This window comes from Pseudomonas sp. 7-41, assembly GCF_021233075.1.
GTDB classification, from domain to species: Bacteria; Pseudomonadota; Gammaproteobacteria; order Pseudomonadales; family Pseudomonadaceae; genus Aquipseudomonas; species Aquipseudomonas veronii.
This window is the reverse complement of sequence record NZ_CP089551.1, coordinates 4586097-4642402: the sequence shown is the minus strand read 5'-3', so window position 1 is coordinate 4642402 and position 56306 is coordinate 4586097. Positions and strand designations below refer to the sequence as shown.

Sequence of the window (56306 nt, the reverse complement as noted above, 5' to 3'; positions counted from 1 at the left end):
CTTGAGCCACCAGCAGTTGGGCCCGGTGTTGAGTGCGGCGCTGATTGGCCTGGCTGTCGGTGCGCTGGTCGCGGGGCCGCTGGCCGACCGTTACGGACGCAAGATCGTGCTGGTGAGCAGTGTGTTCATGTTTGGTCTGTGGACGCTGGCGACGGCGTTTTCCCCGGACATCAATACCATGGTCGTACTGCGCTTCATGACGGGCTTGGGGCTCGGCGCGGCCATGCCGAATGCCAGCACCCTGGTGTCGGAGTACGCGCCGCAGCGCAGTCGTTCGTTCCTGATCACGGTGGCGTTTTGCGGGTTTTCCTTGGGCGCCGCGGCAGGCGGCTTTCTGTCAGCCTGGATGATTCCGGCCTTCGGCTGGAAAAGCATGCTGATCCTGGGCGGTGTCTTGCCCCTGCTGGTGGCGCCGCTACTGTATTTCAAACTGCCTGAATCGGTGGCCTTCCTGGTCGCCAGGCAGGCGCCGAACGCGTCTATCCGCGCCATTGTGGAAAAACTCGCGCCGGGCGTCAGCGACGCGAAATCGACCTTCTGCCTGCCGGCTCATCCGCTGATGCGCGCTTCGGCGATGCAGATCGTATTGTCCCCGTCCTATCGCTTCGGCACGTTGATGTTGTGGAGCGGTTATGTCCTTGCGTTGTTTCTGGTCTACCTGTTCAGCGGCTGGTTACCGACCCTGGTGAAAGAAGGCGGCGGTTATAGCGTCGCGGACGCGGCCATCGTGACCGCGATGTTCCAGATCGGCGGACCCGCAGGCGCGCTGTGCGTCGGTTGGGTAATGGATCGCTGGAACAAATACCGGGTGCTGATGGCGGTGTTCATGTTGAGCGGTGCGGTGATCTATGCGATCGGCCAGGCCACGGGGCACTTTGTGCTGCTGTGCTCGATTGCCTGGATGGTGGGGTTTTGCCTCAATGGCGCGAGCGTCGGCATGAATGCGCTGGCCGCCACGTTCTACCCCACGCAGGCGCGAGCAACCGGCGCCAGCTGGATGAGCGGTATCGGTCGTGTTGGCGCGATCCTCAGCGCCTTTGCCGGCGCGCAGATGCTGAGTTGGGGCTGGACCTTCGCGCAAGTGTTTGCCGCGCTTGTGGTACCTTCCGGTCTGGCGGCCCTGGCGATTTATGGGCTGGGCCGCAGCGCCAACAGGGTGTTTACCGATCGACCGGTGGTGTCTGTGCCACCGCGCCGGACGAATCTGTAAGCACCGATATTGGCGATCCGCCGCACCTAGACCTTGAAACGCTCCACCAGCCGTTCCAGCTCATGTCCCAGCCGCGCCAGTTCGTTACTCGACGCGGCGGTTTCCTCGCAGGTGTTGGCCGTCTGGTCGGAGATGTCGCGAACGTTGATCACGCTGCGATTGATCTCCTCGGTGACGGCGCTTTGCTGTTCCGCCGCCGTTGCAATCTGCTGATTCATGGCCTGAATGATCGAGACCTTGCTGGTGATGTTCTCCAGCGCGCTGACGGCACGGTGGGTGCATTCCACGCTGCTTTCGCTCAGCAGCAGGCTGCTTTCCATGCCCGAGGCCACGGCTTGGGTGCCGCTTTGCACACCGGCGACCAGGCTCTCGATTTCTTCGGTGGAGCGCTGGGTGCGCAGGGCGAGGTTGCGCACTTCGTCGGCCACCACCGCAAAACCACGGCCGGCCTCTCCGGCGCGGGCGGCTTCAATCGCGGCGTTCAGCGCCAGCAGGTTGGTTTGCTGGGCGACGGCTTTGATCACGTCCAGGACACCGCCGATTTTATCGCTCTGTTCCTGGAGGTGGCGCACAGCGTCTGCCGACTGGTTGAGTTCTGTCGCCAGGCGCTGGATCTGCTCGATGGCTTCACCCACGATCTGCTCGCCCTCGCTGGCTTGCTGATCGGCGGCCGACGCAGCGACGGAAGCTTCCTCGGCGTTGCGTGCGACGTTGTGGACGGTGGCGGTCATCTCGTTCATTGCGGTGGCGACATGATCTGTTTCGGCTTTCTGGGTGCTGATCCCCGAATTCGTTTGCTCGGTCACCGCCGACAGTTGTTCGGCCGCGCTGGCAACCTGAATAACGCCGGATCGAATGCCATCGATCAGCTCATGAAGGTTGAGCATCATCTGCTGAAGGCCCGACTGCAGTTGGCCCAGCTCATCGCGCCGGGTCACCGCCACATGCTCGGTCAAATCACCCCGGGCAATGCGGTTCACCGCCTGGAGCGTGTGCTGCAGTGGATTGACGATTTGCCGTGTGATCACCCATGCGGCGAGCGCGCCCAGCAGCAGCGCCAGGGCCGCAACGAGGCCCAGCGAGGCCTTGGCGGACGCGGCATCCGAATCGCGTTTGGTGTTTTGCGACTCAATCAGCTTTTGCGTGGTGTCGAGCAACACGTCGCCCAACTGACCCATCCGTTTAAACAAGGCCGCCTGGTCAATATTGGGCGTGGCCAGGTCATGCAGCAGTTGCCCGTACCCTTTGACTGCATTTTCCTGCTGTTGAATCAGGTCTTGATCCTGCGGGTCGATGAATTTTTCCCTGATGCTGTCCAAGTGGGTTGCGAGGCGATCCAGGGTTTGCTGCAGCGGTTGATAGGCATCCGGTTGGGTGTTCGTACCGATGCGCAAGCGAATGATCCGCAAGTCTTTGGTGTAATCGCTGACCTGCGCAATTTCCTCAACCTTGAGCCCGCGGTCGGTCAATGCCACCACGGCGTACCAGCCGGTCGCGGCCAGCAACAACGCAAGCCCCAGTACCAGGCCGAATCCCCAACTTAATTTAGCACTGACTCGGATATTGCTGATCCAGCCGAACATATGGACTCCAGTGAGTAACTCAGGTTGATTGATCCTTTATCACCTGAATGTCGACCATCCCTCTCAATGCTTTAGCACTAGTGTGACGGTCAGGCTGATCCAGATGGCAAATCGGGCCATGTATGAAAAATATCAGGATGCGAGGGAGATTGATTGGCGGTGCGACTGAAAGGATACAGCTCCACGTCTGTCGGGCGTTGGCGGAGTTGTCGGTTATTCAACTAAGGTGGCTTTTTCGACACGCGTAGTGCGGCTTTGTACTTTAGTCGAATATTCAGCCGGTCCGAGTTCTGGCGGGCCTGTTTTCAGCGCGCGAACGACCGAAAAGAGTGCAGGGCCGTACTGATAAGTCTAGATCTTGATCGCTTTTTTCAGATAGGAAAACAGCTGGTCCTGGCAGGCCCTGTATTGATTTTCAAGGTGTTCCACTTCCCACATGCGAGCCAGCCATACCTCATCACAGGCCGCTTCCAAATGATTGACGGTTGTCATCCAGGCGGTTTGGGCGTTAGCCGTCGCTTGGAGTAATTGCAACAGTTCCTAATTTATCGGAAGGGTATTCGCTGAAGAGGGGATGGGCGACATTCAAAGTACCGGGAGTCGATTTTAATAGTGGGTGATTTTTCTATTACACACTATAAAACGCTGTCCGCGAAAGGCAGTATTCGACTAATGGCTAACGGGGTGAGGCGGTAAAGTTCAATTCCTTTGGGGCGCATATTCATGCGATTTATAATGTTGCGCGCGCACTTATAGTATTTTCTCGGATTAAGCCAGTGATTCGATTCAGCCGATAAGTTGGATATTTATTTAGCCTTTATCTAATAACGTATCGCGCGGGTACTTGTATCTTGGCGGCCCGGGTGATCAACGGCTGCCACGATGGCGCGCCAATGCCCACGCCTGCCAGGCACGACCGAAGCGTGACGTTGAACCCTGACAGGCGTGTTTCACGCACGCCTGGAAAGTCGGGAATCCGCGCTCATGATCCAAGCGCTTTGACCAGCAGGGCCACCGCCACCAGCATCGACACGGCGGCAAATCCGCGTTGCAAGTGCGGGCCTGCCAGCCGCGCCGCGATCAGGCGCCCGCCGGCCATTCCAAACAAGGCGCCCACGGAGAACGGCAGGGCCACGGCCCACTGCAAATGCCCGGCCGCCGAGCTGGCGGCCACGCCGGCCATCGACACCAGCGCAATCACCGCCAGCGACGTCGCCAGCACCGACTGCGCGGTCAAATTGGTGTAGCGCTGCAGCGCCGGCACCATCACAAAGCCGCCACCCACGCCGAGCAAGCCCGAAAGCCCGCCCGCGATCACGCCCGACACCGTGAGCGCCCAGGCGCACGGCGCCGTCCAGTTCAGCTTGCCGCGTTGGGCGTCCAATACGCAGGGCGGCGGTTTGGTCGCGACGGCGGCCTTCGACGCCGGGGACGGCGGCAACGACCGTTTGAATACCCGGAACGCCACGTACATCAGCACGCAGGCAAACAGGATCGTCAACGGACGATTCGGCGTGCGCTGCGCCAACCACAGGCCCAGCGGCGAGCAGATGATCCCGGCGGTGGCGATCAACAGCGCCGCCTTGTAGCGGACGGTGCCGTTTTTCAGGCCCATCACCGCGCCCAGCGTCGCGGCCAGGCCCACCGCCAACAACCCGATGGGCCCGGCCTCGGCCATGCTCAAGCCCGCCCCAAACACCAGCAACGGCACCGCGAGTATGCCGCCGCCGGCGCCGGTCAGGGCCAGAATCACGCCGACTGTCAGCCCGAGCAGTAAGACGATGATCATCTCAGTCTCCTTGCGTTCAGCGCTGATTTCATTGGTCGGTCAACTCGGGTTTCGCCAGCCATTCGCGGCCCTTGAGCATACCCTTCCAATACAGCGGCGGAAGAATCCGCTCTTTGAGCAGCCACGCCAGCCGGGAAGGGCGGGTGCCGTCGATCAGCCATGACGGGAAGCTGGGGGCGACCTTGCCGCCATAGGTGAACTCCGCCAGGACGATCTTGCCGCGCTCCACCGTCAGCGGGCAGGAGCCGTAACCGTCGTACTGCGCGCAACCGTTGGCCTTGCCCATGGCCGCCAGCACGTTATGCGCCACCACCGGCGCCTGCTTGCGCGCAGCGGCCGCGGTCTTGGCGTTGCTCGTGTTGGCCGCGTCGCCCAGCGCATGGATATTGGCAAAGGTTTTGTGGCGCAGCGTGGCGGGGTCGACATCGATCCAGCCGGCCGCGTCAGCCAGCGGGCTGACCCGAATGAAGTCCGGCGCGACCTGCGGTGGCACCACGTGCAGCAAATCAAACTCACGGGTCAGCACACGGGGGCTGCCATCCGGGTTCACGCCGCTGAACGTGGCCGTCCGCGCCGGGCCATCGACGCGGGTGAGGGTGTTGCCGAAATTCAGGTCGATGCCGTAAGCGGTGACGTATTCCATCAGCGCGGGCACATAGTCGGGAACCCCGAACAGCACCGCGCCGGCGCTGTAGAACTCAATCTCGACGGCATCCAGCACACCGCTGCGTTTCCAGTGGTCGGCCGATAAGTACATGGCTTTTTGCGGCGCCCCGGCACATTTGATCGGCATCGGCGGCTGCGTGAAAATCGCCCGGCCACCCCGCAGTTGCTGGACCTTTTCCCAGGTATAAGGTGCCAGGTGATACAGGTAATTGGAGGTCACGCCGTTGCGGCCGAGGGTCTCCGACAACCCCTCGATGGCATGCCAATCGAGCTTCAGGCCGGGGCACACAATCAGTTGCTCGTATTTGACGACCCGGCAGCCATCCAGAATCACCGCATTTCGCTCGGGTTCGAAAGCCGCCACCGCCGCCTTGATCCAATGCACGCCGCGGGGCAGGGTGGTGCCCATGGTGTGCGCCGTTTGGCGCGCATCGAACACACCACCGCCGACCAGCGTCCAGCCGGGTTGGTAGTAATGCACATCGGCCGGGTCGACGATCGCAATGTCGAGCCCCGGCGCGCGGGCCAGCAGGCTGGAGGCGGTGGCGATACCCGCCGCGCCAGCACCGATGATGACCACGGTATGTTGTGCTTCGGCCACTTCGACCGGCGTGCGGCCCTGGTTCGCGATCCGCCGGATCACGCCTTTCATATCGAAGCCGGCTTTTTTGGCGCTTTCGACGATGTGCGGCAGGTCGTGCTGACCTGCTTGCGACAGCGCCCACATCGTTGTCGAGCGCATCCCGGACCGGCAATAAGCCAACACCGGTTTGGGCAGCGTTTCCAGCAACTCGCCGAAGGCAATTCCCTGCTCGTCGGTGACTTTGCCCGACTCGGCGGGAAGGTAGTGCGCTTCGATGCCGACGGTGTCGGCGGCGCGTTTGATTTCGGCAAACAACGGTTGGTCACTGCCTTCGCCATCGGGGCGGTTGCAGATGATGGCGCGAAAGCCGGCGGCTTTCAGTTCGGCCAATTGGCTGGGGAAAATCTGTTCTGATACTGATAAAGCAGGCGCAAGGCGGCGGATATCCATAAGTGTCTCCGTTATGGGTATTTTTCTTATGATTTTTTTTAGGGTGGGGGGAATGTCAGGCGACGTTGAGTGGGATTTTCAGGTAGCGAATCCCGTTCGATTCAGGCTCGGGCAAATGCCCGGCTCGCATGTTGACCTGGACCGAGGGCAGGATCAGGGTCGGCATGTCCATCGAGGCATCCCGCTTGGTACGCATCGCCACGAACTCCTCCTCACTGATGCCATTACGCACATGCACGTTCTGCTCGCGCTGTTCGGCAACGGTGCTGACGAATTGCACCTCGCGGCCGCCCGGCTGGTAGTCGTGGCACATATACAGCAATGTATCCGCCGGCAGGCTCAACACTTTGTTGATTGACTGGAACAGCGTGCGCGCATTGCCGCCGGGGAAGTCACAGCGGGCGGTGCCGTAGTCGGGCATGAACAGCGTGTCGCCGACGAAGGCTGCCGTTTCGCTGCCATCGCTGACGACATAAGTCATGCAGGCCGGCGTATGGCCGGGTGTATGCAGTGCGGTGCAGTGCAGCGTGCCAATGCTGAACGACTCGTCGTTGACGAACAGGTGATCGAACTGACTGCCATCGCGGGGCATATCGCTACCGGCATTGAACAGCGTGCCGAAGACCTTTTGTACCGTCGAAATCTGACTGCCGATGCCGATCTTCCCGCCGAGCTTTTCTTTCAGGTAGGGCGCGGCGGTCAGGTGGTCGGCGTGGACGTGGGTCTCGAGAATCCACTCGACCTGCGCATTCAGCTCGCTCACCCGCGCGATCAGGCGGTCGGCGGACGTGGTGGCGGTGTGGCCGGATTTAGGGTCGTAATCCAATACGCTGTCGATGATCGCGCAGTGGAGGGTGGTCTCGTCCAGTACCAGATAGCTGACGGTGTTGGTGGCAGAGTCGAAGAAGCCTTCGACGTGAAGTTTGACGCGCATGAACTGTCTCCTTAGGGGGGGCTTTTTTTTCGAGCCGCTTAGACTAAGGACTGACATAGCAATAAGTTTGCCAGGCCATGGTTTTGCCGAAATAGCCTAATATCCAATTGATTTTATTGGGCTTTGTGTTTCTGTATAGGGGTATTCAGGCCTGTATCTGGGGGATTCTTCTGCCATTGGCAGTGCCTTGACAGAGGTGGCAGTGCCACAACAGGATGGAAAAATGGATTCCAGGAGCCATGATGAAGACTTTTCTGCCTACCCCAGCCAACGCCGTCCCACACCCGGATCAAGTGCAGTCGCTTGTTTCGTTTCTGGAACACGAACCCAATCCGATGATCGTGCTCGATCCGGACTACAACATCCTGGCAGCCAACACGGCCTATCAGCGCCAGTTCGGCAGCGCTGACAAACCCTTTATCGGCCATAAGTGTTATCAGATCTCACACCATTACGACGTCCCTTGTGACCAGGCGGGTGAGAATTGCCCGATGAAGAAGGCCCAGGAAAAGCGCGGGCCGGATCGTGTCTTGCACATCCACCACACGCCTCGGGGGCCTGAGCATGTCGACGTCGAATTACGGCCGATCCTCGACGAACATGGGGTGATCACCGCTTATGTTGAGCGCCTGACGCTGGTGCGCAGCGCCTCGGCGCGGCCGAGCAACGAAGGGCTGGTCGGTTGTTCACCGGCCTTCAACCTTGCCCTGTCGGAACTGCAGCGGGTGGCGCCGTCCATGCTGCCGGTGCTGCTCCTGGGCGAGTCGGGTACCGGCAAGGAGCTGTTCGCGCGCGCCGTCCATGAAACCAGCGAACGGGCCAGCGGGCCGTTTGTCGTGGTGGATTGCTCGGGCTTGACCGAAACACTCTTTGAGAGCGAGCTGTTCGGCCATGAAAAAGGCGCCTTCACCGGCGCCATCACCCGCAAGCCCGGCTTGGTCGAAACCGCCCAGGGCGGCACATTGTTCCTGGATGAGATTGGCGATGTGCCGTTGGCCATGCAGGTCAAACTGTTGCGCCTGATCGAATCGGGCACCTATCGCCGGGTCGGCAGTGTCGAGACTTTCCACGCCAATTTCAGGTTGATTGCCGCCACCCACAAGCCGCTGGAAAAAATGATGGAAAAAGGCGAGTTCAGGCAGGACCTGTACTACCGCATCAGCGCCTTCCCCATTCATTTGCCGCCCTTGCGCAACCGGGTAGAAGACATCGCCTTGCTGGTGAATTCATTCCTGCAACGGCGTGGTGCCGGCAAACGTCGACTGACCATCGATGCCGAAGCCCTGGCAGCCCTGCAGCAGTACTCATGGCCAGGCAATGTGCGTGAGTTACGCAACGTCCTGGAAAGGGCGAGCCTGTTTGCTGACGATGGGGTCATCCGCGCCATCCATTTACCCCAGGCCTCCGTGGCGCCGCCACCTCAGGCTGCGCCTGCGGCTTCGACGCCGTTCGACGGCAGCACGCTGGCGCAGGCCCTGGCCACATTCAAAGGCACCCGCAGCGAACTGGCCAAGCACCTGGGGATCAGCGACCGGACCTTGTACCGGCGCCTGAAGGAACAAGGCCTGGCCTAGCCCTCTACGACTGCCAGTGACTGCCAAGCTGCCAGACTGGCAGCGCATTGACCAGCAGCGATGCGCCAGGGCTACCGCTAAAAAACTCATAACCAATTGTTTTATAACGATAAAAATAGAAGATCTGGCTTTGGCATGCCCTGTGCTTAGTGCATAGACATGACTATTTCCGACAAACGCCTACTACGCCATCTACTCACCGCGGTGCTGATCAAGCTCGTGCTGCTGAGCGTGCTGTGGTGGCTGTTCATCCGGGATTCGCACGTCAGTGTCGACCCGAACATCGTCGGCAACCGTTTCGGTGTACCCACCTCGACTCAAGGGGCAAGCAAGTGATCTCAGAACAACTGGTGGATTTGTCACGGCTGCAGTTCGCAGCCACTGCGCTTTACCACTTTCTATTCGTACCGCTGACGGTTGGCATGGTGTGGCTACTGGTCATCATGGAAAGCGTCTATGTGATGACCGGGAACGTCATCTGGAAGGACATGACGCGCTTTTGGGGCAAGTTATTCGGTATCAACTTCGCCCTGGGGGTGACAACCGGCATCACCCTGGAATTTCAGTTCGGCACCAACTGGGCGTACTACTCGCACTACGTGGGCGACATCTTCGGTGCCCCGCTGGCCATCGAGGGCTTGATGGCGTTCTTTCTCGAATCGACCATGATCGGTCTGTTCTTTTTTGGCTGGGATCGCCTGAAGAAAGAGCACCACTTGCTGGTCACGTTGCTGATGGCCATCGGTACCAACCTGTCGGCGCTGTGGATTCTGATCGCCAATGGCTGGATGCAGAACCCGGTCGGCTCGGAATTCAGCTACATCACCATGCGTATGGAGATGGTCGATTTCTGGGCGGTGTTGTTCAACCCGGTGGCCCAGGCCAAGTTCGTACACACCGTGTCTGCCGGTTACGTCACCGGTTCGATGTTTGTGTTGTCGATTTCCAGCTGGTACTTGCTCAAAAATCGCGATGTCGAATTCGCCAAGCGCAGTTTCCGGGTGGCGGCGGCGTTCGGCCTGGCCTCGGTGCTGAGCGTCATCGTGCTGGGGGATGAGTCGGGTTACACCGTGGGTGAGGCGCAGCAAACCAAGCTGGCGGCCATGGAAGCCATGTGGGAAACCAAACCCGCGCCGGCCGGCCTGACCTTGCTGGCCAGCATCAATGAAGCCGAGTCCAGGAATAACTGGGAAGTCGATGTGCCGTGGGTGATGGGCTTGATCGGCACGCGCTCGGTGAGCAAGCAGATCCCGGGCATTCATGACATCAAAGCGAAAAACCGCGCGCGCATCCTGCGTGGCATTACCGCCGTCAATGCGCTTGAAGCCCTGCGGGCCGATCGCACCGATAAGGCGGCGTTCGATACCTTCGAAGAGTACAAAGCGGACCTCGGTTTTGGCCTGCTGCTGAAAAAGTACGTTGAAGACGTCAACCAGGCCACGCCGGAGATCATCGACAAGGCGATGAACGACACCGTACCGCGCGTGACCCCGATGTTCTGGGCGTTCCGGGTCATGGTCGCGCTGGGTTTCGCCATGCTGTTGCTGTTCGGGCTGGCCTTCTGGAGCACCTTGAAGTCGGTCTGCACACGCCGCCGCTGGTTGCTGCGTTGGGCACTCTGCATGCTGCCGGCGCCTTGGCTGGCCTGCGAGCTGGGCTGGTTCGTCGCTGAATACGGCCGTCAACCCTGGACCATCTACGGCGTGCTGCCCACTCACATGAGTGTCTCCACCCTTAGCGTCAATAACCTCTATGGCTCGCTGGCAGGCTTCGTCGCGTTCTACACCGTGCTGCTGGTGGTTGAAATGTTCCTGATGGTCAAGTTCGCCCGCCAAGGGCCCGGCAGCCTCGGAACCGGCCGTTACGCTTACGATGCCAACCTGAAGGAACTCCACCATGCTTGATTACTTCACTCTGAAAATTATCTGGTGGGCACTGGTCGGCGTACTGCTGATCGGCTTCGCCATCATGGACGGCCACGACATGGGCGTCGGCACCTTGCTGCCCTTCGTGGGCCGCTCGGACGTGGAACGCCGCGTCGCGATCAACACCGTCGGGCCGCACTGGGACGGCAACCAAGTGTGGTTCATCACCGCGGGCGGCGCGCTGTTCGCCGCGTGGCCGGTGGTGTATGCCACCGCGTTCAGCGGGTTTTATTGGGCGATGATTCTGGTCCTGTGGGCGCTGTTCTTCCGCCCGGTGGGGTTTGACTATCGCAGCAAGATTCACAACGCCAAATGGCGCAGCACCTGGGACTGGGGGCTGTTTGTCGGTGGGGCCGTGCCGCCGCTGGTGTTCGGCATCGCGTTCGGCAACCTGTTGCAAGGCGTACCGTTCCACTTCAACAACATGCTGGTATCGACTTACACCGGGAGTTTCTGGCAACTGCTGAACCCCTTTGCGCTGCTGACCGGTGTGGTGAGCAGTGCAATGATCACCCTGCAAGGCGGTACCTATCTGGCGCACCGCACTGAGGGCGTGATCCAGGCCCGTGCCATCAAGGGCGGGGTGGGCGCGGCGCTGGTGCTGCTGTGTACATTCGTCATTGCCGGTGTGTGGTTGCAATCGATCGACGGCTATCGCATCACCTCGGTGGTGGATACCGCCGGGCTGCCGGACATTCTCAACAAAACCGTGGTACGCGAAGCGGGCGCCTGGATGGCCAACTATGGTCATTACCCTCTGCTGTGGCTGCTGCCCGCGCTGGGCTTGGGCGGCGCAGCTGGTGCTGCGTTGTTGATGATGATGCGCCGCACACTGGCCGCGTTTGTCGCCTCGTCGCTCGCGGTGATCGGGGTGATCAGCACGGCCGGCGTGTCGATGTTCCCCTTCGTCATGCCGTCGTCGACCGTGCCTGCGGCCAGCCTGACCGTGTGGGACAGCGTGTCCAGTCATCTGAGCCTGTCCATCATGTTCTGGGCCACGTTGATCTTCATGCCGCTGATCGTGATCTACACCTCATGGGCCTATCGCGTCATGCGCGGCAAGGTCACCGTGGCACAGATCAAAGCCAACGAACATTCGGCCTACTAACGCCATCAGAGGAGCAAAGACTATGTGGTATTTCGCCTGGATGCTGGGAGTCGGTTTCGCCTTGTTGCTGGCCATATTGAATGCGATGTGGGGCGAGAACGAAGCGGGGCGCGCCCTGAGCGACCGTGAGGAGCCGCGGCCATGATGCCGCGTGTCGCCGAGGCTCCGGCGCCCTCACGCATTCACCCGCTGAGCTTGCTTATCGCGATCGCGATCATGCTGGTGTGTACGCTCTATCCGCCCCTGATGGCCACCCCGGACGGCAAAGCTGATCATGGGCTGGCAATGGCCTTGTTCGCGGCGATGAGTGTGGCCTTTGTGCGGGGCGTGGGGTTCGTGCCCCGTGCGCGCGTGTGGCGCTGGCTGTTCTCGGGCTGGACCTGCTTTGCCGCGCTGGCACTGGCTGGCTGGTTGAAGTTCCTGCACTGAAAACGGACGATCCCGACGCCACCGTGGCGGTACTGCGCGGCGCCGGGATCGTCGAGTCAACCTGTCGGTTGATTGAGCCTTAGTGGTTATTTGCTAGAAAAAGCGCGGAAGCCTGTCCCTTTTTTTCACCTCGCCTGTCATTCCAGGTAAGTGAACAAAATCGAGAGCTTCCGCCCATGCCCGCCGTCCGCCCCTTGCTCAAACTGAGCCTGATGCTGAGCCTCAGCGCCAGCCCACTGTTTACCCCGATCAGCTATGCCGAAGACACCGCCACCCGCCGCAGCTACCAAGTGCCGGCCGGTAGCCTGGGTGCCGCGTTGACCCGTTTCGCCGGGTTGTCGGGGGTCAACCTGGCGGTGGACCCGGCGCTGGTCAGTGGCCGCGGTAGCAGTGGTTTATCCGGCGAGTACGCGGTGGAAGAAGGTTTTGCCCGCCTGCTGCAAGGTTCCGGCCTGCAACTGCAGCCGATGGGGGAGCAGGCCTACATGCTGGTGCCGGTGCCACAGGGCAGCAGCCTGCAACTGGCGCCGACCGCCATCCTCGGGACCCGCAGCGAAGCCGACGGCGATATCTACGCCGGTGGGCAAGTGGCGCGACGCGGTTCGCAGGGCCTGCTGGGCTCGCGGGACTTCATGGACACGCCCTTCAGCATGACCACCTACACCCAGGAGGCGGTGAAGAACCAGCAGGCGCGGACCCTCGGCGACCTGATCGCCAGCGACCCGTCGGTGCGCGCCACCAACCCGGCCGGTGGGCGCTATGAACAGTTCACCATTCGCGGGTTCAGCCTGTTCAACAGTGATGTGGCCTACAACGGGCTGTACGGCGTGTTGCCGACCTACACCATCGACATGGAAATGGCCGACCGCGTCGACATCGTCAAAGGCCCCAGCCAATTGATCAACGGCATCTCGCCGCGCGGCAGTGTGGGCGGCGGGATCAACGTGGTGCCCAAGCGCGCCACCGACAAGGACATCAACTCGTTCACCGGCACCTGGGCCTCCGATAGCCAGGCTGGCGGCGCGGTGGATGTGGGCCGGCGCTTCGGCGAGGACAACAAGTTCGGCCTGCGCTTCAACGGCGTGAAACAGGCCGGCGACACCGAGTGGGACCATCAGCGTGTCGACCGTGAAATGGCCGTGCTGGGCCTGGACTTTCGCGGTGAGCGCCTGCGCCTTTCCAGCGATATCGGCCACACCGAGCGCGACACCAACGCCCCGCAGGAGCGCGTGCAGGTGGCCGCCGCGGCCCCGGTGCCAAGCGCCAACGATGTACGCCGCAACTACGCGCAGTCGTGGAGCAAGGCCAGCACCAACGACACGTTCGGCACGCTCAATGCCGAGTTCGACCTCAGCGATAACCTGATGCTCTACGGCGGTGTCGGCGCGCGCAAAAGCAACCACGACTTCCTGCGTCACGCCGTTTCCGTCAGCAACAGTGCAGGGGATTTCAGCGTGCAGCCGCGCGACTTCAGCCGCGATGAAAATGTGCGTACCGCCACGGCAGGCGTGCGCAGCGGGTTCCATACCGGGCCGGTGAGCCACGAGGTCAACCTGGCGGCCAGCTACTTCTACATGGACTTCACCAACGGCGGCGCACGCTATGCGGCGGCGCCGAGCAATCTTTACAACCCGGTGCAAACACCGACGCCGTCCACCGCCATCCGCCAGGATGCGCAGGTATACACCGAGAATAAATTCAGCGGCGTGGCGTTGTCCGACACCCTGGGCTTTTTCGACGATCGTCTGCTGCTGACCCTCGGCGCACGCTGGCAGCGGGTGAAGGTGGATGACTGGACCAACAACGTCAAAGGCGACACCGCCTACGACGAAGAAAAAATCTCGCCGTCCGGCGGCATCCTGTTCAAGGCCACCGACGCGCTGTCGCTGTACGCCAACTACCTGGAAGGCCTGAGCCAGGGCAAGGTCGCGCCTTCCACCTCGGTCAACGAAGATGAAATCTTCCCGCCGTTCATCAGCCGCCAGGTGGAAGTCGGCGCCAAATACGACGCCGGTGCGTTCGCCGTGACCGCCGCGGTGTTCCGCATCAAGCAACCGGCCTATGAAACCAACGCGACCTCGCGGGTGTTCGGCCCCAACGGCAAGCGCCAGAACGACGGCGTGGAACTCAGCCTGTTCGGCGAACCGCTCAAGGGCCTGCGCCTGCTGGGCGGCGTGATGTACATCGACAGCGAATTGACCCACACCACCAACGGCACGTTCGACGGCAACCGCGCCCCGGCCACGCCCAAGTACAACGTCAACCTCGGCGCGGAATGGGACGTGCCGCGCCTCGAAGGCCTGACCCTGACCACGCGCGGGATCTACTCCAGCTCGCAATACCTGGACCAGGCCAACGTCAAGGAAATCGACGCCTGGAACCGCATCGACGTGGGCGCGCGGTATGCGTTCAAGGTCGATGACAAACACATCACCCTGCGCGCGAATGTGGAAAACGTCGCCGATAAACGCTACTGGAGCTCGGCGGGCGCGTCGGACGACAGCGAACCGGGGCTGACCTTGTCGACGCCGCGGACTTACCTGTTGTCGGCGACGGTCGACTTCTGACTGGCAGATCGTCTGTGTTTGCTACCACGCGGCAAACCCAGCGCTCAGCGGCAATGAAGATCAACAACAAGGTTGTTTGAAAGTTTGAGCTTGATGCGCGTCGAGGAAAAACTTCGGCGCCTGGCTCTGATTAGCGAAGTGGCTAATTGCAATTAGCTGAATCCTTGGGTGTCGGCTTGGAGGCTTTAAATCAAGGATTTCGCGGCTGTTTCAAGGCGGTCGCAGGTTATTCTTTTCAGTTTGTTTCCCCGCTTCAGGAACTAGCGCTGGAACTTCCAGTCGATTAACCCAGTTAACTCCGACTGCGGCGTGGCGAACTAATGGCATTTTATTTTTATATCCAGTAGTTCCAAATAGCCATACTTTCTCGCAACTAGACACCCCACTATGTCGTCAATGCCCATCGATGCCTGCCATACGCAGATACCGCACACCGACCGCGTGTGCGTGTGGCTGATGCAGCACGCCGGGCTGAAAACCGTCGACCTGGAGCGCGCCCGACGCTTGTCCCTGGACGGCAGTGACCTGCTCGGCCTGCTCACGCGCCTGGGGCTGGTGTCCGAAGTCGAACTGGCGCGCGCCTGGGCCGAGTTGCTCGGCGCGCCGCTGTTACTCGCCGATGCCGCGCCGCCGTTGCTCGACCCGTTGCCCGCGCTCACCGAGCGCTTCATGCGCCATTACCAAGTGGTGCCCATGGGCTGGGCCCACGGCGGGCTGCGCGTGCTTGCGGCCAACCCGACGCAGCATTATCCCTTCCAGGCCCTGGCCTACGCCTGTGATGTGCCGGTGTGGCTGGCCATCGGCCCGCGCACTGAAGTCGAGACGCTGATCGAGCGCTATTACGGCCAGGGCCGTTCCGCCATGGGCACCCTGATCGAGAACCTCGATGAGCAGGGCGGCGCGCTGGAAGATATCGAACACCTCAAGGACATGGCTTCCGAAGCGCCGGTGATCCGCCTGGTCAACCTGATCCTGCAGCGGGCGGTGGAGCAGCGTGCGTCGGACATCCATATCGAACCCTTCGAAAACCAACTCAAGGTGCGCTACCGCATCGACGGCGTGCTGCACGACGCCGAAGCGCCGCCGGCCAGTTCGTCGGCGGCGGTGATCTCGCGGGTGAAGATCATGGCGCGCCTGGACATCGCCGAGCGGCGCTTGCCCCAGGACGGGCGGATCATGCTGCGCATCCAGGGCAAGGCGCTGGACTTGCGGGTGTCCACGGTGCCGACCAGCTTCGGCGAGTCGGTGGTCATGCGCCTGCTCGACCGGCAAACCGTGCAGTTCGACTTCCCCAGCCTGGGCTTCGACGGCGAGCGCCTGGCCGCCTTCCTCGACGTGCTCGAACGGCCCCACGGCATCCTGCTGGTCACCGGGCCCACCGGCTCCGGCAAGACCACCACGCTCTACACCGCACTGGCGCGGCTCAACAGCGCCGAGCGCAAGATCATCACCGTCGAAGACCCGGTGGAATACCAGCTCGAAGGCATCAACCAGATCCAGGTCAAGCCGGCCATTGGCCTGGACTTCGCCGGCGCGCTGCGCTCCATCGTGCGCCAGGACCCGGACGTGATCATGATCGGCGAGATCCGCGACCTGGAAACCTGCCGCATCGCGATCCAGTCGTCGCTCACCGGCCACCTCGTGCTTTCCACCCTGCACACCAACAGCGCCGCCGCGAGCATCACGCGCCTGCTGGACATGGGCGTGGAAAGTTACCTGATCGCCTCGACCGTCAGCGGCATCCTCGCGCAGCGCCTGGTGCGGCGCCTGGACCCGGCGACCCGTGTCGCCTTCGAAGCGCCGCCGGAGTTGATCGAGGAACATGGCCTGCAGCGTTTCACCGATGAGCGCCCGATCTTGCTCTATCGCCCCGGCGCCGAAGGCGGCTACCACGGCCGCAGCGCGATCACCGAATTGCTGGTGATGAACGACGAACTGCGCGGCCTGCTGATGCGCCACGCCGATGCCGCGACGCTGGAGCAGGCCGCCCGACGTGCGGGCCTGCGCACCTTGCATGAAGAAGGCCTGCGCCAGGCAGTGGCGGGCGTCACCTCGCTGGAAGAAGTGCTGCGCGTCACCCGTGGTGAGGGCGCGTGAGTCTGTTCACCTTCCGTGCCCTCGACAGCCAGGGCGTGACCCAGCGCGGCACGCTGCAAGCCAAGGATCAGAGCGCCGCCATCGCGATCCTGCACAAGCGCGGCTGGCTGCTGTTGCAGATCGACGCCGCCGGCCGCCAGGGCCTGCGCCATGCCTTGCAGCGGGGGCCGTTGACGGGCGCGGCGTTGGTGAGTTTCACCCAGCAGTTGGCGACGTTGCTCGGCGCCGGTCAGCCGCTGGAACGTTCCCTGGGCTTGCTGCTCAAGCAGCCCGGCCAGCCTCAAGTGCGTGTACTGATCGAGCGTATCCGTGACCACGTCAAGGCGGGTAAACCGTTATCCGCCGCGCTGGAAGAAGAGGGCAGCACCTTTTCCCCGCTGTACCTGAGCATGGTGCGTGCCGGTGAAGCCGGCGGCGCGCTGGAAAGCACCCTGCGCCAACTCAGCGACTACCTCGAACGCAGCCAGCGGCTGCGCGGCGAGGTGATCAATGCGCTGATCTACCCGGCGTTCCTGGTGGTCGGCGTGCTCGGCTCCCTGGCGTTGTTGCTGGCGTATGTGGTGCCGCAGTTCGTGCCGATCTTCCAGGACCTGGACGTGCCGATTCCGCTGATCACCGAAGTGATTCTGGCCCTCGGCCAATTCCTCGGCGCCTACGGCCTGCTGCTGTTGGCCGGGTCGAGCGTCGCGCTGGGCACCCTGGCGGCACGCCTGCGCGACCCCCGGCGCCGCGAACGCTACGACCGCCGCCTGCTCGGCCTGCGCGTGCTCGGCCCGCTGTTGCAGCGGGTCGAAGCGGCGCGCCTGACACGCACCCTGGGCACCTTGCTGAGCAACGGCGTGGCCTTGCTGCCTGCGTTGGTCATCGCCCGACAGGTCTGCACCAACCGCGCGTTACAAGCCCAAGTGGCCGAGGCCGCCGAGTCGGTGAAAGGCGGCGGCACCCTGGCCAGTGCGTTCGGTGCGCAACCGCTGCTGCCCGACCTGGCCCTGCAAATGATTGACGTCGGCGAACAGGCCGGTGAGCTGGACAGCATGCTGCTCAAGGTCGCCGACATCTTCGACATCGAAGCCAGGCGTGGCATCGAGCGCCTGCTCGCCGCGCTGGTGCCGTCCCTCACCGTGGTCATGGCGCTGCTGGTGGCCGTGATCATGCTGGCGATCATGCTGCCGCTGATGAGCCTGACCAGCCATATATGAACCTTCAAGGAACCCGATCGATGAGAACTCAACGCCGTCAAAGCGGTTTCACCCTGCTGGAAATGCTCGCGGTAATCGTGCTGCTGGGCATTGTCGCGACCATCGTGGTGCGCCAGGTCGGTGGCAATGTGGACAAGGGCAAGTACGGCGCGGGCAAGGCGCAACTGGCCAGCCTGAGCATGAAAATCGACAGCTACGCCCTGGATGTCGGCTCACCGCCCAACAGCCTGCAGCAGTTGGTGGACAAGCCCGGCAACGCCAGCAGTTGGGCCGGGCCGTATGCCAAGCTGTCGGAGCTGAAAGACCCGTTCGGCCATGCATTCGGCTATCGCTTCCCGGGCGAACACGGCGCCTTCGACCTGATCTTCTACGGCCAGGACGGCCAACCGGGTGGCGACGGCTACAGCGCCGACCTGGGCAACTGGGAATAACCCGCCGATGCCCCAACGCGGCTTTACCTTGCTGGAGATGCTGGTGGTCATCCTGTTGATCAGCCTCGCTGTCGGCTTGTTGGGGCTCGGTGTGCGCCAGGCCGTGCAGGCGGCGAACGAGCGCCGCGTGGTCGGGCAGATGGTCGACGCCCTGCGCGCCACGCGGGCCGCGGCGATAGTCGAGGCGCGTGTGGCCAGGACCGAATTCGATCTGCAGCGCCTGACCTTCCAGGCCCCGGGCCGCGCCCCGCACGCCTGGCCGCCGCAGCTGCAGGTCACCGTGCATACCGCCGAACAGGTCGGCGCCGCCGTAGAGTTCTATCCCGACGGCAGTTCCACCGGCGGCCATCTGCTGCTGGCCAACGGCAGCCGGCGTTGGCGCATCGACGTTGGCTGGCTGACCGGCAGCGTGCAGTCCAAGGCGCTGCCATGAAGCGCCAGGCCGGTTTCACGTTACTGGAAATGCTCGCCGCCCTGACGTTGATGGCGGTGTGCAGCACGGTGCTGCTGGTCGCCTTCGGCCAGAGCGCGCGCTCGTTGGCGCAAGCGGCTCACAGCGACCGCCTGACCCATGCCGCCCTCAGTGTGCTGGACCAGGAAGCGGCGGGGCGCCTGGTCGAAGGTGTCAGCCAGGGCGCGCTGGACGGCATCCACTGGCAACTGACCTGCGTGCGTCAGCAAGCCCATCTGTATCGTCTCGACCTGATCGTCAGCGAGGGGCCGCGCCAGGCCCGGTTCAGCACCCTGAAGGTGCGCCAGTGAGGCGCCGTGAGCGGGGCTTCACTCTGCTGGAAATCCTCGTGGTGCTGAGCTTGCTCGCGGTGCTGCTGGTGCTGCTCAGCGGTGCGTTGCTCGGCGCCAATCGTGCGGTGGCCAAGGCCCAACAGTACACCGTGAGCCTGGACGAAATGCGCGCCGCCCAGCAGTTCCTGCGCACCGCGATCAGTGAGGCGTTGCCGCTGGATGTCAGCGAAGACGACCGCCAGAGCGCCGGTTTTTTCTTAGGGGAGCCCGAGCGTCTGCAGTTTGTCGCGACCTTGCCCGGTGTGCTCGGCGGCGGGATTCAGCGCTTCACCCTGCAACGGGTCGCCGAGGATCTGCAGGTGGGGTTCTCGCGGTTGGAACGGCAGGCCGATGCTTCCCGCGATGCGCCGCAAGTGCTGCTGACGAACCTTGCGGCGCTGCGCTTCAGTTATCGCGGCGTATCGCCCCTGGGCCAACCCACCGGATGGATCGACCAGTGGCCGTGGCCCCGGCGCTTGCCCGCTGCGGTGCGGATCGCCGCGCATGTCGACGGGCCGGTGCCGTGGGTCACTCAGGTGATTGCCTTGCGCTTGAACCTGGCCAGCGGAGCGTCGGGCGAATGAGGCGGCAACGCGGGGCGGCGCTGCTGCTGGTGCTGTGGGTGCTGGCCTTGCTCAGTGTGTTGCTGGGCGGTTTGGCCGGTTGGGTGCAGCTGGAAAGTCGCCAGGCGCTGTGGCATCGCCAGCACACCCAGACGGAGCTCGCAGCGCAAGCCGGCGTCGCCCTGGCGATGGCCGATCGGCACTGGATCGCCGACGGCCGTGAAAGGCTCCTGACCTTCGATGACGCGCAGTTGCACGTCAGCCTGCGCAGCGAGCGCGGCAAGCTGTACCTGGTCAACGCCGAGGCGCACGACCTCACGCGCCTGGCCCTGGCCTGCGGCGCCAGCCCGGCCCAGGCCGCGCAGGTGGCCAAGGCCTTGGACGCACGGCGCAAGCAGGGGCTGGCGCCGTTTCGCGTGCTCGAAGAAGTGCGCCAATTGCCCGGCATGAGCCAGGCGCTGTACCGCCAATTGCTGCCCGAGCTCACCTTGTGGAGCGACCTGGATCGGCCCGCTCCGGCGTTCGCCAGCGCGCTGATGCGCCAGGCCCTCAACCTGCCGCAGCAGAGCGCACAGGGCGCCGACCCTGGCGAGGTGCTGGTGGTCGACAGCCGCGCACAACGCCCCGGCGGCTATGAAGCACGCCTGCAAGTCACGGTTTTATTGAGCCCAACGGAGGACGGCGCACAACCCTACCGGGTGTTGCGTTGGCAAGAATGAATCGACTGGAACCCATCGCCCGTTATTGGCGTGGCAGCCTGCTGCAACAAGGTTGGCGCCTGTGGCTCACGGAGCTGCGCGCGTGTGTGCCGGCGTGGCTGGCGTTGCGCGAGCCGCCCGAGCAGCGCTGGCACTGGCCGTTGAGCGAGCCGGTCGCGTCGGCGCCGGGCAATGCGCGGCATGTGTTGGTGCTCGCGGCCGACGCGGTGCTGCTGCAAACCATCCACTTGCCCGTAGCCGCTGCGCGCAACCTTAGCGCCGTGGTCGGCTATGAACTGGATCGCTACACGCCGTTCGAGGCCGACCGGCTGTACTTCGTCGCGCGCCAGGAACGGCGCACGCCGACCCAACTGCAGGTGACGCTGGTGGCGATCCTGCGCGAGCGCCTCGATCAGATCCTCAGCGACTGCGCCGCCCTCGGCCTGCAGCCGCATCGCGTGGATGTCGGCGACCTGGGCATCGACTTGCTGCCCGCGCCTTTGCGCCCGCGTCCGCGTCCGCCGGGCAAGGGTTTGCAACGCAGCTTGCCGTGGCTGTGCGGCGCGTTGCTGATTGCGGCGATGTTGCTGTGGCTCAACGACCGCCAGCGCGTGCTCGACACCATGTACGACAGCGTCCAGCAGCAAAAGGCCCAGGTCGCCGAGGTGCATGCGCTGCGTCAGCAACTGCTCGCCACCCGTGGCGCGGTGCAGTACCTGACCCGGCGCAAGGTGGCCCAGCCGCCGCTGGTGGCGCTGCTCGACGACCTCACCCGATGCCTGCCCGCCGACACCTGGCTCGACCAGTTGGACATCAAGGGCAGCGAGATTGCCTTCTCCGGCCAAAGCGCCAAGGCCAGCGCCCTGATCACCCGGATCAAAGGCTGTCACCGCCTGGACAATGCGCAGTTCGAAGGCGTGATTCAACCCGATGCGCGCAGCGGCAAGGATCAGTTTGCCTTGCGTGCCCACCTTCGCCCGGAGGCCGCCGATGCGCCGACCCCTCACACCCCGTGAACGCCGTGGCACGGCGTTGCTGATCCTGGCCGTGGTGCTCGGCGCGGCGTACTGGCTGCTGATCGACAGCTGGTTCGCCGGGCCCTTGCGTGCCATGGGCGAACAGGCCGAACAACTGCGCGAACAGCAGCAACGCTATGCCGGCGTGTTGCGCCAGGGTGATGCGCTGCGCGAGCAACTGGAGCAGGCTCGCCAGGACCCGGCCAGCCAAACCAGCCTGCTGCCGGGGGATGACCCGGATGGGGTCGCCGCCGACCTGATGCAACGCCTCGCCGATCTGATCAGCCGCCACGCCAACCTCGGCGGCGGCTGCAGCCTGACCCAGCGCAAACCCATCACCCCGGAGCAGGACGACGGCGAACCGTATCGACAGGTGCAGGTCAGCCTGACCCTAGATTGCGCCATCGAACCGCTGACCGCGATCCTGCATGAGCTGGAATACCAGCCGCCGTTTCTGTTCGTCGATGAGCTGCGCATCCGCCGTGGCAAACAGGCGCCGGCCAGTGGCGGGGCGGGGCAGTTGGTGGTGCAGGTGCTGGTGCGCGGTTACCTGCAACCGCAGGTGGCCCGATGATCGGTGTCTTGCGCCCCTTGGAATGGGGCTTGCTCGGCCTGGTCGGGGCATTGGGCCTGTTGATGGCGTTCATCCTGAGCAGCATCGGCGACGAGCCGCAGTGGCTGCCCGAACCGGCGGTGCGCGGGCATTCCTCTGCGCGGGTGCAAGTCGCCCCCAGCGTGACGTTGGACAGCCTCGCCGGCACCTGGCAAACCCCGTTGTTCAGCGCGGATCGCAGCCCCGATCGCGCCGTCGGCAACACCCAGGCCAGCAGCCTGGCCAACCTGACCCTGAGCGGCATCCTGATCACCGGCAATCTGCAAATGGCGATGCTCAAGCAGGCCGACGGCCGCCCGCTGACGGTACGCCTGGGCCAGGTGCTGCCCAACGGCTGGCGCCTGGACCACCTCACGCCGCAATCCGCCCGTTTCACCCTGGACGGCCGCACGCAAACCTTGAACCTGTACGCCAAGCGTTTGCCGCCGCCGTCGACCCGGCCACCGATTTCTCTGCCTCGCGAGCCCTTCCCTTGATCGATCTGCGCACCTCGTTGTTTTGCCTGACTACCGCCGTCTCCCTGGGCGGCTGTGGCTCACTGCCCGACCGCCTCGACGCGGACGACGCGTTACTCCACGAAGCCATGCAAGGCACCGGCGCGCAACGCCCGCCGAGTGAGGTGCCCGCCGCGCAAAGCCCGCAGCCCGCGGCGAAGGTAGCGCCCCAACGCCAGATGAGGCGGGGCAGTCAGCAATTCGTGCGCCCACCCAGCGCCAGCCTGCCGGCGAAAGAGCAGGGCGGCGATATCGTGTTCAACTTCGCCGACCAGCCGATCGAAGCGGTGATCAACAGCGTGATGGGCGACCTGTTGCACGAGAACTACAGCATCGCCCAAGGCGTGAAAGGCAATGTCAGCTTTTCCACCTCCAAGCCGGTGGACAAACAGCAGGCGCTGTCGATCCTGGAAACCCTGTTGTCCTGGACCGACAACGCCATGATCAAACAGGGCAACCGCTACGTGATCCTGCCGGCCAACCAGGCGGTGGCGGGCAAGCTGGTGCCGCAGATGAACCTGGCGCCACCGTCCAACGGCCTGTCGGCGCGGCTGTTTCCGTTGCGCTATATCTCCGCCACCGAGATGCAGAAACTGCTCAAGCCGTTCGCCCGCGAAAACGCTTTTCTGCTGGTGGACCCGGCGCGCAATGTGCTGAGTCTGGCCGGCACCCCGGAAGAACTGGCCAACTACCAGGCCACCATCGACACCTTCGATGTGGACTGGCTCAAGGGCATGTCGGTGGGCGTATTCGGCTTGCAACGCGCGTCGGTGGCCGAGCTGATGCCCGAGCTGCAAGCCATGTTCGGCCCGGGCAGCGGCATGCCGCTGGCGGGCATGCTGCGCTTTCTGCCGATCGAGCGGACCAACTCGGTGGTGGCGATTTCTTCCCAGCCGCAGTACCTCAGCGAGGTGGGCGACTGGATTCGCACCATCGACGAAGGCGGCGGCAACGAACCGCAGATGTACGTGTACGACGTGCGCAACATGAAGGCCTCGGACCTGGCCAAGTACCTGCGGCAGATCTACGGCAACGGCGCGATCAAGGACGATACGCCGGCCAAGGTCGCGCCGGGGTTGCGCACCACCACGTTGTCATCGCTCAACAACAATACCGGTGGCCTGCAGAACCCGCCGCCGCCTGCCGACGAACCCGAGCCCGTCGCCGAAGCGTCCGAACCGGCACCGGATAAAAGCCTCGAAGCCGGCACCCGCATCACCGCGCAAAAAAGCAGTAACCAACTGCTGGTGCGTACCCGCCCGGCGCAATGGAAAGAGATCGAAACCGCGATCAAACGCCTCGACAATCCGCCGCTGCAAGTGCAGATCGAGACGCGCATCCTCGAAGTCAAACTCACCGGTGAACTGGACCTTGGCGTGCAGTGGTACCTCGGTCGCCTGGCCGGCAATTCCACCAGCACCACAGTCGCCAACGCTTCCGGCAGCCAGGGCGCGTTGGGCGGTGGCGGGGCAGGGTTGGGGGCGTCGGATTCGTTGTTCTATTCCTTCGTCAGTTCCAACCTGCAAGTGGCCTTGCATGCCCTGGAAACCAACGGCCGCACCCAGGTACTGTCGGCGCCGTCGCTGGTGGTGATGAACAACCAGCCGGCGCAGATCCAGGTGGGCGACAACATTCCTATCAGCCAGACCACGGTGAACACCGGCAATGCCGACACCACCCTGAGCAGCGTCGAATACGTGCAGACCGGGGTGATTCTGGACGTGGTGCCGCGCATCAATCCGGGCGGCCTGGTGTACATGGATATCCAGCAGCAGGTCAGCGATGCCGAGAACCAGACCGGCAGCAGCGACACGCCGGTGAATCCGCGTATCTCCACGCGTTCAGTCTCGACGCAAGTCGCCGTGCAGAGCGGGCAGACCGTATTGCTCGGCGGGTTGATCAAACAGGACAACAGCGAGAGCGTCAGTGCCGTGCCGTACCTGGGGAAAATCCCCGGCCTGCGCTGGTTGTTCGGCAACACCAGCAAATCCAAGGACCGCACTGAGCTGATTGTGCTGATTACGCCGAAGGTGATCACCAGCAGCAGCCAGGCGCGGCAGGTGACGGATGACTATCGCCAGCAGATGCAGCTGCTGCGGCCAGCGAACTGAAGGCGCGCGGTCAAAATGCCGCTTCATTGCTCTTGTAAATCCGGTACGACTTCAAGCGTGTCATCGAGCAAAAAGCGGTTCGACCTGAGGGGAAATGCGGACACTGCTGACCCTTCCATTACTCTCGAAGCTCACTGTGAAGAAGCGAGCCTGGGGGCACGAATCCATATTCAGGCTTTACGAGCCGCAGCCGGGCGTCTAAGCAACCCTCGGTTCGCCGGCGCCAAAGTGGGTATCTGATCATTGCGGTATCCACGGCGCGGCCAGGTGCAGCTTGATGAGATAGCGTTCTTCAGTGGGATGTCGAACGTCCTTGAAGCGATTGACCACCATCATCACTTGGTATTTGTCCGCCGCTTGCCAATAGGACGTACCGCCCAGGTTCACGTTCCGCAAGCGGGCACGCCATTGAGGGGTGTCGGCGAAGGGTGGGTCGTCTTTTATATGGATGGGGGTCCAGCCACCTTTGCGCCACTGTTCCTGTAAGTCCAGCACGATTTCAAGCGTGTCATCGAGCAATAGCGGTTCGATTTGAGGGGACATGCGGATGCCATCGATTTGCTCATCATCGAAGCCTATCGTGAAGAAACGGGCCAAAGGAGTTATGAATCCATATTGAGGGTCTACGAGCCGCAGTCGGGCATCGGATTTGGGCGCCCTGAACCAGTGATGCCCCGGAATGGCTGGGCCAATCTTTGCGCTGGAGCGCTGGCGCATATCTTCCCAGGGTTCGCCAGGCGTCAATGCAATCTCCGGTTCATCGGTGCCGAGACGTATCGCTAACCCTAAGAAAAGTACGACAGCGATCAGTCCTAGCCCAACACGTCGCCAACCGATCTGCGTGATCCGGCTCATCGGACACCCCGGTCTTCAGCGATGTCTTCTAGCGCCTGTTCGATTCGCTGCCGCTCATTGCTACGCAGCAGTGCATCAAATTTCGCCGCAGCCTTGAGCACGAAGGCCATGCGTTGATCGATATCGGCCAGGTTAGCGATAGGGCTGTTGCTGAATTCAATGGTTCGATCATCTTCGACGGGGCGGCATTGATTTGCCAGCGTTAGCTCAATGGCTTGCGCGGCCCCGGACGGTATGCCTGTGACATAGGAAAGATGGTTGCTACGCAGCAGGGCTACCAGCTTTTGGTCGGTATACATGGCTGGCTGAAGGATGTTTCTTTGTTCGTGGTCAGCGAGATACTCAACACTTTTGGCGATATTGCCAGCTTCAATTGCCTCGAAAGCTTTCAGGATTTCACTGTGATTCGTACCAAACTCTAGTGTCTCGTTTCCGATGGGCCATAGCACGGGTGGCTGAGCCTTGTCATAAATATTCTTGCGCGACCGAAGACAGGTCTCAAGCAACCCCAACCCCCGCTCCTTATAAAACGCATGCAACGGAAACACATCCAAAAACAACGTGGTATTGCCCATCGCCATCATCTCGTACACATGTTGATAAAGCTGCTGCACGCTCGATAACGGCTCACCCTCGCGCCGCCAATCAACATCAGGCACCGGGTTATTACGGCTGGCCTGTTCATACTCCCGCAGGCGCCGCTCGTACTCCCGCAGCTTTGCCTGCCGTTCACGCTCCTCTGCGCTGAACAACCCCCAAACCCCTTTCCGGGCACTCTTTCGCAATTGCTCCGCCGCTTCAAATTCCGCCTGAATTTTCTCGATGGATTCTGCCGCGTGCAGCAAACCGCACCCCACTTGCTTGGAGGCAAACGCCGCAAGGCCCGCCCACTGAAAACGGTTGTCGAGGCGCCAGAGCTGGGCATACGCCGAGTTGATGAGCCGGTTGCGCAATCTGGGGTCGGCGATCAGCTTGCCGCCGGGGGCGATCACGTCTTCTGCCTGCTTCTGGTAGAAGCGCCAATTGCGCTCGCAGGCTGACTCGAGTATTTCGCTGAAAGCGGAAGGTGTTGAGCTCGGGGTAGGATTTCTCGCGGGTGTTGGCGCTGGCGCTTCCGATGCGGTCGCGCTTCGGCGGTGTGCCGCGGAGTCTTCAGCAGTAAGGGTCTGAAACCGCTCGAACTGGTCGGCCAGCAGGCGCGGGGGCGGGTCGCATTTACAGCGGCAGAGATCGTCCGAGAGCGCCACCCGTCGCCCTCGTGCCCACTGCTCCAGGCGCGGGCCAACACAGACTATGACTCCGGTGGTTTTGCACATCGGGCAACGCACCTCATGACCTTCAAGGGCGATGTCCACTTGGGTGATGCGAAAGCCCGTCAAACCGCCGACGACGGTCCCGCCAGCGGTGGTCTTGGCTCCTCGGGTAATGAAATAGCGCCGCATGCCAGCGGTGTCCTTATTGTGGGCGGGACCAGCAGGCTAGGCATGGCAGGCGAGGGCGAGAAGTCAGATGCTTCCGAGCCGGATGTAGGTTGCTTCGGTTATCGGGTTGGTGAGGCCGAAAGTCGGTGGTGTCAGCAACCGCGCGGGTTACCACCATTTCCAGCGGCCTTGTTTTTTCAGGGTGGCGATGATGGCTTCGCGCTTGTGGCGGATTTCTAGCATCGTGTGGCGCAGTTCGCGGCAGCGCTTGCTGTTGAGGATCAGGAGGCCGATCAGGGGGCTGAGGAGGGCCATGGAGTAGAGATAAGCGTTGGGGCGGTAGGCGATTGCGGGAAGTGATACCAGCAGGCAGATGAGGTATATCGCCATGTTCAGCCAGACCCAGTGGATGCGTCCGTATAACACTTCGTATTTGGCAAGGGCAAATACTGCACCAAGCCCCGTAGCGCCGAAAAATGATGTCTTGGTAGCAAAACCAATGGGGGACGTCGAGAGATAGGTGAGCATTGTCAGGATCGCCGTCAATCCTATTGAGGTGCATGCGACAAGAATGTCTGCTCCGATTACTGGCATGTACCGCTTGATGAATTCCCAATGGTTTTCAATAAAGATGCCTGAGTCATATTCGTTTTTTATTCCGCTCTGTTTACTCACTGGCTGACTTCCTCGTAGATGCCCATTGCCAGCGTCCTGACATTTCCGTTGGCTGCACTACTGGTGACGCTAAGCGATGCAGCCAATACGTCCTTTATGTGGGTAGCGGTTGTATGCTGCATTCGCCTAGCGCTAATACGCTTGGGAGCTCTGCCGTTAGCTTTTTCCAACTTGAGCAGCTTGGGCGTTAACCTCGGGTCTCGGATTCTCAGCAACTCATCGTTCAGTTTTGCCCGCTCTTGTCGAGTCAGGCCTTTGAGCACTTGGCGAACAGATTTCCCAGTGACTCTTGTGGTTGTACTGATGGCTTTCACTGTGACCAACATCGACGTGGCAACTCCCAGTAACGCAACACCGTCCAACACGAGTGTCGCGTCCTGATACCAGGATTCGCTATCCAAATAGTCATTGAACTCCGGGAAAGCGGCCTCTGATCCAGTTCGGAGGACACCAGCAATACACTGAACTGTACCCGTCACCGCTGCGGCCTTGCCAATAAACGAAATCACCGCACTCGTTCCCGCCGTGAACGGCATCAGTATAAAACCACTCGTAATCACCACCCAACTTAGCAGCGCCCCCGCACACGTCACCGCCGTATTCATCGCCTCCGCCATCAACCTCGACTCTCGCGGCTCATGTTCCAACATCCGCTTGAATTCCACCGCCCCCACATAGCGCGGCGCTTCACGCAGCACCACGGTAATCGGCCGCACACTGCAAATCGCCTGGAACTCGCGCAGTGTCACCACGTTGAACGCTTCGTCGATGTACACCACCCCCGCGCCGATCAGTACCGGGTCGGCGTCGATGGCGAAGAACAATCGCTGCAGATTGAGGCTGCTTTCGAGGCGTTGGCGCGTGTTGAGATGGGCTGAGAGAAATCCATCCTTGAACAGGGAGATCGTCATTCCTTAACTCCTGGTTGGCGGGAGTCGAGAGAGTAAAGATGGCTTTGCGCGGATGAATGTCGGAAGTTTCGCTTTTTCACGGCAGGCACTTCCCAATCCCGCCCTGGCGTCTTGTGAGCGGGGTATCGATTCAGGAACAGTGCGCCCCACGTCACTACCGACGCATCACAGGACAGGGAGCTCACATGGCCGTCGATATGTTTTTGAAACTGGGCGATATCAAGGGTGAATCACGGGACCAGGCCCATCGGGATGAGATCGATGTCACCGAGTGGGCGTGGGGGATGTCGCAGACCGGGTCGATGCATTCCGGCACCGGTGGCGGCGCGGGCAAGGCCGAGTTTGCCAACCTGAACCTGAAAAAGCCGCTGGATAAATCCAGCCCCAACCTGATGATGGCCTGCGCGACCGGCAAGCATTATCCCGAAGCAAGACTGGTAGTGCGCAAGGCGGGCGGTTCCAGCCCAGTGGAGTATCTGGTGATCACCCTCAAGGAAGTCATGGTGGTGTCCTACGGCACCGCTGCTGAAAGTAAGGATGAGGTGCTCTACGACAGCATCGCCTTGAACTTCGCCAGCGTCGACGTCAGCTACCAGCCGCAGAAGGCCGACGGCGCCAAGGACGGTGGGCCAGTGAAGTTCGGCTGGAATATCCGGCAGAACGTTAAAGCCTGAAGCCGCACCTTGTGCCCGGATAGCGGGTCTTTGCGCATCCGGGCGCCAGCACCCGCCGAGGCCATTCAAGATGAGCCTCGGTTTTCGTCAACAAAGGATGCTCGTCGTCTATCAACGGCCGCAGCAGTGCATGGAACATCATGTCCCCGAGGAACGGCAGTGGTTCGCGCTTGCCCATGAACTCGGCATACATGCGCCCGAACGCTACCGGCCCGGCTTTGGCGATGTAGGCCAGGGACAGGCGTTCGGTCAGTGACAAACCATCCTGCAGATCACCCTAAATACCGGCAGCGCAACGTCTTTTTACGCGCTTTCAGAAGCTCGCGAAAAATTTTGCGGCGATGGTCTCGTTGGCCTGTGCCATGCGGTGTCTGCGGCAATACTTTTCGTACAGTGCCTAGGAAACAGGGGACTCTTAGATTAGAGTCGATGGCGTGATTGTTCGATGGATACGAGACATTCTTAAGGATTGAGCCATGAAAACCCCGCCACTCAATGCTGTGAAAGCGTTTGAGGCCGTGTCCAGGCATCTCAGTGTAACCAGGGCTGCATCTGAGCTATGCGTGACTCAGGGAGCCACCAGCCAGCAGATCAAGATTCTTGAAAACTACATGAACTGCTCGCTTTTCATAAGGGATGCCAAAGGGCTAACGCTAACCGAGGCTGGCCAGCGGCTCGCCAGCGTAGCTCAGAAAGCACTAGGGGAACTGGCCGCTGTCGCGGAAGAGATCATCGGGACGCAAAGAACAACACTTTCTATTTCTGCCCCACCTTCATTTGCCGTAAAGTGGCTTATTCCAAATCTGGATAAATTTTACGAAAAACACTTGGATCTTAATGTTGTTATTGATGCGTCTTGTGACGTTAGAAGCTTTCGCAGTCATGGTATTGACGCGTCAATAAGATTTGGCAAGGGAGAAAATCTTCCATCAAATAGCAAAGTACTTGGCTGCTCAGAAGTTATCATAGTCGCAAGTCCCGCATATATTAAAAAAACACCTAAAATTGAAACGTATGCCGACCTTTGCGAACATAAATTGATCAGTTATGAAACGAAAATTGAAAGTCATAGAAAACTTCATAAAAGCTGGAAAAATGTCTTTGCTGATTTAGGCTTGTCCCTGGACCTTGGTAAGGCGAGTATCGTTTTACAGAAGGGCACCTGGCTTTGACCGCAGCCATTCATGGTCATGGGCTGGCTCTAACAGAGTCAATTCTAGTCGATCACGAATTACAAAGTGGTCAACTGGTAAGGGTGCTGGATACTAGTTTTCCGGAGGATAACTGTTACACTTTTTTTAAGCCTGAGTACACGCAGAAAATGGTGGCTTTGGAAAAATTCGAAGATTGGCTAATGAGTTCCTTGGCCTGTTCGCTAAGGAAGGTCTGAAGTACCCACCGATTTTTGATGCCCTCACTGCCTGAGGTTCAAAAAATGCTAAGTCGATCGAAAACAGACCTTTCCTGTCTTTAATTCATGGTTTTTTCCTCTGATCGCTATATTTCAGGGCGATCAGTCCGCATTAGAGACGCACTTCTCCCGCATTCAACAACCATTTTTGCACCGTCCACAGGTACGACAAGGCGAATAAAGTCTTCTGCTGTGCGACGTTGCTGGAGAGGTTGGCGATGTCATCTCTTTAGAAAAACTAATGCCTATCGAAGAATTACTCCATCGACTCTAACCTGAGAGTCTCGTATTTTCTAAGCCGCAATGTGAGCGTAATACTCGTCAATCGAAGCCACCTGGCTCGCGGGCAGCATGGTTCATAAGCTGCAACAATCTCCATACCTCCGCGCGATGGTCGGCACCCCATGAGTGTTCATCGTGCCTGAAGACATCAGATGTAAGTAATAGAATCATCCTATTGATCTTTCTATTCCAAGATAATTTCCGGTGAGGTTCGATCGTTCAACGCAGCATACCGCCGAATCGAAGTACGCAGCACCAAGCATCAGAATAAGACTGAAACCAATTATCACGTGAACATATAGGAGCTACAAAGTGGCACAGCGAGCAACTATTATCCTCTCTGAGGAAAACATTGGTGAAATTGTCGCAGCAGTCGGGCTCGACACCTTAATGGATGAAACGATTGCAAAACTACGTGATGCCCTCAACGTGTTTGGTGATGGCCAGGTTGAAATACAACCGCGCACCGGTTTTGTCTATGAAACTCCGGAAATGGGGCTGATAGAGTTTATGCCGGCTTACCGCCGGGATAAAAATGTCGCGTTAAAAGTTGTTGGCTACCATCCGGGAAATCCGTTTAACCGGGGCATGCCGACGGTCATGGCCACTAACTCCCTATATGACGTAAGGGACGGCCACCTTATTGCGGTGATCGATGGTGTATTTGCAACAGCAGTACGAACGGGCGCAGCATCCGCTGTGGCTTCGAAGTTGCTGGCTCATCCTGAAAGCAAAACCCTTGGGCTGATCGGAGCTGGCGCCATGGCAGTGACTCAGGCCCATGCCCTCAGTCGAATTTATGACTTTGACGCAGTCTTGATCCACGATATTGACCCCGCAGTGGAAAAAACTTTCGCCAAGCGGGTATCCGCCCTGGGAATTACACCGATCATCGCTTCCAAAGACAGGGTACTGGCAGAGTCCGACATCATCTGTGTTGCTACCTCCATTGGCCTTGATGCAGGCCCGGTTCTCCACGCTGGCGGGATGAAACCACATGTACACATCAATGCTATTGGTGCCGACACGCCGCGCAAATATGAATTATCAACAGAGCTGCTCAAAAGCTCGTTCCTTGTCACGGATTATCTGGAACAGGCCATTAACGAAGGTGAATGCCAGCAATTGAGTAAAGACGAATACGGCTATATCGGCCCTGAGCTGCACAAAATAGTGAAAGAGCCGCAAGCCTATATCCAATATCAGATGAAACAGACCATCTTTGATAGCACCGGTATTTCATTGGAAGATCAGATAATGACCGAGGTCTTGATCGATCAGGCGGAGAGACTAGGGCTTGGTCAGCGGATCCTGATTGAAGCGGGATGTGATGACCCCATGAACCCATATCTTTTCTCAAATTCCGCGAACGCTCTTGATACCGTCAAGAATACAGTGCACGACCGTACCTTAAAATTAGCATGAGTAGAGAAAGACAGGCCATGACAAGCGCAACTCTGATAGACAGAAAAGCACTATCTGTAGCAGTGTTCTTTGGGTTTTTATCTGCTCTTATCTGGGGAGCCTGGCCTGTTCTTTCCCGTTTTGGGGTTCAAAAAACGCTGTCTCCCTATGACATCGCGGCCTTACGCTTTATGGTGGCCGGATTGATTTTGCTGCCTTTTGTTCTAAAGAAAGGGACAGGCATGCTTGGTCTGCCGAAAACCCTGCTCCTTACAGTGGGGCAGGGTATTCCGCACGTACTTCTGGGAATCCTCGGATTGGCATATGCCCCCGCCGGACATGCCGGCGTTCTCATCCCCAGTGCGATGATTGCGGTTTCCACAATTGGGGGCTGGTTCTTCCTTCGTGACAGGCCGGAAAAAGCGGTACTGATCGGGATTTTTGTCATCATGGTAGGGGCGACTCTTTCGGGGTGGCAAAGCATGTCGGAAAGCGGTGGACAGGCCTGGCTGGGAGACCTGCTATTCATTGCTGCCGGAGCATTATGGGGGATCTATACCATTGCCTCGCGTGCATGGGACGTGGATGCGTTCCAGGCCACAGCTTTGGTATCCGTCATTTCCATGTTGCTCTACCTACCTCTATATTTCATTTGGGGAACCCCAGGTATCCTCTCCGCACCCGTTTCTGAAATAGTTTTCCAATCCCTATTCCAGGGCGTATTTGCGGCGATTCTGGCCCTGCTGTTCTATACGAAGGCTGTGACAGTGCTTGGTGCAACCCGTGGCTCCATCTTTGGCGGTCTGGTCCCTTGCATAGCGTCCGTGCTGGCTATCTTCGTCCTATCGGAAGTACCCAGTCTGATCGAAGTCGCCGGGATGGTGCTGGCCAGCGGCGGTATGATCTATATCTTCGGGTTTCGAAAATAGAGTTTGGGTTTGAATCTTTGGACAGGTCCCGGTACGGATGGCAGTTACTTGCCCCCCCGCCAGATCCCTACGTGCGTAACCCTAAGCCTTGGGGTGTGGCCGGACGGTTACTTTGGCCACAACGCCAAGATCAGAAAGTCGAAATCACCCAAACCGCATAGAGCCACGGGCCATCAAGCGACGACCCAAACTCTACCCTCTACTGGCTAAATCGCGGCAGTCTGCTCACGATGACATCAAGAAAACGCGCACCCCACAGTCTCCGTGCGGGTTTGCATAGAATGCACAGGTCGCTTCTGGAGGTTATCGTGCAACATCTGCGCCAAAATGCTTGCATATTCTGCCTCAACAGTAACAGACACGCCGCTTCTGCGGATCTCGCTGTGGGATACTTTGGATTTGTGCAGCTCGCTATGACACATAATCATCTCTACAATCGAGTCGAGGTGGGCAGGAGCTGGGTTTCCTATAGTGCTTACCCTCATGAGGTCGTTGTCTGATAGTGCGGATCTTTCGCGCCTAAGTAGCTGCGATCTTTCTAAGATATTTTCTGCTAGAGATTTATCGCATTGATCAATGCAGCAAATGGAATGACTTTCTGAGTCGCTGTGTAACATATCAAAAGCTATGCCATGATCAGAGAGCTCCTGTAAAGCACCGTGAGTTTTATAAGATTGATTTATACTTAGGGTCGACTTTCGCGAGCTGGTTATAATGGCTTCTATAGGATTTTCAAATGTTTGTTCGCCAGCAATCACTGTTCCGTTTTGTGAACTGCCAGTCTGTTTGATAAAAAGTTTCACCCCCGAAACCATCCCAGCATAAGCCGCACGCTTGTGTAATACCTTTGCGCCTAGCGTGGACATTTCAAACATTTCCAAGTGCGATATTCTTGTAAATATTCTTGCGTTTTTGCTAAGGCGGGGGTCCAAAGAGAAGACTCCTTGCACGTCGGTATATATCTCGCATGCTTCGGCCCCCAAGGCTTTAGCTAACTCAACCGCTGATGTGTCAGAGCCTCCTCTGCCTAGCGTCGATATTAGGCCTTCACTTGTTATTCCTTGAAATCCCGTAATTATCGGGATCACACCGCTTGCACTGACTCGAAGTATATTTTCAGTCTTGATCTTCGAGATAGTCGCATTGGCATGGATGTTGTTCGTCACGATGCCCGCCTGACACCCAGTCAACGGGACCGCCTTGAGCCCTATGTCATGCAGCACTTGTACCATGAGCCCGGCAGCTATTTGCTCGCCGGCACTTACAACCATATCCATCGCAATATGGCTTATGTGTTGTGAGTAATTATTCATCAGCCCCATCAAACGGTCCGTCTCACCGGCTTGCGCAGATACCACCACTACAACTTTTTTTCCGAGTTTTACAGCTTCATGGACATGAGAGGCTGCGCTGCGTATCGCCTTCAGATCCTTCATAGATGTACCGCCAAATTTCATTACTGTTGTTCTCATCATTCACTTCCCTATTTGAATGGCTTGATTTCGCCGGATATAACCTTTCGATAGAAGGTCAAGTAATTCGGCTCGATGACTTCCATGCTTGAGCGAGCGAGATTATGTAAGGTTTGGCAATTACCCATAGGGACGCTGGCCAAGCTATGGTGCGCGGTGTGCAAATTGTTTCCGTTCGTATACCAACGTGCAATCCATGATGCTTCGATGCTTCTTGTATTTCTGTTGAAGTTTGGTTCGTTATAAGCATCTAGACCGAAGTGTTCAGGAAGTTCAATTAAATAGTGGGCAGGCTCCGCAATCAAAATCATTGGGATGAACCAGGCGAAAACAAAAAACGTTGAGCCGGAAAGTAAAGTAAAAACTATGGTGGTTAATACGATTATGAGGTAGAGACGATATTCCTGTCTGGCGTTGTTTTCCGCTTTGCTATCTTCTATGTCTTGTAGTTTTATCCCAATCAGGCTTTTGAACATAAGTTTGATCACACGACCAAACCTGCTGGGGTTCATTGCAGCGCTAAATAGCTTTAGAGGGCTGTCCATTCCTTTTTTTGGGTAGTTGAAAAACTCACTATTCAGCTCAGTGCCAAGATGCCTGTGATGGCGAAGATGGTGGTACTTGTAGTGGGAAAATGAATTGAGCATAAACAAACCACAGAAGAACCCTAATAGTCTGTTCAGTTTCTGTGATTTAAACGCATGCCCATGTAGTAGTTCATGTTGGAGTTCTGTGAAATGAGCGTAAATTAATCCAAGAAAAATCACATCCAGGACTTTTCCATACCAGGGGAGGTTGATAGTTCCGTTTTCGTCAAGGAGCAGCGCTGCGATTCCTAACGAAATGAAAAGTACCGCGTTAGAGTATATGAGTGCTGTGCGGATAGGCGTTTTCTTCATAAGATGCTTTTTGAGGGTCGCCTCTAGTTTTGGTGTTCCCCTGTAATTTTTAGAGTGGTTTTGTTCAATAAGCAGCGGGTAAATGGGTGTGTCTGTCATATGCGCTCAGTACTAACAAGAGACTTGTTTTCCTGCTCCTTAGGATGATTTAACAAGCGCAAATTTTTATTGGAAGACAGCATCGGCTGCAATGGAGTAATGCTATCTTCGGTATTAGTTTCTCTATTGGTCGATGCTCTGGCATTTTACGAATGCAGGGCCATGATCAGGCGCAATGTCATCAACGTAAGCCCTGCAGCCTTTAGGGAAGGTCTGAAGTACTCATCGATTTTTGATGCCCTCGCTGCTTGAGGTTCAAAAAATGCTGAGTCGGTCGAAAACAGACCTTTCCTGTCTTTAATTCATGGTTTTTTCCTCTGATCGCTGTATTTCAGGGCGATCAGTCCGCATTAGTTCTGCATCAAGCGAACCCGTAACATGGCCAGCAACGGATACGCCGGACGACCGCCTTCGCCTTTCGGATAATGCGGCTCGATCAGGGCAATCAAGCCCTTCCAGGGCACGACCTGATCCATCTCGATCAGGAAGCGCTCATGGCGGGTCTGCCTACGTTTGTCGGCATACCCGGCATCGGCGAAGGACATCTGTTTCATCGGGGCTCAACCGTTCGATTTGTGCGAGGCGGGTATTTCACCAAATCTGGGAGTTTTTTAGAGTTTCCTTAACGCTTTTTGACGCCAGTCTTCGTCGTCATCGACGGTGGTGATTACCTTGAAAGCACCTTGCACTGGGCCTCACAGATATTATGTCCGGCCCGGACGAAATCCCCCCTCCGCGAATCAAGGCCGCCATACCGGCGACAGCTGTTCATCAAGGGCCCAATGCGATTGGCCGGGCCTCAGGCAAACACCGCCGCCCCAGCGTTCATGGCTGGCGTGGTCCAGCCAATAAGCATCGCCGCCCAGCACGGTGTGCCCCAGCGCTGTCAGCGCCAGCATCCGCCGGGGCCATTCAAGATGGGCCTCGGTTTCCGTCAACAAAGGATGCTCGCCGTCGATCAACGGCCGCAGCAGTGCATGGAACATCATGTCGCCGAGGAACGGCAGCGGTTCGCGCTTGGCCATCAACTCGGCATACACGCGCCCGAACGCTACCGGCCCTGCTTCGGCGATGTAGGCCAGGGACAGGCGTTCGGTCAGTGACAAGCCATCCTGACTGCCGGGCAACTCCTGCAACTGGCGCAGTAAAGCGCGTGCAAGAAAGGGCAGCGCCGTGTGCGCCCCGTGGGCCAGTTCCGCCCACTGCACCGGGGAACTGGCGCAATACGCCGCCCACGCCTGTTTGGCCAACTGCACCGCCTCGTCATCGATCAAGCGCCGCTGCGGCCATAACCACGCCAGTACATCGGGGGCCAGTTGGCCAATGCCGATAAACCGTTCTACCCCCGGGATGCGGTCCACCTCGATCAGCTCCAGCTTGCGCGGTGCCTGGTCAAGAGCGGCCAGGGCGCGGATCAGGAACAGTTGGTCATACGCATCCGCCTCGCACCACAGCACGCTGTGTTCGGCGCTGGCCAAGGTTTCCAGTTGGTTGTATTCGTCGGCGACACGGCGCGCCACATCCGCTTCGCCCAGGGCAAAGGCGTGACTGATGAACGCGCTGCGCATGGCGCGGAATGCCTCGCGGGGCAGGTCGCGAACCGGGCCCATGCACAGCGGGTCGGTGAGCATCTGGAAGTGCCCCTTGAACCCCGCCAGTTGCAGGCTGTGGGCAATGTCGTTGCCACAGCGCCAATGGCTGGTGCGGGCTTCATCGCTGGCGGCGAAATCGGGATGGCGGGCGGCGAAGTCGATGGCGTCGACATGGGCCTTGAGCTGCGGCCAACTGCTGAAACCCAGCTGCTTGGCGATCTGCCATTGCGCCTGGGACAAGGTGGCGTCGGGGTTTTCGCTTTTCAGGCGCGGCAACAGTTCCTTGGCGCGCTTGCGCTGCTGCTCAAGGTTGAGACGGCCATCAGTGGTCGAGGATACGCGGCGTTGCGACATACGAGCTCCTTGCACACACCTTTTCCGCTTTAAGGTTGGGAGTCGTAGAAATGATTGAGTGCTTCACTGTCTTGGGCGCAGCCCTTTCCGCGGAAGGTGGCGTAGAGAGCGCCAGGCGGCAAATATAGGCAGGGCAGGGGGTGATTGCAAGGCGCCCGCCACGGGACCGGTCGCCATCGCTTGAACTTTTGCTATGAAAAGCCTGCCCGCCTGCTTCACCATTGCGCCTGACCGAAACATGAGGAGCCTCGCGTCCATGAGCGCACTGATCGAAACCCGCGCCCTGGCGCGCCGGGATGAGCGTCGCCAGGCGGTCTTGCTCCAGCCCACTGACTTCGCCCTGCACCGCGCCGACCGCGTGTCGATCACCGGCGCGTCCGGTTCCGGCAAGAGCGTGTTCCTGCGCGCACTGGCGTTGCTGGACGCGCCCACATCGGGGCAGGTCCTGTGGAATCATCGGCCGATCGCTAACGCAGACATTCCCGAGTACCGCAGCCGCATCTGCTACCTGTCCCAACGCCCGGCGCTGATCGACGGCACCGTGCTGGACAACCTGCGTTTCCCGTTCAGCCTCAAGAGCCTGCGTAAACGTCATTTCGAGCTGGCGACCGTCACCGCGCTGCTGCAGCATGCCGGCAAGTCGCCGGACTTCCTGGCAAAAAATGCCAGTGACCTGTCGGGCGGCGAGTCCCAGGTGGTGGCGTTGATCCGCACCCTGCAGCTCAACCCCGAGGTGCTGTTGCTGGATGAACCCACCGCCGCCCTCGACCCCGCGTCCTCGCGTGATGTCGAAGCGCTGATCGATGCCTGGTTCGCCGATGACCCGACCCGCGCGTATGTCTGGGTGTCCCACGACTTGGAACAGGCCCAACGCATGAGTGACATCCACCTGCACATGAGCGCCGGTGTGCTGAGCGGAGCCACCCAAGCATGAACTACCAGAACCTGACCGCGCTGGACATGGCCATCGCCGCCGCGCTGATCCTGATCAACGGCGCACTGTCGCTGGCGTTGCGCCTGGGCCTGGAGCGCCAGTTGCTGTGGGCCGCCGTGCGTACCGTGGTGCAACTGCTGGCGATCGGTTACCTGCTGGGCTGGGTGTTCGCGTTCGCCTATTGGTACGTGGTGCTGCCGCTGATGTGCGCGATGACCCTGATTGCCGGCCTGTCGGCGGCGGGGCGCGGGCGGCGCACTTACCGTGGGCAACGGATCGACAGCATCGTCTCGGTGTGGGGTAGTTCGTGGCTGGTCACGGCGGTGGGCTTGTTTGCGGTGATTCGCATCCACCCATGGTACGAGCCGCAGTACGCGATCCCGATCCTCGGCATGATCCTCGGCAATACCCTGACCGGCGTGTCCCTGGGCATCGAGCGCATGACCCAGGAACTGACCTCGGGCCGCAACACCATCGAGATGATCCTCGCCCTCGGCGGCTCACGCTGGGAAGCGGCGCAGGAAGCGATCCGCCAGGCGGTGCGCGCCGGGATGATCCCGACGCTGAACCAGATGGCCGTGGTCGGCATCGTCAGCCTGCCGGGCATGATGACCGGCCAGGTGCTGGCGGGCGAGAGCCCGGTGGATGCGGTGCGCTACCAGATCGTGATCATGTTTCTGATCGCCGCTTCGTCGGCGTTGGGCACGGTCGGCGCGGTGCTGCTCACCTACCGGCGCCTGTTTTCCAGGAGCCATCGGTTTTTGCGCGATCGGCTGCAAGAGCGCTGACGGCCAGGCGATGGACTGTCGGTGATTGTTTCACCGCGTGAAATGCTCGATTGTAAATCCTGGTGATTCCATCGATAGGCGCCACGGCGGAACATGCCTGGCGTCAAGACCCCCACTTCTTTGGAGCCTTTCATGTCCCAGCCTGCGATCAAACTCTATGGTTTCCCCCTGTCCGGCCATTCCCACCGGGTCGAGCTGATGCTGTCGCTGTTGAGCCTGCCCAGCGAATTCATCCTGGTCGACCTCAAGCAAGGCGCGCACAAAACCGCTGAATTCGTCGACACGATCAACCCGTTCGGCCAGGTGCCGGCGATCGATGACAACGGCACCGTACTCGCCGATTCCAACGCGATTCTGCTGTACCTGGCGAGCAAGTACGGCAACGGCCAATGGCTGCCGAGCGACCCGCTGGGGCAGGCGCGTGTGCAGCGCTGGCTGTCGGCCGCCGCCGGTCAGCTCCACGCCGGGCCGGCGACCGCGCGGCTGGCGGTGGTGTTTGGCGCGGATGTCGATACCGTCGCCGCCATCAGCCGCTCCCACGCCTTGTTGCAATTGGTAGAGCAGCAGTTGGGCCAAAGCCGCTTCCTGGTCGGTGAGCAGCCGAGCATTGCCGACATCGCTTTCTACACCTACGTGGCTCACGCGCCGGAAGGCAATGTGGCGCTGGCCGACTACCCTCAAGTACGCGCCTGGCTGGCCAGTATCGAAGCCTTGCCGGGGTTTGTCGGCATGCCACGCACGGCGGTGGGCCTGCAATCACAGTAACCTTCAAGAGGGACACCGATGGACCGCTTTCATGAAATGCAGGTGTTCCTCGCGGTGGCCGAGGAGGAGAGCTTCGCCGCCGCCGCACGCCGCCTGAAAACCTCGCCGCCCAGCGTGACCCGGGCGATTGCCGCGATGGAACAGCGCATCGGCACCCAACTGCTGGCGCGCACCACTCGCAGCCTGCACCTGACCGAAGCCGGCCAGCGCTACCTGGAAGATTGTCGACGCATCCTCGCCGAGCTGAATGAAGCCGAGGAAGCGGCGGCGGGCAGTTATTCCATCCCCTGCGGCCAACTGACCGTGACCGCCCCGGTGCTGTTTGGCGAGCTGTATGTGGCGCCGTTGCTGGGGGCGTACCTCGATCGTTTTCCTCTGGTGAACATCAACGCTTTGCTGGTCGATCGCGTGGTGAACATGATCGACGAAGGTGTCGACGTGGCCGTGCGTATCGGCCATCTGCAGGAGCCGGGGCAACAGGCGATCCAGGTCGGTGAAGTGCGGCGGGTGGTGTGTGCGTCGCCCGGCTATCTCGACCGGCACGGGCGGCCGCAACATCCCACGCAGTTGCGTGAAGCCAAAATCGCTACGTCGTCGGCCAGCCAATTGATCAGCGCATGGCAATTCGTCGACGGCGAGCAGGAACTGACGGTGCCCATCGAACCGCGCCTGGTGGTCACGGCGAACAACGCCGCGATCAACCTGGCGCGCATCGGCTGGGGCATGACCCGGGTGCTGTCCTATCAAGTGGCGGCGGCGGTGGCGGCCGGTGAACTGGAGATTGTCCTCGACGCGTTCGAGCCCGCGCCGCTGCCGATCCAGGTGGTGTTCCAGAAGGGCGCCCGCGTACCGGCGAAGGTGCAGACCTTCGTCGACTTCCTCACCCAGCATTTCGCGCAGGACCGTGGCCTGAACCCAGCGTCGCAGCGGCCGAACTGATGGAGCGCTATCGCGATATGCAGCTGTTTGCGGCGCTGGCCGGGCAACCGAGCCTGGCGGCGGCGGCGCGCAGCGCCCGGGTGTCCGGCGCGACGCTGGTGCGCGCGTTGGCGCGCTTGGAAGCGCGTCTGCAGGTGGCGTTGCTGCAACGCAGTACGCGGGGCGTCCGCCTCACCGAAGCCGGCCGTGCCTACCTCGCCGACTGTGTCCGCCTGCTGGCGGCCGTGGACGCCGCTGAAGCCTCGGCCAACGGCTCGCATGTGCAGGCCCAGGGCAATCTGCGGGTGTTTCTGCCGTTTCTGTTCAGCCGGTATGTGATGGCGCCGATCCTGGCCGGTTATATGGATCGCCATCCCGATGTTTACCTGACAGCCCGCTACCACGACTATTACCCGAATCTGCACGAAGAGGGGCTGGACGTGGCGATCCTGGTCGGTGCGCTGCCCAACTCGTCGCTGATCGCGCGGCCAGTCGGCCAGGTGCGGCAGGTCCTCTGCGCCAGCCCCGATTACCTTGCGGCCCACGGCGAACCCGCGCACCCGCACGACCTCAAGCAGCATCGCCTGATCGCCAGCGCCGATCAGGTTCACTGGGATTTCCCCCATACCCACCTCAAGGCGCGTACACGCCTGCGCTGCACCTCGGTGCAAGGTGCGATCAATGCGGCCGTGCATGGCGCGGGGATCATCCGGTGCCTGAGCTACCCGGTTCACGAGCACCTGGTCAGCGCGCAATTGCGCCGCGTCCTGCCCGCCCACGAGCTGGCGCCGTTGCCGGTCAACGTGGTCTACCGCGAAGGCCGCCAGGCGCCGATGCGCGTGCGCAGTTTTGTCGATCACTGCGTGGCGGCGTTGCGCGAGCATCCGGCATTTCAGTTGGCGTAATGCTCGATTGCCGAACGTGGGTATTCTCTCGCCGCGTGGCGGGGCGCAGCATCTGGCTATCTGACACGAGGTGATCGCCATGAACCTGATCGAACACTCCCCCTGGCACGCCGGCGAACGGCAGATGCAAACCAGCGCCGGCGCCGCCGAGCGTATGGACATGATTGGCGCCAAGGTGATCCGCGATCATCTGCCCGAGCAACACCGGGGGTTCTATCCGCTGTTGCCGTACCTGATGCTCGGCGTGGTGGACGCGCACGGCATGCCCTGGGCGACGATGATCGAAGGCGCGCCGGGGTTTGCCCATTCACCCGACCCGCACACCTTGCAGATCGACAGCCTGCCCGGCAGCGGCGACCCGGCGCGCACGGCCCTGCAGCCAGGGGCCGCCGTCGGCTTGCTCGGCATCGACCTCGACACGCGCCGCCGCAATCGCCTGAATGGTCGGGTTGGCGCGCTGGATGCCGAGGGGTTTGCGGTCGATGTGGTCCAGACCTTCGGCAATTGCCCCAAATACATCCAACTGCGCCCTGTCGATGGGATCGCCCGCCAACCCGGGGGCGTGGCCGAGCGCAGCAGCCGCCTGGATGACGCCGCGCGCGCAATGATCCGCAACGCCGACACGTTCTTCGTCGCCAGCTATGTGGACATCGACGGCGAACGCTCGGTGGACGTCTCCCATCGCGGCGGCAACCGCGGCTTCGTGCGCGTGGAGGGCGACGTGCTGACCATCCCCGACTTTGCCGGCAACCTGTTCTTCAACACCCTGGGCAACCTGCACGCCAACCCGGTGGCGGGGTTGTTGTTCATCGACTTTGCATCGGGCGACGTGATGCACCTGGCCGGGCACACTTCGTTGATCCTCAACGGCCCCGAGGTGGCGCGGTTCGAGGGCGCGCAGCGGTTGTGGACGGTCACGGTGGAACAGGTGGTCCGCCGCCCGGCGGCGTTGGCGTTGAGGTGGCGGTTTGCGGAGTTTTCGCCGTACAGCCTGGCGACGGGGCGTTGGTAGGGCTGCGCTGGAAAGCCTGGGGGGTGAGCGGGTGGTCAAACCCTCATCCGTCCCGTACCATTCGCCCCCCTCGCAGTGACGCGAGGCGCAGCGCCAGGATGGCTCATTGCATGTCTTTCCTGTGGCGTCTGCAGCTCCCTTTTTGCCCGCGTTCAGGATTCGACATGTTTTGCTTTTCCAGGCCTTTGGCCTTGCTCTTAATGGCTGCAGCCTTGGCGGGCTGCGGTACCCAGCCCGCGTCGCTGGTCAGTCAGCCGCTGCAACCCGGCCCCGAAGAACCGGTGGCTTATCTTGTGGGCTCCATCGGCCCGCAGAACCTCAAGGCGTCTCCCGCACCCAACCAGCGCCTGTTGTTTCGCAAGCGTGGCTCCGCCTTCGGGGCCGCGGGTATATGGGTCGGTGTCGGGCGGGAAACGCCTCAGGATGTGAAGGACCAGACCGGCGTCGCCAGTGTGTTCGTGCTGCCGCTCAAACCGGGAGATTATGAGTTTTATGATTTCCAGTTCTTCTCCAGCACCTATTCACCCACCCTGGGCACCACTTACACCTCGGTCCAGGCTCGGGAGAAGTTCAACCTGCCGATGCGCCTGCAAGCCGGCAAGGCCTATTACCTCGGTGAATTTCGCTCGCTGTGCCTGGGGGCGTCCCTGTGCGCCTTCCGTTGGCGCGACCAGCAAGGTCGCGATGAACCGATCGCGCGACAATCGGTTCCGCGCTTGCCGGCGCTGGAGTTGATACCGCTGGATTATCGCAGCGCCGCCCCGCATATCATCGCGCCGCCGTCTACCGCTGCGGGCCAGAACACCCCTCAAGAGATGCGTCCATGAACCGCGTTATTACCCTGGGCGTCCTGGCGCTGCTGACTGGCTGTGCGGCCACCAATACCCTGCCAGAGCGCGCGTTGCCCGACGGTCAGGACTACCTCAAGCCGATCCATGTCATGGTCGACGACCCGCTGAATGCCGCGCAAATCCGTAACCAGTTACGCGAAACCGGAGTGTTTCGCAGTGTCGAAACCGGCCAAGGCAAGGAAGGGGATTATTCGGTGTTGATCCGCTTCAATAGCCAGCGCGAGTTGCCACCTTTCCCGGTAATTCTGCTGAGTACGGCGACGCTGTTTCTGCTGCCCTTGTCCCAGAGTATCGACACCACCACCGAGTTTTCCCTGCAACAGAATGGAAAGCTGTTGAAGCAATACAGCTATCGCAACGTGACCCACAAATACACTTGGCTGCTCGATGGCAGCGGCGGGATGCAGCAAGAGAACGTAAACCGTATCACCCGCGCCTTTGCCCAGGATGTACAACGTGATGGCCTACTGCCTGTGGAGCACACGCAATGATCAGGATCACCTTAATGGCTGCCGTGCTGTTGCTCGGCGGCTGCGGCACCGCCCTCAAACCCCTGGACTACAAAGCCCAGCGCGCCTATGTGCCGATGAGCGTCACCATGCCGCCGCCCGAATCCCGGTTCGATCAGCAAAAGCAGCGCGAAGTCATCCAGTTGCTGCGTGATACAGGCGCCTTCAGTTTTCTCGACGGTGGTTTCAGCAAGACCGGCTACAGCCTGTTGGTCGACCAGAGTGGCGGTAAAGGGGCCGGAGTGCTCCCCGCAGTACTCGGCGCTCTGACGCTGCTGACCGTGCCAGTGCCCTACACCTACGAGCGGCAATTGCATGGCTCGGTGTTCAAGGACGGTCAACTGCTGAAAACCTATGCCTACAAGCGTGGCGGCTGGACGGCCACGACTTGGTACATCCCCATGACCGAACCGCGCAGCGAGAGTGAAATGCTCGGCGACCTGATGCGAGACCTGGACCGCGATCGCTTGATTCCCTATCAGTGAGCCGGTGAGGGATGTTCGGCGCCGCAGCGGCAACCCCTGCGGCGCCAACAGCGTGTGGCTTTGGCTGTCGTCGAGCGCCAGGGGCGGGCAGGTCAGCGCGACATCGGGATAAACGCCACACTCCCCCCCGCACGCTGGTGAAACAGCCGCTCGCCATTGTCAGGCTGGGTGGTGATCACCTGATGATCCGCGCCCAGGTAGGCCAGGGGCGTGGGATCGTCCTTGGAGTACTGCGCGATGATAATCGTGTGTTGCGGATCGAAGCGGCGGCCGCTGGTGTGTTCCAGCCAGGTCATGAACGCAGCGCTGTCGCCCTGGCGGGGGAAGTCCTGGGTTTCGGCGACGTAGTAGAACGGCTGACCGCCGTTTTGCAGGTACATCGGCAGTTTGTTGTCGACTTCCACCAGCACCATTTGCCATTGGTTCCATGGCGCGGTCTTCTCGGCTTGAGCTTGCACGTCCTCGACGAAACGCGTCACGCCGCCGTTGCCGTTGGTCCACGGGTACACCACGCCGAGCACCAGCAGCATCAGTGCGGCGGCAATGCCAAAGCCTTTCTGCCAGCGCGGCCAGCTGGCGGTTTTTTTCGCCAGCCGTTCGCTCAGCCACCAGGCTCCCAGCAACTGGGCAAATGGCACCAGCGGCAGCACGTAGTAACTGCGGCGGCTGCCGCTGGCGGTGAAGAACACGAACAGCAGGCCCAGGCCCCATACCAGCCAGCGCACGTTGGGCGGGGTCTGGCGCCAATGCCGCACGGCCAGCCACAGGCCGAGCAACCAGCACGGTGCCCAGGGCAGGGTGTAGGCGGGCAGGTAGATCAGATAGGTGTAGATCGGCCCCATATGGTCGAAGGGGTCGAAGAAACGCACGACGTTTTCGCGGAATACCAGGGCCAGGCCGCTTTCGCCGTAGGTCGGCGCTCCGTAGAGGTGCGACAGCACGAAGGGGATGGCATAGAACCCGGCGGCAATCAGCAGGGCCAGCACCAGGCGCGGGTTGAGGTGACGTTTGTAGCGATGCTCGCTGAGCAGGTGCGGCAGCAGCACCAGGCCCGGCAGCACAAAACCGATCAAGCCCTTGAACAGCGAGGTCGCGGCCAACAGCAGGAAAAACACCGTGTAGCGCCACAGCCGTGTGTCATCCGGCCCGCGCCAGTACCACCACACCGCCGCCAGCACACCGCACACCGTGAGCACATCCGCCGTGGCCACGCGCGCCCAGAACAGGAAGTAGAAGGTGGTGGCGAGCATCCACCCGGCAATCAGCCCGGTGCCTTTGCGAAACAGGCGCTCGCCGATCAGGTACACCAGCCAGATGCTCAACCATGCGGCAATCACCGACGACAGGCGCAGCGACCACGGCCCCAGGCCGCCCATCAGGTTGGCGAACCCGCTGATCAGCCAGTAGGAGGGCAAAGGCTTATCGTAATACGGCGTGCCTTTGAGGTAGGGATCGAAGTAGTCACCGCTTTGCAGCATCTGCACGACGATGTTCGCCCAACGGGTTTCGGGCCCCCACAGGTCGCGACTGCCCAGGCCCAGCAGCAGGAGCAGGGCCGACACGCCCAGCAATAGCAGCAGGGCGCCACGTTCGGTTTTCCAGACACTCATGGACGGTTCCTAGGGGAGTTTTGGATAAATAGTGAGCACCAGGTCGCCCTTGCGATAGCGCTTGCCGCCGGGTGGCAGTTGCCCTTCCTCAAGGTGTTCGCTGGTGCTCCTGACGCGCATCAGCACCCCGACCGCGCCTTGGCGGCGGGCTTCGGCCAGCCACGACTGGACGTCATCCAGCCCGACCTTGCGCTGTACGGTATCTGGGTATTGCAGGCCATATTGCAGCTCGCCTTCGGTGTCATAAAACGCGACATCCGACCGGTTCAGGCGCCACGCCAGCGCCGATGCCGAGCCTAACTCGTTGCTCAGCAGTGCTTGGGTTTGCTGCAGTTCATCCAGGTGTTCAAGCACGAACTGATCGGGCATTTCGTTATTCGATATCCGCGCCGGCATACCCGCTGGCAGGAGTAGTACCAGCAAGCCGATGCCCAGGACCGGCGTCGCCCAGAGTGTCAGCGGGCGAAAGGCTTGCAGCAGGTTGGTCAGCACCCAGCCCAGCAGCACAATGAAGGTCAACGACAGGCTGAACATCTCCGCGTGGCTGTTGCCGTACAGCGGGTCGTCGATCTGCAGATAGATCAACGTCACCATCGCGGCCATGCCGAGCACGAAGTTGAGCAGGCCGTTGATGCAGATCGCGCGGGTTTTGCCCTGCTGCATCACATCGATCAAGGCATGCCCCATCAACAACGCCAGCGGTAACAGGCACGGCATGATGTAGGTCGGCAGCTTGCCGCTGCTCAGGCTGAAGAAGCCCAGCGGCAGCAGCATCCACAGGGCGAGAAAGGCCGTCGCCGGTTGGCGCTTTTCTTTCCAGGTCTTGTGCAGTGTGGTTGGTAGCAACCCCGCCCAGGGCAGGCACGCGACGACCATGATCGGCAGGAAGAACCACCACGGCCGCGCATGTTGTGCAGTGCCCGAAGCAAAACGGCGGATGTGCTCGTGCCAGAAGAAGAAATTCCAGTAGTCAGGCTCCTGCACATGGATCGCCCACACCCACGGCAGGCACACCAGGACTGCCACGACGATCGCCAGCGGGCCGTACCGCAGCAACTCACCCAGGCGCCGCTGCCAGAGCATATAAGGCACCGCAATCAGCACCGGCAGCAGCCACGCGAGGAAGCCCTTGGTCATGAAGCCCATCGCGCAGGCGAGCCCCAGCACGGCCCAAGCGCCGAGTCGGGCTCGCGGGGTACGGCTGTCGAGGGCAAACCACAGCGCCACCAGGCTGAGGTTGACCCAGAAGGTGAACTGCGGATCAAGATTGGAGTAGCCGGCTTGCCCCGCCACCAGGCCGAAGCTCAAGTAGAGCAGGGCGCAGGCGAAGCTTTTGCGCGGGTCGTTCCACAGGCGGCGGGCGATCAGGTAGGCCAGCAGCACGCTCAGGCCGCTGGTCAACGCCGAGGCGATCCGCACACCGAACAGGTTCTGGCCGAACACCGCCTGACCGAGGGCGATCAGCCAGTAGCCGGCGGCGGGTTTTTCAAAATAACGCACGCCCATGAAATGCGGTGCGGTCCAATTGCCGCTCATGAGCATTTCCTGGCTGATCTGGGCGTAGCGGGTTTCATCGGGTATCCATAGACCGTGCAGGCCCAGGGGTAGGAGATAAAACGCGACGAAGGCCAGTAGCAGTAAGGGAAGGGGTTTGAATCGGGTCATGCGAACGTCGCTCCTTGACGTTTAAGTGTAGGAAAAGGATGTAAGGAAATAGTGCGATAAAATGTCACAGTGTTCACTAATGGGCTGAAAGTATTCATGACGTCCTTAACTAACAGGCGCAGTTAAACATGCCAGAAGTTGGCTGTCGTTTGGCTGAACATCTGCCTCTTGTGTAGGTAAAAGTGTCTAAAGTTGCTTGAGCGCCTCTGGCCAGTCTTCGCTGTTTATAATGCCCACGGCCTTGAGCTTGCCGTTGCCCAGCACCTTGACGAATAACGCGCTGCCGTATTCGGTGGATTTGGCGTGAGGATAGCCGAGGTCCCGTTCGATGTCGCTGATGCAGGCGCTGTGGGTAATCAGCATAAAGTTGTGCCCGGGTTGCTTGTGGCTGAGGATTTCCTCACCCATGGCATCGCCGCAGATCGATAGCTGGCTTGGCGACAGTTCGGTCTTGCCAAACATGAACAGCGAGGTCTGGGCAGTGCGGGTGGTCGGGCTGCTGAACACGTCTGTACCCTCCATGCCCAGTATTTTGAAGGCTTTGCCGATTTCGACGGCCTGTTGGGTGCCTTTGATCGTCAGGCCATCGGCGGGGCCGAAGCAAGGATTGGAGGAACGGTCGCAGCGTTCTTCATGGCGGACCAGCACCACCAGATTGCCGTCGCGCCAATTGGCCAGCAGGCCTGACGTCAGCAGGCGATTGGCCGTACTCAGGTCCGGTGGCGATACAGGCCAGGCCAGCAAACCTGCCAGCAATGTGCCGCACAGGGCGAGCGCTGCCGTGCCCAGCCAGAGTTTTTTCAGGCGTTTTGCCCGAGCTTGATACGAACGCGGTTTGGTCAGGGTCAGGTTAACCACACTATTCACCGTGGGATGTCAGGCAGCTTTTTATTAGTCAGGCACAACCGTTTGACTGTGCCCGTAGTGGAGCAAGAGCCTGTCATACGGTTGCTGTCTTTTTGCTGAAAACTGGAGCGTTAAAAGTTATGTGTGCCGACAACTAATAAGTTGAGCGTTATTGGCGCTTGTTCGGCACTTTATTCGGTGGTCGGTAGGTAACCGGTGAAATGTATGTGAAAAATTTGCGTGGCGAGGGCGGTCAGCCGTTATCCTCGATTGCAGTCCATTGGCGAGCGAGCGTTCCCATGTTGCAGGTGCAAGGTGTCCATAAATGCTACGTCACTGCGCAGGGCCCGCTGACGGTATTGGCCGGGGTTGATCTGCACTTGGCGCAGGGTGGCAGCCTGGCGCTGATGGGCGAGTCCGGCAGCGGGAAAAGCACGCTGCTGCACCTGGTGGCCGGCTTGGATCGTGTCGACGGCGGCAGTATCCGCGTGGGTGAGCAGCGTCTGGATCAGATGAGCGAGCGGCAGTTGGCCGATTGGCGGCGCACTGAGATCGGCCTGGTGTTCCAGCAGTTCAACCTGATCGGCAGCTTGCGCGTCGACGACAACCTGGCGTTCCAGGCGCGCCTGGCGGGGCGCTTTGATCCGCACTGGCAAGCGCAGTTGGTCGAGCGTCTGGGCCTGGGGGATCTGCTCAAGCGCTACCCGGAACAACTCTCCGGCGGCCAGCAGCAACGGGTGGCGGTGGGGCGGGCGCTGGCGTCTCGACCCGGCTTGCTGCTGGCGGACGAACCGACGGGCAATCTGGATGAGGCCACCAGCGATGAAGTGCTGCAACTGCTGCTGGACCTGTTGCGCGACACCCCCACCAGCTTGTTGATGGTCACTCACAGCCCGCGCATTGCCGCACGGCTCGACCGGCAGGTGGTGTTGCACCGCGGCCACGTCCTGCCTGCGGACGTCGGCTGAGATGGCGGTGCTCTATTGGACTTTACGCGCGTTGCTCAGCCACTGGCGGCGCCACCCCGTGCAGTTTTTCAGTGTGCTGACCGGGCTGTGGCTGGCCACCGCGCTGCTGACCGGGGTGCAAGCGCTCAACAGCCAGGCGCGGGACAGCTACGCCCGAGCCAGTCAGTTGATCGGCGGCGAACCCCAGGCCAGCCTCAGCATGCCCGACGGTGCCAGCTTCCCCCAGGCGCTGTTTGCCCAGTTGCGCCGCGCCGGCTGGCCGGTGTCGCCGGTGGTGCAAGGGCGGGTGCAGCTCAAGGGGCATGAGGACCGGCGCCTGCAATTGATGGGCATCGATCCGGTGTCGCTGCCCGGCAGCGGCGCGGTGGCGGGGCAGCGCTTGAGCCAGGCGCAAATGGTCGCGTTCTTCGACCCGCCGGGGCGCACCTGGATCGCCCCACACACCTTGCAGGCACTGGGGTTGCAGGCCGGTGAACGGCCGCTGACGGCCAGCGGGCAAGCCTTGCCGCCGTTGCAGGTTCAAGCGGACATGGCCCCCGGCCTGTTGCTGACCGACATCGGTTTTGCCCAACCGTTGCTGGACATGCCGGGGCGCCTGTCGCGGTTGTTGCTCGACACATCGTTCGCCGCCACCCATCCCACGCCGCCGGCCGGACTGCAACTCAAACAGGCGCAGGACAATAACCTCGCGCGCCTCACCGAAAGCTTTCACCTGAACCTGGATGCGCTGGGTTTTTTATCCTTTGTGGTCGGGCTGTTTATCGTCCATGCCGCCATCGGCCTGGCCCTGGAACAGCGGCGCGGGCTGCTGCGCACCTTGCGTGCTTGCGGGGTCAGCGGGCGGATGTTGCTCCTCGGCCTGGGCATGGAACTGGGCGCCCTGGCCCTGCTTGGCGGTGTGCTCGGTGTCGCCAGCGGCTATGTGCTCGCCAGTGTCTTGCTGCCGGATGTGGCCGCCAGCCTGCGCGGCCTGTACGGCGCTGAAGTGCCGGGGCAGTTGAGCCTCAGCCCGTGGTGGTGGCTCGCCGGGTTGGGCCTGAGCCTGCTCGGGGCGTTGCTCGCCGGGGCCGGCAGTGTGTGGCGCGCGGCGCGCTTGCCGTTGCTGGCGCTGGCCAACCCCCAGGCCTGGCATGAGGCCCATGGGCGCTGGTTGCGGCGTCAGGGCCGGGTGGCGAGTGCGGCGTTGCTGATCGCACTGTTGGCGCTATGGTGGGGCAACAGTCTGGCTGCCGGATTTGTGCTGATGGCGGCCTTGCTGCTCGGTGCCGCGTTGGGGCTGCCGGTGCTGCTCAATGCGCTGTTGAAAGCGCTGCTGGGACGCAGCCGCTCGGTGCTCGGGCAGTGGTTTCTCGCCGACTGCCGCCAACAGTTGCCGGCCTTGAGCCTGGCGCTGATGGCGTTGCTGTTGGCGCTGGCGGCCAACATCGGCGCGGGTTCCATGACCTCGGGTTTTCGCCTGACCTTCAGCAATTGGCTGGAACAACGCCTCACCGCCGAGCTGTACCTCAACCCAAACACCCCGGCCCAGGCCGACCGGTTGAATACCTGGCTCACGCAACAACCGCTGGTGCAGGCGGTGCTGCCCACCTGGCAGGTCGCCGTGCAATTACAGGGCTGGCCGGCGGATGTGTTTGGCGTGGTCGACGCGCCGACCTATCGCCAGCATTGGCCGTTGCTGGAAGCTGCGAGCGCGCCGTGGGACCAGTTGCTGCGCAGTGACACGCTGATGCTCAGCGAGCAACTGGCGCGGCGCTTGAATGTGCGAGTGGGCGACGCCGTCAACATCCCCACGCCCGAGGGTGTGTGGTCGCCCCAGGTGGTGGGGATCTACGCCGACTATGGCAACCCCAAGGGCCACGTGCTGGTCAATGCGCAGCACCTGTTGGCGCATTGGCCGACGCTGTCGCCGGCGCGCTTCAACCTGCGTGTGCTGCCGCAAAACGTGGTGCCGCTGGTGCATGAGGTGCAGCGCGAGTTCACCCTGGACGACAGCCGTATCGTTGACCAACAGACCCTCAAGGGCTGGTCGAGCCAAGTGTTCGAACGCACCTTTGCCGCCACCGCCGCCTTGAACAGCCTGACGCTGGGCGTGGCGGGCGTGGCGCTGTTCATCAGCCTGCTGACCCAGAGCCAAAGCCGCCTCGGCCAACTCGCCCCGCTGTGGGCATTGGGCGTGACGCGCCGGCAATTGATGCTGCTCAACCTGGGACAGACCTGGCTGCTCGCGGTGCTGACGCTGCTGCTGGCGTTGCCCTTGGGGTTGCTGTTGGCGTGGTGCCTGGATGCGGTGATCAATGTGCAGGCGTTTGGCTGGCGCCTGCCGTTGCATATTTTTCCCTGGCAGCTGGCGCAACTGCTGGGGCTGGCGTTGCTGGCCACGTTGCTGGCGTCGGCGTGGCCGCTGTGGCAGTTGTACCGCAGTCGCCCGGCGGATTTGTTGAGGACGTTTGCCCATGAAGATTAAGGCGCTGCTGTGCCTCGCTCTGGTGCTGGTGAGCGGCTGTGACAAAGCCCCCGCCCCCGAGGAAAGTTTCGCCGGCCTGGGCAGTGATGCGGCGGATTTTGCCCAGGTGGTGCCCGGCAAGGTCTTCGCTTTTCCCGAGGACCACGGCCCTCACGCCGGTTTTCGCATCGAGTGGTGGTACGTCACCGCCAACCTGCAAGACGCCCAGGGCCATGTGTTCGGCGTGCAATGGACCTTGTTTCGCAATGCCCTCAAGGCCGGGCCGACGCAACCGGGCTGGCACGACTCAACGATCTGGCTCGGCCACGCCGCCGTCACCTCGGCCACCCGGCACTACGCCGCCGAGCGCTACGCCCGTGGCGGCGTCGGCCAGGCCGGGGCCCAGGCCGCGCCGTTCAGCGCGTGGATCGATGACTGGAGCTTCGCCACCCGCCCAGGCGCCGCCGGCCCTTTGGCGGACATGCAGCTCAAGGCCAGCGGTCCGCAATTCGCCTACGACTTGCAACTGACGTCCAGTCGCCCGTTGGTGCTGCAAGGTGACAACGGCTACAGCCGCAAGTCCGACCAGGGCCAGGCCTCGTACTACTACAGTCAGCCGTTTTTCACCGCTAACGGCAGCGTCAGCCTCGACGGCAAGGTCTACCAGGTCACGGGCCCGGCCTGGCTCGACCGCGAGTGGAGCAGCCAACCCCTGGCCGCCGGCCAGACCGGCTGGGACTGGTTTTCCCTGCACCTGGACCGTGGCGAGCAGTTGATGCTGTTTCGCGTAAGGCAAAAGGACGGCACGGGTTATCTCACCGGCACCTGGATCGACCGCGAGGGCCATACCCAAACCCTGCACAACGCCGATATCCAACTTACGCCACTGGCCAGCACTGACATCGACGGGCGAAGTATCCCCACACGCTGGTCGCTGAAAATTCCCGGCAAGCAGCTGGATATCACCACCGATGCCGTCAACCCGAAGGCCTGGATGAACCTGAATATTCCGTACTGGGAAGGACCGGTGCAGTTTGAAGGCGGGGTTGGGTATCTGGAGATGACCGGGTATTAGCACTTTTCTGTAGGTGCTGATCCTCTTCTGCGTAGGCAACTTCCCAAATGTGATTTAGCCCCCTCGGACTTGTGCCGGGGCGGTGTTTGCTTGCTTATATTTCGACGCCAACTTCATCGCATCAAGGATGTAAGGCATGGCGCGGGGATACATCAACGACAAGCCAATCAGCTACAGCAGTTTGAAAACCTGGCTGATGGGCCACGGCATGAGCCGCCAGCACTCTGACCATTTTGATGTGTTGAATCATCACCTGCGCCGCGGGTGGGTGATTCCGGGGCGGATGGTGATTGTTCCAGACACAGAGAGCGTCAGTTGCTCCTGGAATGAATCCTGGTGGGTGCGTTATGCCGAGGAAATTGATCGCAACCTGGAGCTGGACGCTGCGGCTGCACAGACGATGATCGATAACTACGACCTGCTGCAGAGCCTTCTGACGTATGGCTCGATAGGTATCGGCAGTGCGACATCGGCGTGGTCGCGGCACCTGGATGAAGTCGTGAACACATTGGAGGAAATCGAGCGTCTGCATCAACGCCTGAAAGCCGGCGGGTTGGATCGCCAGGCGTTTATCCGCCAGCGCCAAGTGCTGCTGGCGCTGCTGGGCACGCAACTGCGTGGTGCCGCACGATTTGGCACGGGATTGCGCGGCAATCAATCGCTGAAGAAGGTGCTGGGGATTTCAACCAAAAGCTATCTGAATAAGGGCGAGATCGCCGGGTATGCACAGCGCTTGAAGGCGATTTCGCAGACGTCGAAGTGGTTGGGCAAGGGCACTTATGTTGGGCTGGCGCTGGATGTGGGCGCAGCGGGTTTGGAGATCAAGGAGGCGTGTATGGTGGGGCGGGAGGCGCAGTGTCGGCGGGCGAAGTATGTGGAGATGGGGAGGTTGGCGGGTGGGGTGGCGGGGGGAGCTATTCTTGGAAAGTTCGGGGGGAAAGTAGCTCGTCGTGCATGCAACATGTTTCTGGGTATTGCTTTGAAAGGACGCGGTGCATTGGCGTGCGAAATTATTGGAGGCGCTGCTGGAGGGTATGTCGGAAGTAGTGAATTTGGCGATGGTGGTGCGTTTTTGGGTGGAAAGATTCTAGAGATCGATGGCGATTTGATATTCCAGCCAGAGGGGGCTTAACCATGGATTTTTTTCTCGCATATACCATGGTTTGGTTTTTTGGAATGTTTGTCGTCTTGGGACTGATGCTATTTGCCGAATATACAAAACTCGACGAGTTGGAAAGTTACTTCAGTGAAAACGAAGAAGTTCGCAACAATAAGCGTTTTTGGCGACGAAACCAGTGGATCGACAGACAATATCGCATGATGCTGATTTTTGAATACCTTGCAGACTCTAAACGCCATGTGAAAGCCGGTCTTGTGACCGAAGCCGAACTCGCGTCTATTCCTTTAGCGCTCAAACGTTGGGTGTTGTGGCCCTATTACCTTGCGTTCATTTGGGCTATCGCAACGGTCGTTTGGTCGGTTTGGCGCAGGTGGTGCAACATTCCAATTTGAACGAGGGAGGGAGTTTAACGATGTCGTTTTTTCCTGCTTACACCCTTGTAATGTCTATTGGGACGTTCGTCGTCCTGGGACTGATGCTTTTTGCCAAACGTACAAAACTCGACGAGCTGGAAAGTTACTTCAGTGAAAACGCAGAGGTTCGTAAACGTAAGCAACTCTGGGGGCCAAACCCGCGGTTCGGCGGATTTCATCGCGTGGGCCTGATGATTGATATCCTGCTAATGTCAAAACACTACGTGAAAGAAGGTCTTGTGACTGAGGAAGAGTTGGCCTGCGTTCCGTTATCACTTAAGCGTTGGGCCGTGTGGCCATATCGCCTTGCGATGATTTTGGCTATTAGCTGGGGCTATTGGTGCACTTGGCTCTAGTGGTCGCTCGTTTTCCTACACCTGAGCAGTTGATGCTGTTTCGCGTAAGGAAAAAGGACAGTACGGGTTACTTCACCGGCACCTGGAACGACCGCGAAGGTCAACCCAAACCCTGCACAACGCCGCTGTCCATAACTGAAGCTGTCAACCCGAAGGCCTGGATATTCCGTACTGGCAAGGGCCGGTGCAGTTTGAAGGTGGGGTTTCTCGGCGGAAAGATCATAGAGAACGATGGTGTTTTTATCTTTCAACCCGAGGGGGCCTGACTATGGATTTTTTTCTCGTCTTTAGTATTTTGCTGTGTGTAGGCGCTCTGGTTGGCGTGGGGCTGATGTTATATGCAGAGTGCAAAAAGCTCGAAGTGTTGGAAAGCTACTTCAGTGAAAACAAGCTGGTTTGCGATAACAAACGTTTTTGGGGAAGAAATATGCGGATCGACAGGTTTCAGCGCATGCTTCTGATCAATCAATTGTTAGGAATGCCCAAACTGCATGTAAAGAGGGGCGATGTGACTGAGGCAGAGCTGGCTTCAATCCCGATATCCCTCAAGCGTTGGGCACTTTGGCCGTATCGTCTTTCTTTTATTTGGCTGATCGCATCAGTCGTTTGGAGCATTTGGTACCGATGGTAGCTCACCTGTCCTCACCGCCACCTGGATGAACCTGAGTATTCCGTACTGGAAGGGTCGGTGAGGTTTAAGGGCTCTGGAGATGACCAGGTATTAGCACTTTTCTGTAGGCGCCGATCTTCTTCTGTGTAGGCAACTTCCTAAATGTGATTGAGCCCCCTAGGGCTTGTGTCCGGACAGTATTCGATTGCCTATATTTTGACGCCAACTTCAT

The 56306-nt window shown here is 60.5% G+C and carries 54 protein-coding genes and 4 pseudogenes (1 of these 58 only partly in view); 41 read left to right on the top strand and 17 right to left on the bottom strand.

The genetic code is table 11. From position 1 onward, the window contains the following. Nucleotides 1–1210, top strand: the 3' portion of a protein-coding gene (locus LQ249_RS20865; protein ID WP_079444309.1) for an MFS transporter. The gene continues 164 nt to the left of window position 1, outside the view; only the last 1210 of its 1374 coding nucleotides appear in the window; its start codon lies off the left edge, out of view; the stop codon is at nucleotides 1208–1210. 26 nt (nucleotides 1211–1236) lie between these two features. Here the strand turns inward: LQ249_RS20865 and LQ249_RS20860 are convergent, their stop codons facing one another. The 5 genes from LQ249_RS20860 to LQ249_RS20840 form a co-directional block, all read right to left on the bottom strand. Beyond that, on the bottom strand, nucleotides 1237–2793 hold the full coding sequence (locus LQ249_RS20860; RefSeq protein WP_057005708.1) for a methyl-accepting chemotaxis protein: 1557 nt from the start codon (nucleotides 2791–2793) through the stop codon (nucleotides 1237–1239). Between the two features lie 351 nt (nucleotides 2794–3144). Further along, on the bottom strand, nucleotides 3145–3327 hold the full coding sequence (locus LQ249_RS20855; protein ID WP_017847583.1) for a hypothetical protein: 183 nt from the start codon (nucleotides 3325–3327) through the stop codon (nucleotides 3145–3147). Nucleotides 3328–3775: 448 nt separating this feature from the next. Further along, on the bottom strand, nucleotides 3776–4582 hold the full coding sequence (locus tag LQ249_RS20850) for a sulfite exporter TauE/SafE family protein (protein WP_017847582.1): 807 nt from the start codon (nucleotides 4580–4582) through the stop codon (nucleotides 3776–3778). A gap of 28 nt (nucleotides 4583–4610) precedes the next feature. Beyond that, nucleotides 4611–6281, bottom strand: coding sequence for a bifunctional protein tyrosine phosphatase family protein/NAD(P)/FAD-dependent oxidoreductase (locus LQ249_RS20845; protein WP_232565873.1), 1671 nt, complete (start codon nucleotides 6279–6281; stop codon nucleotides 4611–4613). A gap of 55 nt (nucleotides 6282–6336) precedes the next feature. Beyond that, the gene (locus LQ249_RS20840) at nucleotides 6337–7215 is read right to left on the bottom strand and encodes an MBL fold metallo-hydrolase (RefSeq protein ID WP_017847580.1); all 879 of its coding nucleotides are present in this window, start codon (nucleotides 7213–7215) and stop codon (nucleotides 6337–6339) included. Nucleotides 7216–7457: 242 nt separating this feature from the next. On the opposite strand from LQ249_RS20840, the gene LQ249_RS20835 reads away from it, so the two are divergent. The 18 genes from LQ249_RS20835 to gspD all read left to right on the top strand — a co-directional run bounded on the left by LQ249_RS20835 (nucleotide 7458) and on the right by gspD (nucleotide 24823). Continuing rightward, complete coding sequence (locus LQ249_RS20835; protein WP_057005704.1) at nucleotides 7458–8789, top strand: sigma-54 interaction domain-containing protein; 1332 nt, start codon at nucleotides 7458–7460, stop codon at nucleotides 8787–8789. A 159-nt stretch (nucleotides 8790–8948) separates the two neighbouring features. Continuing rightward, a complete protein-coding gene (gene cydP / locus LQ249_RS20830; protein ID WP_017847578.1) occupies nucleotides 8949–9125 on the top strand; it encodes a cytochrome oxidase putative small subunit CydP in 177 nt (58 codons plus the stop codon). After that, nucleotides 9122–10693, top strand: coding sequence for a cytochrome ubiquinol oxidase subunit I (locus tag LQ249_RS20825; protein ID WP_057005703.1), 1572 nt, complete (start codon nucleotides 9122–9124; stop codon nucleotides 10691–10693). The genes cydP and LQ249_RS20825 overlap by 4 nt, the downstream gene beginning before the upstream one ends. Further along, complete coding sequence (gene cydB / locus LQ249_RS20820) at nucleotides 10686–11822, top strand: cytochrome d ubiquinol oxidase subunit II (protein ID WP_232565872.1); 1137 nt, start codon at nucleotides 10686–10688, stop codon at nucleotides 11820–11822. Before LQ249_RS20825 ends, cydB begins: the two co-directional genes overlap by 8 nt. 22 nt (nucleotides 11823–11844) lie before the next feature. Next, on the top strand, nucleotides 11845–11967 hold the full coding sequence (cydX, locus tag LQ249_RS20815; protein WP_017847575.1) for a cytochrome bd-I oxidase subunit CydX: 123 nt from the start codon (nucleotides 11845–11847) through the stop codon (nucleotides 11965–11967). Further along, nucleotides 11964–12251, top strand: coding sequence for a cyd operon YbgE family protein (locus tag LQ249_RS20810; RefSeq protein WP_017847574.1), 288 nt, complete (start codon nucleotides 11964–11966; stop codon nucleotides 12249–12251). Before cydX ends, LQ249_RS20810 begins: the two co-directional genes overlap by 4 nt. Nucleotides 12252–12427: 176 nt before the next feature. After that, nucleotides 12428–14818, top strand: coding sequence for a TonB-dependent receptor (locus LQ249_RS20805; RefSeq protein ID WP_057005700.1), 2391 nt, complete (start codon nucleotides 12428–12430; stop codon nucleotides 14816–14818). Nucleotides 14819–15205: 387 nt separating this feature from the next. Further along, nucleotides 15206–16915, top strand: a complete 1710-nt coding sequence (gene gspE, locus LQ249_RS20800) for a type II secretion system ATPase GspE (protein WP_169864966.1) — start codon at nucleotides 15206–15208, stop codon at nucleotides 16913–16915. After that, nucleotides 16912–18114 carry a type II secretion system inner membrane protein GspF gene (gene gspF, locus LQ249_RS20795; RefSeq protein ID WP_126588896.1) on the top strand — a complete coding sequence of 401 codons (1203 nt, stop codon included), beginning with the start codon at nucleotides 16912–16914 and terminating at the stop codon, nucleotides 18112–18114. The genes gspE and gspF overlap by 4 nt, the downstream gene beginning before the upstream one ends. Before the next feature lie 20 nt (nucleotides 18115–18134). Continuing rightward, nucleotides 18135–18545, top strand: coding sequence for a type II secretion system major pseudopilin GspG (gspG, locus tag LQ249_RS20790; protein WP_156422917.1), 411 nt, complete (start codon nucleotides 18135–18137; stop codon nucleotides 18543–18545). A 7-nt stretch (nucleotides 18546–18552) separates the two neighbouring features. Continuing rightward, the gene (locus tag LQ249_RS20785) at nucleotides 18553–18978 is read left to right on the top strand and encodes a prepilin-type N-terminal cleavage/methylation domain-containing protein (protein ID WP_057005697.1); all 426 of its coding nucleotides are present in this window, start codon (nucleotides 18553–18555) and stop codon (nucleotides 18976–18978) included. Further along, nucleotides 18975–19307, top strand: coding sequence for a type II secretion system protein (locus LQ249_RS20780; protein ID WP_017847568.1), 333 nt, complete (start codon nucleotides 18975–18977; stop codon nucleotides 19305–19307). The genes LQ249_RS20785 and LQ249_RS20780 overlap by 4 nt, the downstream gene beginning before the upstream one ends. Next, a complete protein-coding gene (locus tag LQ249_RS20775) occupies nucleotides 19304–19912 on the top strand; it encodes a prepilin-type N-terminal cleavage/methylation domain-containing protein (RefSeq protein WP_126588897.1) in 609 nt (202 codons plus the stop codon). The genes LQ249_RS20780 and LQ249_RS20775 overlap by 4 nt, the downstream gene beginning before the upstream one ends. Continuing rightward, complete coding sequence (locus tag LQ249_RS20770; RefSeq protein ID WP_057005695.1) at nucleotides 19909–20610, top strand: hypothetical protein; 702 nt, start codon at nucleotides 19909–19911, stop codon at nucleotides 20608–20610. The genes LQ249_RS20775 and LQ249_RS20770 overlap by 4 nt, the downstream gene beginning before the upstream one ends. Beyond that, entirely contained in the window at nucleotides 20607–21605 is a 999-nt protein-coding gene (locus tag LQ249_RS20765; protein ID WP_201021219.1) for a type II secretion system protein GspL, read from the top strand. Before LQ249_RS20770 ends, LQ249_RS20765 begins: the two co-directional genes overlap by 4 nt. Continuing rightward, complete coding sequence (gene gspM / locus LQ249_RS20760) at nucleotides 21580–22179, top strand: type II secretion system protein GspM (protein ID WP_017847564.1); 600 nt, start codon at nucleotides 21580–21582, stop codon at nucleotides 22177–22179. The genes LQ249_RS20765 and gspM overlap by 26 nt, the downstream gene beginning before the upstream one ends. Further along, complete coding sequence (locus LQ249_RS20755) at nucleotides 22176–22694, top strand: general secretion pathway protein GspN (RefSeq protein WP_046382760.1); 519 nt, start codon at nucleotides 22176–22178, stop codon at nucleotides 22692–22694. The genes gspM and LQ249_RS20755 overlap by 4 nt, the downstream gene beginning before the upstream one ends. Before the next feature lie 5 nt (nucleotides 22695–22699). Further along, complete coding sequence (gene gspD, locus LQ249_RS20750) at nucleotides 22700–24823, top strand: type II secretion system secretin GspD (protein ID WP_232566621.1); 2124 nt, start codon at nucleotides 22700–22702, stop codon at nucleotides 24821–24823. A gap of 240 nt (nucleotides 24824–25063) precedes the next feature. Here the strand turns inward: gspD and LQ249_RS20745 are convergent, their stop codons facing one another. The 4 genes from LQ249_RS20745 to LQ249_RS20730 all read right to left on the bottom strand — a co-directional run bounded on the left by LQ249_RS20745 (nucleotide 25064) and on the right by LQ249_RS20730 (nucleotide 28685). Then, nucleotides 25064–25678 (bottom strand): hypothetical protein, encoded by a 615-nt coding sequence (locus tag LQ249_RS20745; RefSeq protein ID WP_046486556.1) that lies wholly within the window; start codon nucleotides 25676–25678, stop codon nucleotides 25064–25066. Beyond that, nucleotides 25675–27120 carry a PAAR domain-containing protein gene (locus tag LQ249_RS20740; RefSeq protein ID WP_232565871.1) on the bottom strand — a complete coding sequence of 482 codons (1446 nt, stop codon included), beginning with the start codon at nucleotides 27118–27120 and terminating at the stop codon, nucleotides 25675–25677. The genes LQ249_RS20745 and LQ249_RS20740 overlap by 4 nt, the downstream gene beginning before the upstream one ends. Nucleotides 27121–27267: 147 nt before the next feature. After that, the gene (locus LQ249_RS20735; protein WP_232565870.1) at nucleotides 27268–27774 is read right to left on the bottom strand and encodes a hypothetical protein; all 507 of its coding nucleotides are present in this window, start codon (nucleotides 27772–27774) and stop codon (nucleotides 27268–27270) included. Further along, complete coding sequence (locus LQ249_RS20730) at nucleotides 27771–28685, bottom strand: NAD synthetase (protein WP_232565869.1); 915 nt, start codon at nucleotides 28683–28685, stop codon at nucleotides 27771–27773. The genes LQ249_RS20735 and LQ249_RS20730 overlap by 4 nt, the downstream gene beginning before the upstream one ends. A 185-nt stretch (nucleotides 28686–28870) precedes the next feature. On the opposite strand from LQ249_RS20730, the gene LQ249_RS20725 reads away from it, so the two are divergent. Beyond that, nucleotides 28871–29359: an Hcp family type VI secretion system effector gene (locus LQ249_RS20725; RefSeq protein WP_232565868.1), complete on the top strand. Its 489-nt coding sequence runs from the start codon at nucleotides 28871–28873 to the stop codon at nucleotides 29357–29359. 43 nt (nucleotides 29360–29402) lie between these two features. Here the strand turns inward: LQ249_RS20725 and LQ249_RS20720 are convergent. Continuing rightward, nucleotides 29403–29630 (bottom strand): annotated as a pseudogene (locus LQ249_RS20720) (DUF1835 domain-containing protein); the annotation flags it as partial. 22 nt (nucleotides 29631–29652) lie between these two features. On the opposite strand from LQ249_RS20720, the pseudogene LQ249_RS20715 reads away from it, so the two are divergent. From LQ249_RS20715 to LQ249_RS20700, 4 genes and pseudogenes are all read left to right on the top strand, one after another. Next, nucleotides 29653–29760 (top strand): annotated as a pseudogene (locus LQ249_RS20715) (IS5/IS1182 family transposase); the annotation flags it as partial. A 75-nt stretch (nucleotides 29761–29835) separates the two neighbouring features. After that, nucleotides 29836–30531: a LysR family transcriptional regulator gene (locus LQ249_RS20710; protein WP_232565867.1), complete on the top strand. Its 696-nt coding sequence runs from the start codon at nucleotides 29836–29838 to the stop codon at nucleotides 30529–30531. An 833-nt stretch (nucleotides 30532–31364) separates the two neighbouring features. Further along, the gene (locus LQ249_RS20705) at nucleotides 31365–32477 is read left to right on the top strand and encodes an ornithine cyclodeaminase family protein (RefSeq protein ID WP_046382765.1); all 1113 of its coding nucleotides are present in this window, start codon (nucleotides 31365–31367) and stop codon (nucleotides 32475–32477) included. A gap of 17 nt (nucleotides 32478–32494) precedes the next feature. Then, on the top strand, nucleotides 32495–33385 hold the full coding sequence (locus LQ249_RS20700) for a DMT family transporter (protein ID WP_232565866.1): 891 nt from the start codon (nucleotides 32495–32497) through the stop codon (nucleotides 33383–33385). Nucleotides 33386–33621: 236 nt separating this feature from the next. Here LQ249_RS20700 and LQ249_RS20695 read toward each other — a convergent pair whose 3' ends face one another. From LQ249_RS20695 to LQ249_RS20680, 4 genes and pseudogenes are all read right to left on the bottom strand, one after another. Beyond that, a complete protein-coding gene (locus tag LQ249_RS20695; RefSeq protein ID WP_232565865.1) occupies nucleotides 33622–34857 on the bottom strand; it encodes an aspartate kinase in 1236 nt (411 codons plus the stop codon). A gap of 11 nt (nucleotides 34858–34868) precedes the next feature. Beyond that, nucleotides 34869–35855 carry a fatty acid desaturase family protein gene (locus LQ249_RS20690; protein ID WP_232565864.1) on the bottom strand — a complete coding sequence of 329 codons (987 nt, stop codon included), beginning with the start codon at nucleotides 35853–35855 and terminating at the stop codon, nucleotides 34869–34871. A 353-nt stretch (nucleotides 35856–36208) separates the two neighbouring features. Then, a pseudogene (locus LQ249_RS20685) lies at nucleotides 36209–36409 on the bottom strand (IS5/IS1182 family transposase); the annotation flags it as partial. A 186-nt stretch (nucleotides 36410–36595) separates the two neighbouring features. Beyond that, a complete protein-coding gene (locus tag LQ249_RS20680; protein WP_232565863.1) occupies nucleotides 36596–37801 on the bottom strand; it encodes a DUF1835 domain-containing protein in 1206 nt (401 codons plus the stop codon). Nucleotides 37802–38057: 256 nt separating this feature from the next. Here LQ249_RS20680 and LQ249_RS20675 point away from each other — a divergent pair, with 256 nt between their 5' ends. The 9 genes from LQ249_RS20675 to LQ249_RS20635 all read left to right on the top strand — a co-directional run bounded on the left by LQ249_RS20675 (nucleotide 38058) and on the right by LQ249_RS20635 (nucleotide 44968). Next, nucleotides 38058–38735: an ABC transporter ATP-binding protein gene (locus LQ249_RS20675; RefSeq protein WP_046490630.1), complete on the top strand. Its 678-nt coding sequence runs from the start codon at nucleotides 38058–38060 to the stop codon at nucleotides 38733–38735. After that, complete coding sequence (locus LQ249_RS20670; RefSeq protein ID WP_017847549.1) at nucleotides 38732–39523, top strand: ABC transporter permease; 792 nt, start codon at nucleotides 38732–38734, stop codon at nucleotides 39521–39523. The genes LQ249_RS20675 and LQ249_RS20670 overlap by 4 nt, the downstream gene beginning before the upstream one ends. Nucleotides 39524–39655: 132 nt before the next feature. After that, the gene (locus LQ249_RS20665) at nucleotides 39656–40288 is read left to right on the top strand and encodes a glutathione S-transferase family protein (protein ID WP_126589055.1); all 633 of its coding nucleotides are present in this window, start codon (nucleotides 39656–39658) and stop codon (nucleotides 40286–40288) included. An 18-nt stretch (nucleotides 40289–40306) separates the two neighbouring features. Then, the gene (locus tag LQ249_RS20660) at nucleotides 40307–41227 is read left to right on the top strand and encodes a LysR family transcriptional regulator (RefSeq protein WP_108524989.1); all 921 of its coding nucleotides are present in this window, start codon (nucleotides 40307–40309) and stop codon (nucleotides 41225–41227) included. Then, nucleotides 41227–42111 (top strand): LysR substrate-binding domain-containing protein, encoded by an 885-nt coding sequence (locus LQ249_RS20655; protein WP_232565862.1) that lies wholly within the window; start codon nucleotides 41227–41229, stop codon nucleotides 42109–42111. The genes LQ249_RS20660 and LQ249_RS20655 overlap by 1 nt, the downstream gene beginning before the upstream one ends. 79 nt (nucleotides 42112–42190) lie before the next feature. Then, nucleotides 42191–43123, top strand: coding sequence for a pyridoxamine 5'-phosphate oxidase family protein (locus LQ249_RS20650; protein ID WP_232565861.1), 933 nt, complete (start codon nucleotides 42191–42193; stop codon nucleotides 43121–43123). A 200-nt stretch (nucleotides 43124–43323) separates the two neighbouring features. Continuing rightward, a complete protein-coding gene (locus tag LQ249_RS20645; protein WP_227778682.1) occupies nucleotides 43324–43950 on the top strand; it encodes a hypothetical protein in 627 nt (208 codons plus the stop codon). After that, nucleotides 43947–44465, top strand: a complete 519-nt coding sequence (locus LQ249_RS20640; protein WP_104902808.1) for a hypothetical protein — start codon at nucleotides 43947–43949, stop codon at nucleotides 44463–44465. Before LQ249_RS20645 ends, LQ249_RS20640 begins: the two co-directional genes overlap by 4 nt. Then, complete coding sequence (locus tag LQ249_RS20635; RefSeq protein WP_079444284.1) at nucleotides 44462–44968, top strand: hypothetical protein; 507 nt, start codon at nucleotides 44462–44464, stop codon at nucleotides 44966–44968. The genes LQ249_RS20640 and LQ249_RS20635 overlap by 4 nt, the downstream gene beginning before the upstream one ends. A 92-nt stretch (nucleotides 44969–45060) precedes the next feature. On the opposite strand, the gene LQ249_RS20630 is transcribed toward LQ249_RS20635, so the two are convergent. The 3 genes from LQ249_RS20630 to LQ249_RS20620 form a co-directional block, all read right to left on the bottom strand. Continuing rightward, complete coding sequence (locus tag LQ249_RS20630) at nucleotides 45061–46578, bottom strand: ArnT family glycosyltransferase (RefSeq protein ID WP_108524995.1); 1518 nt, start codon at nucleotides 46576–46578, stop codon at nucleotides 45061–45063. Nucleotides 46579–46587: 9 nt separating this feature from the next. Further along, nucleotides 46588–48243: a lipid IV(A) 4-amino-4-deoxy-L-arabinosyltransferase gene (gene arnT, locus LQ249_RS20625; RefSeq protein WP_232565860.1), complete on the bottom strand. Its 1656-nt coding sequence runs from the start codon at nucleotides 48241–48243 to the stop codon at nucleotides 46588–46590. Nucleotides 48244–48429: 186 nt separating this feature from the next. Further along, nucleotides 48430–49110 (bottom strand): Ais protein, encoded by a 681-nt coding sequence (locus LQ249_RS20620; protein WP_057005615.1) that lies wholly within the window; start codon nucleotides 49108–49110, stop codon nucleotides 48430–48432. Between the two features lie 278 nt (nucleotides 49111–49388). On the opposite strand from LQ249_RS20620, the gene LQ249_RS20615 reads away from it, so the two are divergent. The 8 genes and pseudogenes from LQ249_RS20615 to LQ249_RS20580 all read left to right on the top strand — a co-directional run bounded on the left by LQ249_RS20615 (nucleotide 49389) and on the right by LQ249_RS20580 (nucleotide 56095). Then, nucleotides 49389–50057, top strand: a complete 669-nt coding sequence (locus LQ249_RS20615; RefSeq protein ID WP_017847533.1) for an ABC transporter ATP-binding protein — start codon at nucleotides 49389–49391, stop codon at nucleotides 50055–50057. A gap of 1 nt (nucleotide 50058) precedes the next feature. After that, nucleotides 50059–52521, top strand: a complete 2463-nt coding sequence (locus LQ249_RS20610; RefSeq protein ID WP_232565859.1) for an ABC transporter permease — start codon at nucleotides 50059–50061, stop codon at nucleotides 52519–52521. After that, the gene (locus LQ249_RS20605) at nucleotides 52511–53575 is read left to right on the top strand and encodes a lipocalin-like domain-containing protein (protein WP_128192403.1); all 1065 of its coding nucleotides are present in this window, start codon (nucleotides 52511–52513) and stop codon (nucleotides 53573–53575) included. Before LQ249_RS20610 ends, LQ249_RS20605 begins: the two co-directional genes overlap by 11 nt. Before the next feature lie 136 nt (nucleotides 53576–53711). After that, on the top strand, nucleotides 53712–54707 hold the full coding sequence (locus tag LQ249_RS20600; protein ID WP_232565858.1) for a hypothetical protein: 996 nt from the start codon (nucleotides 53712–53714) through the stop codon (nucleotides 54705–54707). A 2-nt stretch (nucleotides 54708–54709) separates the two neighbouring features. Next, on the top strand, nucleotides 54710–55087 hold the full coding sequence (locus LQ249_RS20595; protein WP_046382783.1) for a hypothetical protein: 378 nt from the start codon (nucleotides 54710–54712) through the stop codon (nucleotides 55085–55087). Between the two features lie 20 nt (nucleotides 55088–55107). Next, nucleotides 55108–55464, top strand: coding sequence for a hypothetical protein (locus LQ249_RS20590; RefSeq protein ID WP_232565857.1), 357 nt, complete (start codon nucleotides 55108–55110; stop codon nucleotides 55462–55464). A gap of 26 nt (nucleotides 55465–55490) precedes the next feature. Then, nucleotides 55491–55669, top strand: a pseudogene (locus LQ249_RS20585) (lipocalin-like domain-containing protein); the annotation flags it as partial. Between the two features lie 63 nt (nucleotides 55670–55732). Continuing rightward, entirely contained in the window at nucleotides 55733–56095 is a 363-nt protein-coding gene (locus tag LQ249_RS20580) for a hypothetical protein (RefSeq protein ID WP_169865005.1), read from the top strand. Nucleotides 56096–56306 lie beyond the last annotated feature (211 nt).

Coding starts and splice junctions, on each gene's coding strand:
- LQ249_RS20860 (WP_057005708.1), bottom strand. CDS start 2,793: ATGTTCGGCTGGATCAGCAATATCCGAGTCAGTGCTAAATTAAGTTGG.
- LQ249_RS20850 (WP_017847582.1), bottom strand. CDS start 4,582: ATGATCATCGTCTTACTGCTCGGGCTGACAGTCGGCGTGATTCTGGCC.
- LQ249_RS20845 (WP_232565873.1), bottom strand. CDS start 6,281: ATGGATATCCGCCGCCTTGCGCCTGCTTTATCAGTATCAGAACAGATT.
- LQ249_RS20840 (WP_017847580.1), bottom strand. CDS start 7,215: ATGCGCGTCAAACTTCACGTCGAAGGCTTCTTCGACTCTGCCACCAAC.
- LQ249_RS20835 (WP_057005704.1), top strand. CDS start 7,458: ATGAAGACTTTTCTGCCTACCCCAGCCAACGCCGTCCCACACCCGGAT.
- cydP (WP_017847578.1), top strand. CDS start 8,949: ATGACTATTTCCGACAAACGCCTACTACGCCATCTACTCACCGCGGTG.
- cydB (WP_232565872.1), top strand. CDS start 10,686: ATGCTTGATTACTTCACTCTGAAAATTATCTGGTGGGCACTGGTCGGC.
- cydX (WP_017847575.1), top strand. CDS start 11,845: ATGTGGTATTTCGCCTGGATGCTGGGAGTCGGTTTCGCCTTGTTGCTG.
- LQ249_RS20810 (WP_017847574.1), top strand. CDS start 11,964: ATGATGCCGCGTGTCGCCGAGGCTCCGGCGCCCTCACGCATTCACCCG.
- LQ249_RS20805 (WP_057005700.1), top strand. CDS start 12,428: ATGCCCGCCGTCCGCCCCTTGCTCAAACTGAGCCTGATGCTGAGCCTC.
- gspE (WP_169864966.1), top strand. CDS start 15,206: ATGTCGTCAATGCCCATCGATGCCTGCCATACGCAGATACCGCACACC.
- gspG (WP_156422917.1), top strand. CDS start 18,135: ATGAGAACTCAACGCCGTCAAAGCGGTTTCACCCTGCTGGAAATGCTC.
- LQ249_RS20785 (WP_057005697.1), top strand. CDS start 18,553: ATGCCCCAACGCGGCTTTACCTTGCTGGAGATGCTGGTGGTCATCCTG.
- LQ249_RS20780 (WP_017847568.1), top strand. CDS start 18,975: ATGAAGCGCCAGGCCGGTTTCACGTTACTGGAAATGCTCGCCGCCCTG.
- LQ249_RS20770 (WP_057005695.1), top strand. CDS start 19,909: ATGAGGCGGCAACGCGGGGCGGCGCTGCTGCTGGTGCTGTGGGTGCTG.
- LQ249_RS20765 (WP_201021219.1), top strand. CDS start 20,607: ATGAATCGACTGGAACCCATCGCCCGTTATTGGCGTGGCAGCCTGCTG.
- gspM (WP_017847564.1), top strand. CDS start 21,580: ATGCGCCGACCCCTCACACCCCGTGAACGCCGTGGCACGGCGTTGCTG.
- LQ249_RS20755 (WP_046382760.1), top strand. CDS start 22,176: ATGATCGGTGTCTTGCGCCCCTTGGAATGGGGCTTGCTCGGCCTGGTC.
- LQ249_RS20745 (WP_046486556.1), bottom strand. CDS start 25,678: ATGAGCCGGATCACGCAGATCGGTTGGCGACGTGTTGGGCTAGGACTG.
- LQ249_RS20740 (WP_232565871.1), bottom strand. CDS start 27,120: ATGCGGCGCTATTTCATTACCCGAGGAGCCAAGACCACCGCTGGCGGG.
- LQ249_RS20730 (WP_232565869.1), bottom strand. CDS start 28,685: ATGACGATCTCCCTGTTCAAGGATGGATTTCTCTCAGCCCATCTCAAC.
- LQ249_RS20725 (WP_232565868.1), top strand. CDS start 28,871: ATGGCCGTCGATATGTTTTTGAAACTGGGCGATATCAAGGGTGAATCA.
- LQ249_RS20710 (WP_232565867.1), top strand. CDS start 29,836: ATGAAAACCCCGCCACTCAATGCTGTGAAAGCGTTTGAGGCCGTGTCC.
- LQ249_RS20700 (WP_232565866.1), top strand. CDS start 32,495: ATGACAAGCGCAACTCTGATAGACAGAAAAGCACTATCTGTAGCAGTG.
- LQ249_RS20695 (WP_232565865.1), bottom strand. CDS start 34,857: ATGAGAACAACAGTAATGAAATTTGGCGGTACATCTATGAAGGATCTG.
- LQ249_RS20690 (WP_232565864.1), bottom strand. CDS start 35,855: ATGACAGACACACCCATTTACCCGCTGCTTATTGAACAAAACCACTCT.
- LQ249_RS20680 (WP_232565863.1), bottom strand. CDS start 37,801: ATGTCGCAACGCCGCGTATCCTCGACCACTGATGGCCGTCTCAACCTT.
- LQ249_RS20675 (WP_046490630.1), top strand. CDS start 38,058: ATGAGCGCACTGATCGAAACCCGCGCCCTGGCGCGCCGGGATGAGCGT.
- LQ249_RS20670 (WP_017847549.1), top strand. CDS start 38,732: ATGAACTACCAGAACCTGACCGCGCTGGACATGGCCATCGCCGCCGCG.
- LQ249_RS20665 (WP_126589055.1), top strand. CDS start 39,656: ATGTCCCAGCCTGCGATCAAACTCTATGGTTTCCCCCTGTCCGGCCAT.
- LQ249_RS20660 (WP_108524989.1), top strand. CDS start 40,307: ATGGACCGCTTTCATGAAATGCAGGTGTTCCTCGCGGTGGCCGAGGAG.
- LQ249_RS20655 (WP_232565862.1), top strand. CDS start 41,227: ATGGAGCGCTATCGCGATATGCAGCTGTTTGCGGCGCTGGCCGGGCAA.
- LQ249_RS20650 (WP_232565861.1), top strand. CDS start 42,191: ATGAACCTGATCGAACACTCCCCCTGGCACGCCGGCGAACGGCAGATG.
- LQ249_RS20645 (WP_227778682.1), top strand. CDS start 43,324: ATGGCTGCAGCCTTGGCGGGCTGCGGTACCCAGCCCGCGTCGCTGGTC.
- LQ249_RS20640 (WP_104902808.1), top strand. CDS start 43,947: ATGAACCGCGTTATTACCCTGGGCGTCCTGGCGCTGCTGACTGGCTGT.
- LQ249_RS20635 (WP_079444284.1), top strand. CDS start 44,462: ATGATCAGGATCACCTTAATGGCTGCCGTGCTGTTGCTCGGCGGCTGC.
- LQ249_RS20630 (WP_108524995.1), bottom strand. CDS start 46,578: ATGAGTGTCTGGAAAACCGAACGTGGCGCCCTGCTGCTATTGCTGGGC.
- arnT (WP_232565860.1), bottom strand. CDS start 48,243: ATGACCCGATTCAAACCCCTTCCCTTACTGCTACTGGCCTTCGTCGCG.
- LQ249_RS20615 (WP_017847533.1), top strand. CDS start 49,389: ATGTTGCAGGTGCAAGGTGTCCATAAATGCTACGTCACTGCGCAGGGC.
- LQ249_RS20610 (WP_232565859.1), top strand. CDS start 50,059: ATGGCGGTGCTCTATTGGACTTTACGCGCGTTGCTCAGCCACTGGCGG.
- LQ249_RS20605 (WP_128192403.1), top strand. CDS start 52,511: ATGAAGATTAAGGCGCTGCTGTGCCTCGCTCTGGTGCTGGTGAGCGGC.
- LQ249_RS20600 (WP_232565858.1), top strand. CDS start 53,712: ATGGCGCGGGGATACATCAACGACAAGCCAATCAGCTACAGCAGTTTG.
- LQ249_RS20595 (WP_046382783.1), top strand. CDS start 54,710: ATGGATTTTTTTCTCGCATATACCATGGTTTGGTTTTTTGGAATGTTT.
- LQ249_RS20590 (WP_232565857.1), top strand. CDS start 55,108: ATGTCGTTTTTTCCTGCTTACACCCTTGTAATGTCTATTGGGACGTTC.
- LQ249_RS20580 (WP_169865005.1), top strand. CDS start 55,733: ATGGATTTTTTTCTCGTCTTTAGTATTTTGCTGTGTGTAGGCGCTCTG.